This is a genomic window from Mycobacterium mantenii, from assembly GCF_010731775.1.
Classification (GTDB): domain Bacteria; phylum Actinomycetota; class Actinomycetes; order Mycobacteriales; family Mycobacteriaceae; genus Mycobacterium; species Mycobacterium mantenii.
In genome coordinates this window covers 4529790-4586325 of the sequence record NZ_AP022590.1, presented here as the reverse complement: position 1 = coordinate 4586325, position 56536 = coordinate 4529790, and the positions used below count along the sequence as shown (strand labels likewise).

Sequence of the window (56536 nt, the reverse complement as noted above, 5' to 3'; positions counted from 1 at the left end):
GACTGTTCACCGCAATTGAGAGGCGCTCCTGGGCAAGGTTTTCCGTCAGGTAGGCGAACCCTTTGCCCTCCTCCCCCAATAAGTCCTCGGCGGGCACCACTACATCGTCGAAGATCAGCTCTGCCAGGTCCTGCGACTTCAAGCCCAGCTTCTCTAGCTTGCGGCCGCGGATGAGCCGAGGGCTGTCGCCGTCAATCACCAACAGGCTCAGGCCTTCCCGGCCGGCTTCCAGATCTGTCTTGACGGCGGTGACGATGAGATCAGCGTTGGCGCCGTTGGAGATGAACGTCTTGGAGCCGTAGACGATGTAATTGGCACCGTCGCGAACGGCCCGGGTCTGGATCGCTTTCATATCCGAGCCGGCGCCCGGTTCGGACATCGCCAACGCGGCGACGGCATCTCCGCTGACCAGCCTTGGGAGCCAGCGGCTCTGTTGTTCAGCGTTGGCGTAGTGGAGGAAGTAGGGCATCGCGATGTCGGTGTGCATTCGCAAGCCACCGAGTGCGATGCCTGCGTGTTGAGACTCCTCGGTCAGGATTACGTTGAACAGAAAGCTGTCCTGTCCGCCTCCCCCGAACTGCTCGGGAACCTGAGTACCCAACAGCCCGAGCTTGCCCGCGGCCGTCCAGAACTCGCGAGGTGGCGCGCCGGCGCGCTCCCATTCGACGTAATCGGGAACTACCTGTTCGGCATAGAAGGCGCGAACCGTTGCCCTGAATGCCTCGTGATCTTCGTTGAAGAGGGTGCGTTTCACTCAAGAGCCTCTCGAAGTTCCACTCACGCCATCATCGACGGGCGTTAAGTTCGTTCGTGGACAGCGGGATTCGGCATCCGGACGTTCACGCGGTCCACACGGGGTCGGATGCCCAGAATAGATCTTATCGTAGTGATAATACACATTCAATACCATTTGTTAACCGATCCCAGCGACGGTCTTAAGGGCGCCGTGGCGCCAACCCGGCGGACGGTAAGGGTTGACCCAGCATGGCTCGACGGCCTGAAGGACCGAATGACATCCATCACCGATTATTTGGAGTCCGCGATATCCCTGGTCGCGCCGACCACGAGGATTCGATTGGCAGTCGTGCGTGCGGTTCCCGGTTGTCCCAATGACTGCCCGCCTGTGGCGTGACGCGCGGGTCCAGGGGCTGTACGGCGGCACCACCGAGATCATGAAGGACCTCATGGGTAGGGCGATGCGTTACGACGACACGCAACCATTGCTTGAGCGGTGAGATGCCCCGGCGGTAGTGCCCAGCGATTTATCGGGCCGCGCTCACGCTTTGGGCGTCGACCGTCCCCAGCCGGCGTCCCGCGTGATGTGTTTGAGCAGCGGCAGCGCTCGGTACGGCAGTGGCGTCGTAAGCGCCAACGTCGTCGTCGAGTGCACGACGCCCGGGATCACGACGATGGCTTCGATCAGCTGCTGCAGGTCGCCCTGGGTCTCGGTGGCCACTCGCACCAGTAGGTCTTCGCGTCCGGTGGTGGCGTGGATCTCGAGTACCTGCGGCATGGCCGTCAGGGCGTCGACGATCGACGATAGTCGGCCCTGCTGAACCTCCAGCCCGATGAACGCCTCCATCGACACTCCCGCCTGCCCGAGTTTGAGTTCGGGACGGTAGCCAGTGAGCAGACCACCCTCCTCGAGGCGCCGCAGTCGAGCCTGAACAGTGTTGCGCGAGATGCCAAGCCGGGACGCCAGCTCCACCACCCCCGCGCGGGTGTCGCCGGCGAGCATTTCGAGGAGCTCCACGTCTAGGCGGTCGATGCTGAGCATTCTTGTCACCTATCGATGTCGTCAACGATGCCGACTACCCAGATTGGTTAGTTGCCAGCGTAATAGTTGACCCGAACAGCATTCAAAGCAAGCCTTAAGAGTACCTACGAATCACAACTCGTGTGGTGAGATCCCAACCCGCCTGGATGGTGAGACCCAATGACTGATCTGCACAGCGCGGAGAGCCCGGCGCTCGAGTCGTCTCTTGCACAGCGCTACCGCGCCTCGTCGGGTCCGGTGTTGTTGACCGGAGTGCAGGCCATTGCCCGGTTGTTGGTCGAACAGCACACACGTGAAGAACGAGCCCAAAGGGACGTCGCCACATTCGTTTCCGGGTATCAGGGCAGCCCGTTGGCCGGGCTCGATCAACTGCTGGCCAGCCTGCCCGAGCTGAGCACCGTCCACCACGTGCGGCTCGTGCCGGGCGTGAACGAGGAACTCGCGGCGACCTCGGTGTGGGGAAGCCAGCTCGACCTGCCAAATGGCACGCGTCGCCACGACGGTGTGGTCGGGGTCTGGTATGGCAAGGGTCCTGGCCTGGACCGCGCGAGCGACGCACTGCGCCATGCGGCGATGTACGGCGCGAACCCGCACGGCGGCGCGCTGGCCCTGGTCGGCGACGATCCCGGCGCCAAGTCGTCGAGCGTCCCCGCGGCCAGTGAGCGGTCACTGGCCGCGCTGTCCATGCCGATCTTCTTCCCCCGCAACGCCGAAGAGCTCATCGCCTTCGGCCTGTACGGAGTCGCACTGTCCCGAGCATCGGGGTGCTGGCCGGCTCTCAAGATCGTCGCCGACGTCGCCGACGGCCTGTGGACGCTCGATCGGGACTTTGCCGACTTCGACATCGCGGTACCGGCGATCGAATGGGACGGGCGCCCCTGGACGTACCGCCAACGTATCCTCGCCGCGCCCCCCGACAGCGTGCTGGCCGAGGCCGATCTCTACGGGCCGCGCTGGGCGATGGTTGAAGCGTTCAACGCGGCCAACGACATCGACGCAATCGAAGTCGATCCGTCGACCGCGTGGCTGGGCATCGTCGCCGTCGGCACCGCCTACGACTCCGTCCGCGAAGCCCTGGTGGATCTGGGTCTCGACGAGGCCGACCTGTTGCGTTCGGGCGTCCGGATACTGCGGGTCGGCATGCCCTACCCCCTGGGTGCGGACAAGGTCGCGCGCCTGGCTCGCGACGTCGAGCAGGTGCTGGTGATCGAGGACAAGACCGCATTCGTCGAGACTCAGGTCAAGGAGGCCCTGTACGGTCGCACTGGCGCGCCGGACGTACTCGGCAAGCGTGATGCCCAGGGTCGCAGGCTCATTCCGCCGGACGGCGAACTCACCGCGGCACGGCTGACCGCTCCGCTACGCCGGGTGCTGCGGGACCGGGTCGCGCTGTCGGCGCCGCCGCCCCCGTCGCTCGAGTTGACGGTTCTGCCCACCAAGCGCACCGCTTACTTCTGCTCGGGTTGCCCGCACAACCGTTCCACCGCGGTGCCCGAGGGGTCGCTGGCCGGTGGCGGCATCGGATGCCACACGCTGGTCACAATGTCCGCCCGGACCGATTCCCAGGTGACCGGGCTGACGCAGATGGGCGGCGAGGGCGCTCAGTGGATCGGCCAGTCACCCTTCACCGACATCGGACACATGTTCCAGAACATCGGCGACGGAACGTATTTCCACTCCGGCCAGCTGGCCGTGCAGGCGTGTGTGGCCGCCGGCGTCAACATCACCTACAAGATCCTGTTCAACTCCGCGGTCGCGATGACCGGCGCCCAGGACGTCCAGGCCGGACTCACGGTTCCCGAACTGACCCACAAACTCGTCGCGGACGGCGTCACGAAGGTGATCGTCTGTGCCGACGAGCCCCAGCGGCATAAAGGCGCCACGTTCGCCGCCGGCGTCCAGGTCTGGCACCGCGACCGCCTCGACGAAGCCCAGCGCGTGCTTCGCGACACCAAGGGCGTCACCGTGCTGATCTATGACCAGCAGTGTGCCGCCGAGGCGCGACGCAAGCGCAAACGTGGCGCCCTGCCCGTGCGCCGCACGCGCGTCGTCATCAACGAGGCGGTATGCGAGGGCTGCGGCGACTGCGGGGTGAAGAGCAACTGCCTGTCCGTACAGCCTGTCGACACCGAGTTCGGTCGCAAGACCCGGATCGACCAGACCACCTGCAACACCGACTACAGCTGCCTCGACGGCGACTGCCCCTCTTTCATCACCGTTGACGTTCCCGACCGGTCATCCGCCAGCGCGCGACCACAACCTCCCGAGCCGCCCGAGGTCCCTGACCCTGCGGGGCGGCCAATCACCGGAGTTCACAACATCTTCCTGGCCGGCATCGGCGGCACGGGCGTCGTGACGGTCAACCAGGTCCTCGGAATGGCGGCGCTGCGCGCCGGACTGCACGTGGAGGGACTCGACCAAACCGGTCTCAGTCAGAAAGCGGGACCGGTGACATCGCATTTGCGCCTCAGTGCTGCGCCAGCCGATCGATCGAACCGGGTCAGTCCGGGATCCGCCGACTGCGTCCTGGCGTTCGATCTGCTCACCGCCGTCGACGCCAAGAACGTCGGGTACGGCGATCCGAACCGAACCGTCGCCGTCGCGTCGACCAGCAAGACGCCGACCGGGGACATGGTCTACGACGGTGCGGTGGAGTACCCGTCGGAGGACAGTCTGCTGTCGCGGCTCGACGTGCGATCCAAAACGCTCACCGCTTTCGACGCGCTCGCCGCCGCCGACACGCTCTTCGGCACCACCGCGCCGGCGAACTTCCTCCTCGTCGGCGCCGCCTATCAGTCGGGTGGCATTCCCATCCCGGCCGCGGCGATCGAAGAGGCGATTGCCATCAACGGGGTGGCCGTGCGCGCGAACCAGGCGGCGTTCCGCTGGGGGCGGGTCGCGGTGGACAGCCCGGCGACTTTCCAGTCCGCAACAACCGGGCCTTTGGAGGCGCAGCGCTCCGACACGGTGGTGCCCATTCACCTGCTTGGTGGCTGCTCTGTGGTCGGGCCGGCCCGAGAAATGCTCGAGCGGCGGGCCGCCGGGCTGGTCGCCTACCAGGGAGATCACCTCGCGCTCAAGTACATCCAGTTCGTCGAGGACGTGTGGTCGGCAGAACGTCGAATAACCGAACACACGGAGTTGTCGGAGGCCGTCGCCCGCGGCCTGCACAAGCTGATGGCCTACAAGGACGAGTACGAGGTCGCCCGCATGCTCACCGACGCCGCGTTCATCGAGTCGGTGCGCAGGCAGGTCCCGGACGGCGAAAACCTGACCTACAAATTGCATCCGCCAGTGTTGAAGGCGCTGGGCCGCAAAAAGAAGATCAGCATGCGGCCGGGCAGCCACGGGGCGCTGCGACTGCTCGCCAAGGGCCGATTTCTGCGCGGCACCAGGCTGGACCCGTTCGGCCACACGCACATGCGGCGACTCGAACGGCAACTGGTCGCCCACTATGAGGCGATGATGCGCGGCTTCCTGTCGAATCTGACGCCCGAGGGGTACGCCGCCGCAGTCGCGGCGGCGTCGGCGGCCGAGCTTGTTCGCGGCTATGAAGACGTGAAGATGCGCAACGTTCGGCTGTACATCAAGCGGCTCGACGAACTGGGAGTCGACACCTCGGCGCTCCCAGCGTCGGCCTCGTCCCAAGCCGACGAATGAACCCGCGGACACGTCCCAGGCGGTCATTACGGTGGTCGCCCAGGGAGACCGAGTTGCTTGAGGTGACTTTGCAGCGGCCAGCCTGTTACGCGGAGCTAAGAATTGCGCAGTCCAAGACTGGCCCCGCCGGGGGCGGTATGCGCTCGTGGTCGCGGCTGCCATCCATCGGAAGCGGCGATGCCTCCACCATCGTAATCGCGGCGAGTCCGTCGGCCACGCCAATTGCGCCAGCACCTCGGACCTATCTATCCTTTGACTGGCTGCCAAGACCCTGATGCGCTGCGGCCAAGCCCCTAGGCGTGGCGGTGTAAGAGTTGGCGCGATCGGGTGACCCCTCGGGTGGGGGCGCCGATCCCTCTTATGTGGGCGTAGCCGTCGGATATCAGACCAGTGGCTGATTCTCGACCATTGGCGGGTTGCTCTAGCCAGTTGCGTCGCAGTGACGCGTCTGGCCGATAAAGGCCCGGACCTCTATCGCGGAGATGCTGCTGAGATCCCGAGATCCGCTGCTGCTGAAAGCATTCGCGCGTCATATGTGATGACCGCGCGCAACGAGTCGCCAGCTCGCTGTGCCGCTACGAGGTGTATAGCGTCTAAGCTGCGCAAGCGTAGTGGCAGCAAGGTGCCGGCTTCGTCGAGCAGTTGTCGCGTCAGCATGACGGTGTCCAAGCTCTTAAGTAGGTCTCGAGCATCAGCGATGGCTTGGGCTCCGTTTGGTGCCACTGCGCGTATTAGCTCGGTGCGCGCCAAAGCCGCCGAGAATAAATTGTCGTTAGCTCGTGCGCTCAGAAAGGACTGCAGCGACTGCGATTCATCCTCAGCGACAACGAGTTTGACCAAGGCAGAGGTGTCCAGGTAGATCCGCATCGGGTTAGCGCTCGTCGCTCCGAAGTCGCTCAAGGGTTTCAGAGGCGCTGTGCGGGTATGCCGCAGGCTTGAGGTCGTCGATGTTCATCGGACGAGCCGCGCTGACAACTTCACCAGCGCTAATCAGGTCTGCCCACGGATCGCCCGTGATTGGCACCAGGCGCGCGACGGGGTGGCCGCGGTCAGTGATCTCGATCGATTCCCCGGCGACCACTTCTTCAAGGTACTTGCTGGCGTGTTGCCGCAGCTCCCGTACCCCAATCGTCTTCATGTGCTACATAGTAGCACGCATGTCCGTGCCACCCGCGTCCATGGACAGACGATCCGGATCTCAACCGCAGCTTCCTGGTTCGCGACCTCGACGATGTGGTGCGGCGCCTCGACACCAACCTCGACATTGTCGCGAGTGGACCGGTCGAGTTGTTCGAGCGCGCACCGGCCGTGACGGGTGCGTTTGCTCACAGTCGCCAGTCATGGGTCTCCGGAAGTCCACCCAGGTCGGACATAATCGACAAGTAGAACACCACATGAACACAGTGTTCATGTTGTCTGTGAGGTGGTTCCGGATGGCTGTCGACGACCCGCGCGCGGAGAGGGCCGTGCAGAAGATTCTGGCCGGCACGATGAAAGCGTTGAGCAGGCAAGGCGCGAACAAGCTCTCGGTGAGCGATATATGTGAGTCGTCGCAGATCGCGCGCGGCACCTTCTACCGCTACTTCAACAGCAAAGAAGAGGTGCTGGCAGCACTCGGTCAGCATTTCGAGGACGGAGTCGCGGCGGCGTTCGCTGCCGCGATCGAAGCCAACCCGGATCCGCAACTGCGTGTCGAAGTGGTCTTGGACACCATCGTCGCCTACCGTGCCGCGGGCGGAGACTGGAACCAGATGTTGGACGTGGCACCGGAGTTCACGCTGGAATTCATACGCGACACGTTCCCGAAGCTGGTCGACGTGGTCACGGATGCGCTAGACCCCGCGGCCGAGGAGTCTCCGTTGGTAACCAGCGGCGCCCTCACCAAGCGCCAGTTGGGCGATCTGTTCACGCGCAGCGTGATATCAATGTTGTTCCTGCCCGGCAGCCGGTCGGATGAGGTACCGGCGCTGGTGGCATCCCTGTTCAAGGTCAAGGCCGAGTCCGCTGCCAAGCCGCGGCGCCGGCGGCGGGCCGGCGCGACGGCCAGGTGACTCAGCGCGCAGCCATCCGCCGCGCGCTGTCGAGCCTGATCGCTTCGCCGTTGAGCATCTGGTTCTCGATGATGTGCGACGACCGAGAGTCCCGATGGGTGGCGTTCGCCCGCACGGGCACACCGGGCGCCGGGTGGCCCGGCTGCACCGAACCCGACCGGGCGGTCATGATCTTCGACCGGAAATCGCGCGTGGAATCCGACCCGGCAGCGGCCCAACGACTGGCCCGGCAAGAATTCGACGTCGCCGTATGACACGCCAGTCAACGGTGCACAACGTCGGCACTGACCCGATACGTCCTCCGTACGGCACAGCAAGCTTCGACGGCGAGGTCGTGATCGGCTGCCACGCAAGCAGGCGGGAGACGGCTGATCGACGGTCAGTGCGCCTCGCGCCGATCCCGGTAGAACGCCACTGCGCGTCGAATCGAGTCGTGGATCGGCTCGGGATGCCAACCCAGTTCACGCTCGGCCTTGCCGTGGTCCATTGGGGACATGATGTGCATAATCGCACCGACAGCGTGGACAATAGCATGTCGCGTCGCAGCAGGATCGCGGCGATATCTCCGCCAAAGCCCAACGCGTACATGACCTGCAACGGAATCCCCACTCGGGGTGGCCGCGTTCCCCCGGCCTCAGCGGCGGTCCCGTAGAGTTCACGCGCGCTGATGAAGCGCTCCGAGATGATGTACCGCTCGCCGACCCGACCCTTCTCGGCGGCGAGGATCAGCGCACGGGCGGCGTCTTCGACGCCGACCACTTCCATCGACATGCCCTTGAAGTACACCGGCACCTTGCCCTTCGCCGCGGCGGCCAACAGTGAGCCGTGCGGCGTCGGCTGAAGTCACCGGACCCGTGGGTATTCGAGACGCAGAGCGCGACCGCGGGCAACCCCCGTTCGCGCACGTACTGGAACACCAACTGCTCGGCCTCTACGCGGGAGCGGATGTAGCCGCCGCCTTTGTCGGCCCAGTTGAACGGCTCCTCTTCGGTGACCGGGCGGCCGTTCTGGCTGAGCGCGATCGTGCCGATGGTGCTGGTGAAGACGAACCGTCGCAGGTCCGCGTCCGCGGCGGCGTCGAGCACGTGGCGCAGGCCCTCGACGTTGGTGCGGAACAACGGGGCCGGGACGCGCAGCCAGGCCCTGGTGTCGACAACGCAGTAGTGCACGTCGCCGCAGTCCGTCAGCGCGTCATGCAACGCCGCGTCGTCGAAGATGTCGCCGTAGTGGCGGTCGACGTCGAGATCGTCGATCGCCACGGTGGAACTGGTGCGGCGCAGCAGGACTCGGACTCGCTCGCCACGTTCCACCAGTTGGCGCGTCACGTGTGAGCCGAGGAAGCCGCTCGCGCCGATGACCAGTTTCACCGGACCTGCCACGTCAGGATTCCCATCCGTCGCGATCGCGAAGTATGACAGTACGCTGTCATATTCGCGAAGGTTATCCGTTCCGGATCGCTTCGGCGAGTTTCCCGGGCGCATCGATCATGACGAAGGTGGCGCTGTCGGGGATCTCGATCAACGTGGCATGCGGGAACGCATCGCGTAGTCGGCGGGCGTGGTCGATGGGGAACAGCTGATCCTCGGTGCCCCACGTCAAGGTGACGGGTCTGTCGAACGCCTCGATCGCCGGCGCGGCGCGCAACGTGAGAGCCGGATCCAATGAGCCGGTCACCGCAACCGCGTCGTGGCGGGCCGCTCCGCTGGTGGCGAAGGCTCCGAAGATCTCCCGCTGCCGCTCCGGGGTCGGGGGGTGCTTGGACACGGCCTTGAGGAAGAAGGCCTGCCCCGGTCCGGTGGCCAACAGGCGCAAGATTCCTCCACCCACCACCGAGCTGAACCGGCACAGCCTCACGATCTGAGCAAACGACCCGGGCGGAAAGTGTTCGTAGCTATCGCAATTCGTTAGCACCAGACGGGCGATCCGGGACGTGTCCAGGGTCGGATCGCCCAGCGACGCCAGCACCAGGCCGCCGCCGGTGTCGTTGGCCACCACAGTGACGTCGGTCAGATCGAGGGCTTCCATGAAATGGACGATGCGCCGAGCGGCCGCCTCGGCGCCCAGGTCGGCGCCGTCGGTGGGTGCGCTGTGCGCGCCCAGCGGCCAGGTTGGCGCGATGCAACGAAACCCATCGCCGAGTTCGGCCACGACCTCGTTCCAGAGGGCGCCGGTCACGTAGACGCCGTGCACGAACAGGACGGTAGGTCCTTGCCCGGTATCGGCGTATTCGATGTCCAGGCCGTCCACTCGTACCTTCGGGGTTGCCACGTCGGCTCTCCTTTGTTCAGTGACCGCGAAAATCCGGGGTGCGCCGCTCGCGGAAGGCGCGCTCGCCTTCGCTGAAGTCAGCGGTCTCGATCAACGCTAACTGCCCCTCGGCTTCGATCGCTTGCACCGTCTCGAGCTTGGTCAGGGTCGCGGCGGCCAGCGCACGCTTGGTCCAGCCGAACGCCAACGTCGGACCGCCGGAGACGGACCGCAGCACGTCGGCCAGTACAGATTGATAATCATCCTCGCCAGTGAGATAGGAGATCATCCCCCACTCGAATGCGGTTGCCGCGGAGATCTTTTCATCGGTCATCGCCATGCGCGCCGTCCGCGCTCGCCCGATCAGCCCCGGCAGCAGCGCGGACGCACCACCGTCGGGCATCAGTCCGACCCGGCTGAACGCCAGCTGGAAGTACGCCGATGGCGCGGCCACCACCAGATCGCAGGCCAGGGCGAGTGGGCATCCGAAGCCAACGGCGCCGCCGTGCACGCCTGCGACCACTGGCTTGGGCAGCGCGGTGATCGCGCGGACCACCCGGCTGGCGGCGTCAGCGGCTCCCGCGGTGTCACCGCCGGTCAGGTCGCCGCCGGAACAGAACGCCTTCCCGGCGCCGATGAGCAGTACCGCGCGGACAGCCTCGTCACCCGCAGCGCTCTCGAACTGAGCACACAGCTCATCGAGCATCGGTGTGTCGACGGCGTTGAGCTTCTCCGGCCGGTCCAGCCGCAGTCGCAGGACCGCTTCATCGCGCTGGACTGCGATACCGCTCACCAAGAATCACAAGCCCAGGTCGCGGCCGATGATGTCCTTCATGATCTCGGTCGTGCCGCCGAAGATGGTCATGATGCGGTTGTCCATGTAGTCGCGCGCAACCCGGTATTCCGTCATGTAGCCATAGCCGCCGTGCAGCTGTACACATCCGTCGATGACCTTCTTGGCGGTCTCGGTGCACCACCACTTGGCTTTAGACGCCTCGACCGCCGTCAGTTCACCGTCGACGACGGCCTGCAGGCACCGGTCGATGTACTGCTCGCCGATGTCGAGCTCGGTGTCCATCTCTGCCAACAGGAATCGGTTGTGCTGAAAGCTGCCGATCGATTGGCCGAAAGCCCTGCGGTCCTTGGCATATTGCAACGTCTGGCGCCAGGTCTCGCGAGCGCCCGCGATGGCTGAGATGGCGATGGACAACCGCTCTGATGGGAGGTTGTGCATCAGGTGATAGAACCCGCGTCCCTCCTTGCCCAGCAGGTTCGCCGACGGCACTCGCACGTTCTCGAAGGCCAATTCGGCGGTGTCCTGGTAGTGCAACCCCATCTTTTCGAGCTTGCGTCCGCGACTGAAGCCCTCCATACCCGCCTCGACCACCAGCAAGGTGAAGCCTTTGTGACCGGCGTCGGGGTCGGTGCGGCACACCACCACCACGAGGTCGCAGTTGATCCCGGACGAGATGAACGTCTTGGCGCCGTTGATGATCCAGTCGTCGCCATCGCGCACGGCCGAGGTACGGATACCCGCGAGGTCGCTGCCCGCGCCAGGCTCGGTCATCGCGACGGCGACGATCAATTCGCCGCTGATGATGCCGGGTAGCCAGCGTTCCTTCTGTTCGTCGTTAGCCAACGACGAGAAGTACGGGCCCACAACATCGTTCTGCAGGCTCAGCGAGGGCGCCGGCCCGCCATAACGGGCGATCTCCTCGTCGATCACCGCGTTGAAGCGGAAGTCGTCGACCCCGCCACCGCCGTATTGCTCGGGCATGTTGAACCCGATCAGACCGTATTTGCCGGCGGCGACGAACGCCGACCGGTCGACAATTCGGTCGCGCTCCCACTGCTCGGCGTTGGGCACGAGTTCGCGGTCGATGAACTGCCGGACCGTCTCGCGGAACGCCTCGTGCTCCGGCTCCAGAACAAGTCTCTTCATGTGGTGCTCTCACTCTCCATACAGTCGTCGCATCTCTTCACCGACCTTGCCGGATACCCGCGAAACAACCTGGGCACCACGCCTTCTCAGTTCGGCATCTGGGACCGGCAGCACCACCGCGCCGGATGTCTTGGACGGCAACAATACCTTGGCGGTGCCGCGCGTGGTGGTTTCGTCTCGCTGGCTGGTGGCAAAGACGTCCAGTGACACCAGGTCTTCGGCGCCGTCACCCTTCGCGGTGACGGTGCCGGTGCACCGGTGCACGTCTCCGTGATAGTTGAAGCCGCGCAGCTGCAGGTCCATCTCGGCCAGCCAGCCGTCGTCGCCGATCCAGTTCGTCAGCAGGTGGCTCACCCACGCGGCGCGCATCTGGCCGTAGTCGTACGGTGCCGGGATACCCAGTGCCTGAGCGCGTTCGGCGTCCCAGTGCAGTCGTTGCACGACGTCGGGGACGCCGTACTCGTCGGGCTGGTAGAAGGCGGGCATCCGCTTGCGTAACTGGTGAGCGAACTTCAGTGGCCCCACGCCGTAGCCGCCCCAGCCCCATCCCATGTGCATGGAGATGATGTCGACGACGGTCAACGGGCCCTTGATGATTCCCGGAAGTTCGTCGCCGACGGAGACGTCCTCCCACCATTGCGGATCGGCGCCTCGCCGTACTTCTGCCTCGTACTCTTCCTCGACCTGAGCGAACTCCTCGGGAGTCCAGTGCTTGCGCTGAATGTCCTTGAGCTTGCCGGACTTTTTCGAGCCGTGGCGCTCGGCGTTGATGTACGACTCGTCGCGGGTGGCGATCGGGTTGCCGTCGATGTCGACGTAGAGATAGCGGTAGGTTTCCTTGACCGAACGCCCACCGGAGAATTCGCTCTCCTTCACCTGGACGTCGAGCGTGTAGTTCTCCGCCAACACCGGCCGACCCGCGTAGATCGGGCGGTACCACGTCCACTTCACCCCCGAGTAGTACTTGCCGGTACCGCGAAAGAGCCCCCGGAACAGCTTCTTTCGCTCCGGATCGGTGAACTTCGGGGTCTGATCCAGGCCCGTCGCGATCGGGAAGGTCGGCGACGCGATCTGGCCGTGCCAGCGCGTCGACGGCCCGTACGTCGGATCATGGAACAACGGGTTGTCGTCACCACAGCCGAAGGCGAAGTGCGTGATGCCATCCGCCGACGGCAGTTTGTGCCACGCTTCGTCGCGCTGATGGACGGGAATTCCGATCTGTCCCTTGGCGCGTTCGATGTCTTCGTCGGTGATGCGACCCTCTTCGGCGGCCGCGTCGGCACCAGTCTTCTCGGTGGTTGTCATTGATTCCTCCTAAAACTTGAGCATTGCACCGGCGTCGACCTTGAACTGCAGCCCCGTCACGTACCGGGACTCGTCAGAGGCCAGGAAACAGACCGCGTTCGAGATGTCCGAGGTTTCGACGTAGGGGGTGGGCATCGCTTGCATCGCGGGGAACGCCAGCAGAGCGTCGTCGCGGCTCGGTGCCTCGAGGTCCGGTCTGAACTGCCGGTACATCGGCTCACTGTTGAGCATCGATGTGTTTACGTTCGTGGGATGAATGACGTTGGCGCGGATGGATTTCTGCGCCAGTTGCCCGGCGAGCTGCAACGTGTAGGAATCCACCAGCTGCTTGGCGTAGCTGTAGCCCGCCCCGCCGGGGCCCTGCGGGCCAGCAGCCCCGGGGGGTTGTACGGCCGCGATGAGGCCGGCGATCGACCCGGTGGTGATGATCGACGCGCCGGACTTCAGGTACGGCAGCGCGGCGTGGACGGTGTTGACGACGCCGACGAAGTCGACATCGAAAGCATCGGCGAAGGCCTGAACCGGCAGATGAGCGCCCAGCGGACAGATGCCCGCATTGGCGACGACCACGTCGAGTTTGCCGAATTCGGCGACCGCGTTGGCAAGTTCGCGGCTTACCGCCGCCCGGTCTCGCACATCGACCTCGGCGGTGTAGGCCTTGCGGCCGGTCTTCTCGACCTCCAGACCGGCTTCTTCGAGATCACGCGGTGTCGCCAGCGGGTACTCATTGGTCTCGATGTCGTGACAGATGTCGAAGAGGATGATGTCCGCACCCTCCTCGGCCAGCTTGACCGCGTGGCTGCGGCCCTGACCGCGGGCACCGCCGGTCACCAGAACGACTTTTCCTGCTACGCGTCCCGCACTCTCCGCCATTCTCAACGTGCCTTCCATTCAGGTTGACGCTTCTCCGCGAAGGCCCGCGGGCCTTCCTTGGCATCGTCGGATTTCAACAGCTCGGTGAACTCTCGCTTGGTACGGTCCCACTTGGGTTCTTCCGCGGCGACGATGCCCGCGTCGGCACCGTAGGCGACCCGCTTGCTGGCCTGTACCGATAGGGGCGCGTTGCAGGTGATCCGCCCAGCGAGTGCCAGGGCGGCCTCCACGACAGTTCCGTCCGGCACGACTTCGTTGATCAGGCCCCACCGCAGGGCGTCGGCCGCTGTCATCGGCTCACCGGTCAACACCAGCTGCAACGCGATCTTGCGCGGCAGCTGCTCGACGATCCGGAACACGCCGCCCGCCCCGGCGATCAGGCCACGCTTCACCTCAGGAAGTCCGAAACTCGCGCTCTGGCAGGCGATCACCAGATCGCTTGCGAGGGCGAGCTCGGAGCCACCTCCGAGTGCAGTGCCGTTCACTGCGGCAATCGTGGGTTTGTCGATAAAGTGATGCACGTAGCCGGCGAAGCCCCATTCGGGGTGCTCGGCGTGGTAGAGGTTCTCGCCCCGCGAGATGGCCTTGAGATCCGCTCCGGCACAGAAGGACTTATCGCCCGCACCGGTGATGACGACCGCCCACACTTCCGGATCGCGCTGCGCCTCTTCGAGCGCGCTGCCGACGATCGTGCTCACCGCCCCGTTGACGGCGTTGCGCGCGTCGGGCCGGTTGATGGTGATCAAGGAGACGTTGCCGCGCCGCTCAACGCGGGCCGCCAGGCTCGCCACGTCGGTCGCAGTTTCGGTCATAACATTTCCTTCCAGGTCAATGCGGTTGGGTGATGCGCGTTTTCAGCCGGCTCCGGCCGGCTGGACGGTCGGCAAGCCAAGATCCTCGAGCATCGTGAGCAGCCTGCGACGGTCGACCTTGAGCGCCGCTCCGCGGGGCAACTCGTCGACGACCAAGATGCGGGCCGGCACCTCATACGGGGTCAGGATGGCCCGGCAGTGTTCGCGTAGCGCCTCGCCATCGGTGGTCGCTTCAGGACGCAATTCGACTGCGGCAACTGGAATCTGGCCCAACCGCTGATCCGGCATGGGCGCGACGGCGGCATCTGCGACCGCCGGGTGCGCACGCAGCGCGCGGACGACCGTCTCCGGAGACACCTTGAAACCGCCGCGCACGATCACGTCGTCGGCGCGGCCGTCGATGTAGAGGAAGCCGTCGGCGTCGAGGTGCGCCAGGTCGCTCGTCGTGATCCAGTCTCCGGCACCGCCGGCCTGCAGCGTGGCAACCTGCAGCCTGCCGCTCTCGTTGACGCCGAGGACCGCGCCGTCCTCTCCGACGACCTGCAGCTGCACGCCGGGGAAGGCGCGTCCGACGCTGCCCTTCTTGTCGGCCCAACGCGTATGGAAGTCCTTGACGGTCCAACCGGCCACCGCGCCGGAAAACTCGGTCGCGCCGTAGACGACGAGGATAGGGATGCCGTACCGCTCGAAGAATGCATCGACCAATCCGGGGTCGACGGGACTGGTGCCCGCGTTGATGGCGCGGATGCTCGCCAAATCCTCCCGCGGGATGTCGGAGTCGAGCACCGATCGCATGGCCGCCGGGGGCAGTCCTGCCACCGCGGGCCGGTACTGCTTCACCACGGCGTGCCAGCCCGGCACCGTGAATCGATCGAGCATCGCGATCGGACGGGCCGCGACCAGCGACTGCAACAGCGACCACAGCCCACCGATGTGCACGATGGGCAACGTCACCAGGCCCACGGTGCCCGACAACGGGGGTTTGGTCCTGGCGTCGGCGCGGTCGTTGTGCTGCAACGCCGACGCGAGGGAAGCCTCCAGTTGCGCGCGGGTCAAGGGGATGCGCTTCGGAGCGCCCGTCGTGCCCGATGTCAGCATCTCGATGGCTACCGCTGGATCGCCACTGACCGCGTTCTTGGTGCCCCGTACCCGGATGGCGAGTTCGCCGTCGTCGAGCGTCCAGCCGGTCGCGCCGAGATCGGCGACGGCGCGGTTGAACACCTCGTTGGACCACAACGCAGCCGGCCCAAGGACGAAGGACACGCCGGATGCAGCAAGGTCGTCGCTCAGCCTGTCCGGCGGCTGCAGCGGGCTGAGGGTCACCAGCGTGCGCCCGCCCCGCAGGATGGCGATGAGAGCCGCCACGGACTCCATTCGATTGGGCAGCACGACGGCGACTCGGCCACCTGTCTGACACCCGGCGGCGGTGAGTTCGTCGTCGATCCGCTCGATGAGCGACCGAACGGAACCCCAGGACACCCAGCGTCCGTTGCACTCCACCATGCGGTCGTGGTCGTTGGCGTCCCAGAGCCGGCCCAGTGCGTCGTGGATGCTCGTCATCGTCACTTTCCGAATCGGCTTTCGCGGCGAAAGCCTGTCATCTGAACCTAGAGGACATGGTTTACTAGGTCAACTTAGTAGAAGGGCCCACGATGGACTTCGGCTTGACGGACGAACAGGATCAACTCGCCGCGGCGGAGCGCGCCTGGCTCACCAAGAACGACCCCGTCGCCAGGGTCCGCGCGACACTGGACGCGGCGCCTGTCACCGTCGACCCCGCAGCGGTGGCCCATGCCGCGGAATCGGGTCTGCTGGCGCTGCTCACGTCCGAAATGGGCGGCACCCATGTGGATCTCGCCGTCGTGACCGAGGCGCACGGATACGCCGCTGGCTCGCTTCCGGTCGCCGATCTGAACATCGCCGCGTGGCTGCTCGACCAGGTCGACGCGCGCACCGCCGGTGGCGAGCTGACCGGAGTGGCGCTTGGTCCGGACGCCGGCGTCGACGGCGATGCGCTGCGGCTGACCGGTCTCACCCGCCCCGTGCCGATGGCCGCCGACATGGACTCCATCGCGGTGACCGGTCAGGTCGGCGACGGCGAGTACCTGGCGGTTCTGAATGCCCCGACGCTGTCGGCGATGTCGACGCTCGATCTGAGCCGTTCGTGGGCGCGATTGGACCTCGACGCGACGATCGCCGACTGGACCCAGTTGCCCGCCGGCACATTGGCATTTGTGCGCGACGCGTTGGCGGTACACCGGGCCTTCGACGCGCTGGGCGCGGCGGCCCGGCTGCTCGACATGACGGTCTCTTACGCGGGGCAGCGCGAACAGTTCGGCGCGCCGATCGGGTCGTTTCAGGCGGTCAAGCATCATTGCGCCGACATGGTCGTCGCTGTCGAAGCGAGCAGGGCCAGCCTGTGGGCCGCGGCTCTCGCGTTGGACACCGCGCCGCCGGCCGCACGGTCCCGGGCCGCGTCCGCGGCGGCGGCATACACAAAGTCGGCCGCTGCCAAGGTGGCCGGCACGGCTCTGCAGGTACACGGCGGCATCGGCTTCACCTGGGAACACGATCTGCACCTGTTTCTTCGGCGGATCAAGGTCGACGAGGCCTTCAACGGGAGCGTCGCCGAACACCGCGCGGCGCTGCTCAGCGCCTGACATTCAGCGCCGATCCCGCGGCAGCGCCAAGCCCCGCTCCGCGATCAGGTTGCGCATGATTTCCGAACTGCCACCGGCGATCGTGTAGGCCCGGGCGTACAGCCACTCGTCCTGCCAACGACCGCCGTCGAGGACACCCGGGTCGCCCTCCACCAAGACGCCTGCCTCGCCGCCGAGTTCGACGGCGAAGCGCGCCATCTCAAGGTTCAGCTCGCTGAACATCAGCTTGGCCATCGCGCCGTCGTGCATGCGTTCGGTGCCGCGCAGCCAACGCGTGAGGTTGGCGTACGTCAGCGCCGAGAGCGCCTCGACCTCGGCGCTGAACTCGCCGATCCGATCGCGAACCCGATCGCTCTCGATCGCGGGGCGACCGTCGAGGGTGACGTCCGAGGCGAGTGCGACCAGTCCGTCGATGGCCAGCCTCAGCTTGACGACCGCGGCGCCCACGCTGGTGCGTTCGTGTCCCAGCGTGGCGTTCGCGATCGCCCAGCCCTGTCCTGGTTCGCCGATCATCGCCTCGGCCGGCACCTCGACGGAATCGAAGAAGACCTCGTTGAAGTCCGAGGTACCGGTCAGCTCGCGCAGCGGGCGGACCGTGATGCCGGGGCTGGACATGTCGAGGATGAACGCACTGATGCCCTTGTGCTTAGGGGCGTCGGCATCGGTGCGCGCCAACAGATATCCGTAATCGGCCCAGTGCCCGTCGGTGGTCCACACCTTCTGCCCGTTGACGGTGTAAGTGTCGCCGTCGAGAACTGCGCGGGTGCGCAGCGACGCCAGATCACTTCCGGCGCCGGGCTCACTGAACAGTTGGCACCACAGCTGTCGACCCGCCCGGATCTCGGGCAGATGCCTGCGGCGCTGGTCATCGGTGCCGTAGTGAATCAGCGCATGCGACGCCAGGGCGTTGCCGCTCGGCACGCCCGGCACCGCGGCCCGGGCCAGCTCCTCGCCCACCACGATGGCGTGTTCCGCGGAGCGATCCTCGCGGCCGCCGAACTCCGCGGGCCAGTCCGCGCCGACGTAGCCGGCTTCGAACAGGCGCGCCGTCCAGTCCTGAAGCGCCTTGAGCTCGGCTTCGTTCTCGGCGCTTCGTACGCCCGCTCGCGGCGGGATGGGCGGTGCATGCTCAGCGATGAAGGCCCGTACCTCGGCGCGGAAGGCCTCCAACTCGGGACCCATACCGTATTCCACGTTGCGTCTTCCTGTTCGATGTGACGTCTTAGCGGCTCAGCGCCAACAGTTCGCCGGCAGCCCGGTCTCGCAGCGCGTCAGCACGGCCGATCAACGCGGAGTTGGCCTGAGCGCGGCGCAGCAGCAGGTGGATCGGGTGTTCCCAGGTGAAGCCGATGCCGCCGTGGATCTGCAACGCACCCTCGGTGGCTATCACCCCGGCATCGAGCGCGGCCGCCGTGGCCAGATCCGCCAGATATCCTGACTTTTCGAGGTCGGCCTCGGCCGCGGCCAGCACTTGGCTGCGCGCCCCCTCCAGCGCGACCAACATGTCCGCACACCGATGCGAGATCGCCTGAAAGCTACCGATGGCACGGCCGAACTGATGGCGTTCGCCTGCCCACTGAACGGCCATCGCCAACGCACGCGACGCAACCCCGACGGAATCCGCCCCCACCGCCAGCGCCGCCTGGCGGTGGGCGTCGCGTAGCACCGGGGGCACGTCGGTGCCGTCGGCCAGCACCTCCCCCGCTGCCCGGCTGAAGGTCACCGCGCCGATGGTGCCGGTGATGTCGAGCGGCTGATGGGCCGCCACGTCAACACCGTCGGCCGACGCGTCGACGGCCACCAAAACCTCACCGGCGCCGCCCGCGAAGCGAGCAAGTACCACCAGCACTTCGGCGTTCGGTGCTCCCGCCACGATCGGGATCACGCCGGAAACACCCGCACCGTCCCACTCGGGCAAATCAAGGCCGCTGGTCACCCAGCCGCTGTCGTTCACCGGAACGGCGAACGCAGCAGCTGTACCGCTCGCGATCCGCTGCACCAAAGCCTTTGCGCCACACTGCAGTGCGACGTCGAGCGCGGTCACCGTCGGAACCAGTGGCGCAGGAGCCAGTGCCTTGGCAGCCTCCTCGATGGCGGCGTACAGTAGCCGCGGTCGAGCGCCGCCGCCGCCCAGCGATTCATCGACCGCCAGACCCGGTAGGCCGAATTCGACGAGCGCCGACCACACTTCGGGTTCGGTCGCATCGACGGGACGCTTGCGGTCGAGCAATTTTGCCACGTCTACCTTGGCCCGAAGTGCCGCGGCCAGCACCTCCCGCAGCTCGCGTTCGTCTTCCTCGGGCACGGCGAGTGGGGCCCCGGGCGTGACGGCAGCTGCCCGGGTGCCCTCGCCGCGGTGCGACGGCAGTCCGAGCACGCTCTCGGCGATGGTGTTGCGTTGAATCTCTGCGGTTCCCGCGCCGATCGTGGTCGCCCGGCTCATCAGGTAGCCGAACGTCCAACGCCCGCCGTCGACGGCGTCGGGCGCCCGGCTGCCCAGCGCCGCATAGGGACCGGCCGCGCGCAGGGCCAGCGCATGCATGTGCTGCTCGAACTCCGACTTCACCAATCGGTTCACCGATGCCACCCCGCCGGGATCCTCGCCGCGCAGCACCGCGGCCAATGCGCGGGCGCTGTTGGCGGCGATGGTGCGAACCCCCGATTCCAGCCGCGCGACGTCCTGGCGGACCTGCGGGTTTTCGTCGAGCCCTTGGGAGACAACGAGATCGATCACCCGGTCGACCGTGCGGCGGTACTTGAACTCGTCAGCCAGAAAAGCGGTAGCCCGCTCGTGGCCCAACGAGGTTCGCATGATCGACCAGCCCGCGCCCTCGTCCCCGACCACGTTCTCGACCGGCACCGCCACGTCGTCGAGGAAGACCTCGGCGAAGTGCGCCGCGCCGCTGATGTCGCGCAGCGGGCGCACGGTGATTCCCGGGCTGTCCATCGGGATCAGCAGATAAGTGATCCCGTCCGATGGCTTGTCACCGGAGCCCGTCCGAACCAGCGCGAACATCCAATCGGCGCGGTCGGCCATCGAGGTCCACACCTTCTGACCCGTCACCCGGTACACGTCGCCGTCGCGGACGGCGCGGGTGGACAGCGACGACAGGTCGCTGCCCGCCCCAGGTTCGGAAAAACCTTGACACCAGAATTCGTCCGCGCGCAGCAACGGCGTCAGGAATCGATCCTTCTGTTCCTGCGTGCCGTGCGCGATGAGGGTGGGGGCGACGATGAACGACAGCGGACACGGGTGTGGCGGCGCGCCCGCATCCGTCGTCATCCGGTAGTAATCCAGCTGGTCCTGCAGCGTGAGGTCGAGTCCGCCGACCTCGCGCGGCCACCCCGGCGCCGCCAGGTGGTGGTCGACGAGTTCGGCGTGCCACGCGCGCGCCGCCTCGATGCGGTCGGGTTTGACGCCGTTGCGCGCTATGTCGTCCTGGCGACGACAGAAGTCGTCGAGTAGCGACTCGAGCCGGGGACGCCAATCAGCTGTCTGCATGACACTCCACAAAGGCAACCTGGTTAACTATGTCAGCAGTGTGCCGGTTACTGCGCCCACTTGGCAAGCACTCCCGTCAGTCATCCTCGAGAATCAGCGCGAGTTCGGGGCATGCGGCTACCCCGTCCCGGGTGAGTTGCTCGTCTTCTGGCCGCACCTCGTGCTCCTCGAGGATGGAGTAGCCCGAGTCGTCGATCGGGAACAACTTCGGGTCGACGGCGTAGCACTGGGCATGACCCACGCACTTCGACTGCTCGAGACGAACCTTCATACGTCCTCCTCCGCTCGACCGTCTCGCTGACGCACGGTCTCGTCCAAGCTGTCAGCATAAGGCTAAAGCTTTAACTAATTGCAGAGTCTTCTAGACCGCAGACCTTCTGACATCAGTGTTGATATACAAGGTTGGAAAATATGCCGTTTTGGTGCATATTAGTGACGATCGACCCCATTTGGTTCGCTGATTCTGACAGTCATGTCCGGTAAGAGGGAAGCTGCAAATGACACTCGCGCTCAACGACGAAGAGACCATGCTGGTCGATACCGTGCGGACCTTCATCGATCGCGACGTCAAGCCCACGGTCCGCGAACTCGAGCACGCGAACGAGTACCCGGAAGCGTGGATCGAGCAGATGAAGCGCATCGGGATCTTCGGGCTTGCCGTGCCAGAGGAGTACGGCGGTTCGCCGGTATCGATGCCTTGCTATGTGAGGGTGACCGAGGAATTGGCCCGCGGCTGGATGAGCCTGGCCGGCGCGATGGGCGGCCACACCGTGGTCGCGAAGCTGATCTCGTTGTACGGCAACGAAGAACAGCGACAAAAATATCTGCCTCAGATGGCGAGCGGGGAGTTACGTGCCACGATGGCGCTCACCGAACCTGGCGGCGGTTCGGACCTGCAGGCGATGACTACCACCGCGCGCGCCGATGGCAACGAACTGGTGATCAACGGCGCGAAGACCTGGATAAGTAACGCCCGCAGGTCCGGCCTCATCGCACTGCTGTGCAAGACAGATCCACGAGCCGCGCCCCGCCATAGGGGCATTTCAATCGTCCTGGTCGAGCACGGTCGTGGCCTCACGGTTTCACGCGACCTCCCCAAGCTCGGTTACAAGGGCGTGGAAAGCTGCGAGCTGTCGTTCGACGACTGCCGCGTACCGGCCTCGGCGATCCTCGGAGACGAGCCGGGCGAAGGATTCGCGCAGATGATGAAAGGCCTTGAGACGGGCCGTATTCAGGTGGCGTCGCGGGCGCTGGGGGTGGCTAGCGCAGCCCTCGAGGACGCGCTGAAATACGCACAGGAGCGGCAGAGCTTCGGGCAGCCGATTTGGAAGCACCAGTCGGTGGGGAACTATCTGGCGGACATGGCCACCAAACTGACTGCGGCGCGCCAACTCACCCGCTACGCCGCCGAGAAGTACGACAGCGGCGAACGATGCGACATGGAGGCCGGGATGGCCAAGCTGTTCGCGTCGGAGGTGGCCATGGAGATAGCACTCAACGCCGTCCGAATCCACGGCGGCTACGGATACTCCACCGAATACGACGTCGAGCGCTACTTCCGCGACGCACCTCTCATGATCGTCGGCGAAGGCACCAACGAAATCCAGCGCAACGTCATTGCCGCGCAATTGGTATCGCGAGGCAGCCTCTAGACGCCGGCGAGTTGCCGATCGCCGGCTTTGACCCGCGGGAAGTTCAGCATTCGGCGGGCGTTCTCCTCGACGATCAGCTTGCACTCGTCGTCGGGCACATCCGCGAGTACCTCGGCGGCGCGCTTGCGTGAGTTCGGCCAGTTGGAATCGCTATGCGGGAAGTCGATCTCGAGCGTGATCCGGTCGATGCCGATGCTGTGCCGGTTCTTCAGACCGTGCTCGTCGTCGATGAAGCAGCCCCAGAAGTGCTTGCGGAACAGATCCGACGGACGGGTGTCGAAGTCGATGTTCTGGTAGTAGCGGTGCCGCTCCCACACGTAGTCGGTTCGCTCCAGGATGTAAGGCACCCAACCGATGCCGCCCTCAGCCAGCGAAATCTGTAAATCGGGGAACTGTTGGAGCTTGCCCGAGAACAGCAGGTCGACCGTCGACCACATCAGGTTCGTGGAGAACAGTGCCGTCGCGACCGCGAAAGGCGCGTCGGGCACCGCCATCTGACCCGGGACCGGCTTGATCGTGGAGAACGAGAAACCCGGCACGAAGGAACCGGACCCGAAGTGCAGCGACACCGGCATCTTGGCGTCCGAGCAGACCCGCCACAAGCCGTCCCAGTGATCGGAGTGGAACGACGGCAGACCCAGCGGTACCGGGCTATCCGGGAACGAGATCGTGCGTGCACCCTTGGCGGCGACGCGCTCTGCCTCGACCACACATGCGTCGATATCCCAGGTCGGCAGGATCGCCAGCGGGATATAGCGCTCGGGCGCCACCGCGCACCACTCGTCGATGTAGAAGTCGTTCCACGCCTTGGTGCACAGCAGCGCCAGGTCTTTATCCTCGGCACGCTGGAACGTGCCGCCGCCGAAGCCGGGGAACGACGGGAAGCACAACGCCGACTGCACACCGTCGAGGTCCATGTCGGCGACCCGGGCGACAGGGTCGTAGCAGCCCGGAATCATGTCTTCGTAGCGGACCGGGTCCATGCCCCACTCCTCCGGCGGTTTGCCGGCGACCGCGTTCAGGCCGATAGTCGGAAAGACCTGCCCGTCGTAGTGCCACAGATGCATGCCGTTTTCCTCGACGATGCGCGGACCCTGTTCGAGGTACTTCTTCGGCAACCGGTCCTGCCACACCCGCGGGTGCTCGACCAAGTGGTCGTCGACGGACACGATCTGGTGGTCATCCTGAAGCGGCATGATGCTCCTTCGCATCGGACGAGCTGTCGTCTTTTCTGACAAATCGTCTTGTTTTCTGACGGTTCGTCTCACAGACTATATGAGGCACGCCACATTCGTCTAGACGTTGAGAGGCGCGACATGGAACCCACGGACCCACCCGCCGACGACGCGGGCCGCGACAAAGTTGACGAAGATGACCACGACCTGTTGACCTTCGGCGAGGCGGGCGAGCGGCTTCGTCTCGAGGTCGCCGCCGCCGAGAGGGAGGTGCGGCGCCTCGCGCAGTCCGGTCCGGTGGATGCTCTCGAGAAGGCCGAAGCACGCCTGGAGGCGCTGCGGTCAGCTGCAGCCCGCAACAGCGCGCAGCCCATCAACGATGCCAACTTCGAAAAGTTCTTCGGCTATCCCGGCAAGGCCAAGCGCAACCTGCCCGGAGCGCCGTCAGCCCGATGAGCGTGTCGGCTACTTCTGACATGGCCCGCACTCCCGACAAGCTGCGGCGCCCCGGATATGCCCCTGCCGCCAATGCCGGGGTGGGGCGACGCGGGCTGCATACCCGCGACCGCATCCTCAGGTGCGCCGCGGAAGTGTTCCTTGCCAACGGATTCCACGCCACCTCGCTTGATGCCATTGCCAAGGCCGCTAACGCCTCCCGCGCGACCGTTTATCAGTATTTCGCCGGCAAGGAGGAGATCTTCCGCGAACTGAGTGCGCTCGCCGAGCACGATGTGCTTGCGCACGGCGAACACCTCCGCGGGCTCGGCCCGACTGTCGAGGGTGTCGAGTCGCTGCACCGATGGCTGGTCGAATGGGCCGACCTCTACGACGCCCACGCTGCGGTATTCGCCGAGTTCCCGGGGATCGGAACGGCCACCGGATTATCGGTGATCGATGCCAGCGCGGCAGCCGACCAGTTTCACAACACAGTCACCGATCGGCTGCGTAGGACGCACCTGCGGGATCTGGACCCCGACGACGCGGCGGCAGCATTGGGACGTATCCCCCACATGGTTCACCTCTACGCCTACCGAGCCATGTTCCCGTTGCCCGCTCGCAGGACCGTGACGTGGTCGTTGACCGTCGCATTGCAGCTGATGCTGTTTCCTGAGACCCCGACCGACGTTTTGCAGGCGGTTAGACCGCAAGCAACAAACCGGGGCGAGCGAACAACACCCCGCGCCATCAACGGTGCCGCGGCAACACCTGCGCCGATCGACGTGTCGGGCTCGCCGGTTCCGCAAGACGTGCTGTCGGTCAGCTCGGCTTTGTTCGCCGAACGCGGCTACTACGCCGTCAGCATGGAGGACATCGCGGCCGCTGCCGACGTCAGCCGCGCGACGTTGTACCGGTACTTCAGCACCAAGGACACGATCCTGGCCGAACTGACCCGCCGAGCGGTCGCCGAGATCGAGACGCACGCCGCCGCCCTGCCGGCTATGGCCGGCGATGCGCTGACCGAATGGATGCTCGGCTACGTCCGATTCCATCGCGCCTACCGCGGTGTCATCCGGGCATGGTTCGACGGCACTGTGGCAGAACAGCTCTCGGGTGCGGATGTCGACCACGGCATCGGCGCGATCCACCAGGCGGTCGCCGCGCTGCTGTCCACCGTGGACCTCCCCGCCGGCATCGACCCCGACGTGGCGGGTGCGGTGTTCGTGGCGGTCCTGGGCCGGATGACCGAGCCGACGGCGGCAAGCACGCCGGCCAGCGACGAGCAGTCCGCAGTGTTGATGGTCAACCTTCTGCGCCGTTCGTTACTGCGTCCTTGAGATCGGCCCGCAGTCGCTTCTTGTCGACTTTGCCGCTGGCGATGTCACCCAGTGGTACGCCGTCGACCGCGGCCATCGCCCTACCGGCTGCTCAACAGCATCGAGCCGGCGACCGGCCCGCCGCCCACACCGACCGCCACCACCTCGGGAAGGCGGGGTGCCTGGCGATCGCCGCCCTCGCCCCACATCTGCACACATGCCTCGTGCAGGAAGCCCATCCCGTGCAGTCGACCGCCGGAGAGTTGCCCGCCACTGGTGTTGATCGGCAGCGTACCGTCCAGTGCGATAGGCGAACCGTCGCCCAGGAATTCGCCGACCTTACCGTGCTCGCAGAAGCCCATCGCTTCCAGCCACATCACGGTCAAAAAGGTAAAACCGTCATATAGCTGGGCCATGTCGACGTCGGGGGGAGTCAGAGTGGTGTGCTCCCACAGCGTGGCAGCCGAGTCGTGGGCGGCCATCGTGGTGATGTCCGACCGCTGATCCCAGGTCGCCCGTTCGAACATGCCGGGCCCGACGGATTCCACCGTCAGTGGGTGCCGCGGTAAGCCGTTGGCGGCGTCACGACGGGACACGATCACAGCGGTGGCGCCGTCGCAGGGCGCGTCGCAGTCATAGAGGCACAGCGGCTCGGAGATCATCCGCGCGCCGAGGTAGTCGTCCATCGTCATCGGTTCGCGGTAGATCGCATCGGGGTTGAGTCCGGCGTTGGTGCGGGCGTTGATCGCGATACGGCCTAGATGCTCGCGGGTCAGACCGAAGTCGTGCATGTAGCGCTGGGCGGGCATCGCCAGCCAGTTCGCCGCCGACAATGCGCCAAAAGGCGCCGTCCACTCCAGGTGCGGTGGCAATTCCCCGCCACCGAACAGCACCGAGGCGCGGCCGCCGCCGGCCTGCTGCGCGGCGGTGGATTCCCATACCGACCGGTAGACCACAACGTGGTTGGCCAGCCCGAGACTGACCGCCATGCAGGCCTCGATCGCCGGGCCGATCTGCCCGCCGGTCTCCATCGCCGAGATGTACCAGCGGGAGCGCAGTCCGAGTGCGTTGCGGACCTCCTGGACGGTGGCCCCGGAGAATCCGGCGTCGGGCACGCCCGGCCCCGGGTAGCTGGCGATCCCGTCCACGTCGTCGATGCTCAGCCCCGCGTCGGCTATCGCCCGCTGCACCGCCTCGAGCGTGAGATCCAGTCCCGTTCGGCCCAGCCGCCGGCCAACCTGCGACTTGCCGGCTCCGGTGAGGACGGCTCTGCCTTCGAACGGGCCACCAGTCACCAGACGAACCTAGCGATCAGTTCGGCGACCGCGGCGGGTTTGTCGACGCCGTCGATCTCCACGGTGTGACGCACGGTCAGGTTCACGGTGTCGTCGGCGACCTTGGCGGCGTCCGTTAGCTCCGACCGGACCCGGATGCGGCTGCCGGCGGTGACCGCGGAGAGAAACCGCACCTTGTTCAGGCCGTAGTTGATGCCCATCTTGGCGTTCTCGACGCGGTAGTTGTCCTTGCTCACACCAGGTATCAGCGAGAGCGTGAGGAAGCCGTGCGCAATCGTTGCGCCGTACGGGCTTTCGGCCTGGGCCTTCTCGACGTCCACGTGGATCCACTGGTGGTCCATCGTGACGTCGGCGAAAGAATCGATCCGGTCCTGGTCGATGTCCACCCACCGGCTGACGCCGAGTTCCTCCCCGATCGTCGCGAGCGCATCATCCACGGACTTGATCACCTTCACGGGTTGCTCCCCACGTCGACATGGCTTGATATATCGATATCTATTTAACGGTATAGACTGGCCTCGCTCATCGGGCAACCAGCCCATCCACCCTGACGCTCTTGGGAGACACATGGCCACCACCACGTCACGCGCAGCGATCGTGGCCGCTGCCCGCACACCGATCGGAACGGCGCGCAAGGGCACACTCGCCAACATGCCAGCCATCGAGCTGGCCAAGCCCGTCCTACAGGCCGTCGTCGAACGCTCCGGACTGGACGCGGCAGACTTCGACGACCTGGTGCTGGCCGAGAGCATGCAAGGCGGCGGCGACAGCGCCCGCTACATCGCGGTGGCCCTCGGGCTGCTCGATGTTCCCGGACTCGCCGTCAACCGCCAGTGCGCATCGAGCCTCTCGGCCATCGCTGTGGGTGCCGGGCAGATCGCCTCCGGGATGAGCCGCGCCATCCTCGCCGGCGGTATGGAGTCGTTGTCGACCGGCCCCATCATGCAGAAGCGCAAGCTCTTCACCACGGGCAAGTCACCCGAGGACTACGAGCAGTGGTTCCCCGAGTCGCATCCGCCGACCGCGGAAGCGCCCGCCATGGACATGTCAATCACCGTCGCGCACAACTGCAACGTGCAGTACGGGATCACCCGCGAAGATCAGGACGAGTGGGCGTTACGCAGCCATCAGCGGGCAATCAAGGCCATCGACGCGGGTTCATTCATCGACGAGATCATCCCCCTCGAGGTCGCCCAGGCCGACGGCAGCACGATCACGTTCGCTGCAGACGAGCATCCGCGGCGAGGAAGCTCGATGGAGTCGCTGACCGCGCTGAAAGTGCTGCACCCCGAGATCGAAGGCTTCACGGTGACGGCAGGAAACTCCTCCGGCATCAACGATGCCGCGGCGGTGGTGGCACTGGCCAGCCCGGACACCCAGCAGGACGTGCTGGCAAGCGTGCTGTCCTGGACGCAGGTCGGACTTGACCCGACGCGGACCGGCAGCGGGCCGATCAAGGCCATTCCCAAGGCGCTGGAGTTGGCCGGCCGCAAGCTCGAGGACGTAGCGCTGTTCGAGATCAACGAGGCGTTCGCCGCGCAGGCGGTGGCATGCGCCCGCGAACTCGGGCTCGACGAGGAGATCGTGAACGTCTACGGATCGGGGATCAGCCTCGGCCACCCGATCGCCGCGACCGGTGCCCGGATGGTCACCTCGGCGATCTACGAATTGCGCAGGCGCGGTGGAGGTATCGGCGTGCTGTCGATGTGCGCCGGCGGCGGTATGGGCGCCGCGATGGTCATCGAGGTGGCCTGAGATGACCACATTGATCACCGAGGGACTGTTCCGGGTCGACGGCGACCGCGCGGTGCTGTTCGCGTCGCGCAGGCGTTCGTCGGGGGCGGTGAAGTTCCCGGCCGAGCGGCCCGAGCTCTTCGACGGCGACCCCCAAATCCAGGAGGACATCGAGCCCATCGAATTGTCCACCGCCGGAACGCTGTACACCTACACGACACAGGAGTTCCCGCCGCCATTGCCGTACAAGGGCAATCGGGATCCAAAGGTGTTCCAGCCGTACGTGGTGGGCTTCGTCGAGTTGGCCGAGGGTGTGCTGGTGGAGACGCTGATCGTCGACGCGACCCCGGCCGAACTGCGGATCGGGCAGCCCCTGGTGTCGACGACCACCACGCTGGAGACCGCCGACGGACAATCGCTGCTGACCTTCGCGTTCCGACCGGCCGACGAGAGCTAGTGTTCATCCGGTGACGGACCTGCGCCTGCATCCCCTGCACGGCGTGCATGAGCCCACGACCGGCAATCCGCCGCGCCGGCCGCGGTCCGCGCGACGCACCACGTCGATCGACATGACTCGCGACGAGGGCTCCCTGGACCCGGTGTATCTGAATGGGCGGGCGCGCGATCTGTGGACGGCAGCCGACGGAACGGCGACCGAGCTCGGCTCCGCGACACTCTCAGCCACCGTCGAGCTGGTCGCCCGCGTCGTCCGGCACGTCGAGGTGACGCCGCCGGTCGCCGCGACGTCCCGGCTGGTGGGCGCTCCGGCGATGAGCGGTTTCCGCGCCGCAGCCGACAAGGCCGCGCCCGGGCTACGGCACGCGCGCGACCTGCGTTACACGCTGCTCGACGACGTTCCCGTCACCACGCTGATCTCCGGCCATGCGCTGTCGGCGTCAAACCTGCTCGGCGACGTGGGAAAATCGGGTTATTACCTGCCGGTCGCCGACCAGTGTGCGGGCTTCGCTACCGGCGGTCTGCTGCTGACGTCGTTCGAGGCAGGCGATCCCGCTATCGTCACCGGACCGGAGGCTCCCGACCTCGATAACGGGGACGATCCCTGGGCGTGGCACCAGGTGTCGGCGTTACCGCAGCACGGCATGCGCCGCAGACGCCGCATCGATGTTTACGAGGACGGCGTCGACCGAGCCGGAATTGATGCGATGTTCCGCGACACCTACGTGCGCGGTGACGGGGTGGAGACGATCATCCACGAGTACACCTTGGACGCCGTCGTGGACACCGAGACCGGCGTCATCGTCGAATCGCAGGCCACGCCTCGAGTGCTCCCGTGGCAGGAATGCCCCGGGGCCGTCGCCAGCGCTGCGCGAATCGTCGGAATGACGTTGCAGGACTTGCACTTCCGGGTCCGGCAGGAACTGTCCGGTACCAGTACATGTACTCATCTCAATGATCTACTGCGCAGTGTTGCCGATGCCGAGGCGTTGATCGCGCGGGTGAAACAAGCCTGAGCCGCCTCAGCGCGGGCCAGGCGTCGCGTCACCCAACTCGTCGGGTTCGGCAGAACGCCCGAGCGCGGCCTTCTGCTTGGTCGCGTCGTCGGGCTCCTCGATGTCCTCGAGGGCCGCGTCGTCGGTGATCGGTTGGCTGGTATCGAATCCTGACATGCCCTACTGAGTAACCAGAATCTCAGCCTGAGTAACCAGAATGTCAGCGCCCAATCCTCTAGGCGTTGACGAACGAGAACGTCACCGTGCGGCTGACCGTCAGCATGGCCACGTCATCCGACGCGGGTGGCCACATCACTGCTCCCTGCACGATCGCACCGCGAATGTCGCGATAAGCGGCGAAGGTGTCGGCCACGACGCAGGCCTGGGTCTCAGCGCTGTGGGCGGCGTCGACATCGACACCGTCGACGGTGACGGCGATTGTGGCGGAGTCGAAGTCGACCACCCGCGCCGGTAGGGCCAGCAACTGGTCGTTGGCGTCGACGACACAGATCGCGCCGGTCGGCCCCTGTGCCAAGAACTCCGCTAGTTCGTCCTCGGCCATGGGAACCGGGCCGCTACCGCGCGGACTCGGCATGTCGATCGGGGAGATCGGCGGCACGGACCTCGGTGAGCGTCAGTCCGATGAAGCACCGCTTGCCGCTGAGAAGGCGGTCGCGGACCTTCGTTACGACCGAGTCGGGCACGCGTTGATCCGGCGAGCGTTCGCCGATGAGTTCGTCGACCTCAGCCGCGGACGGTTGGTAAACGTGGGCGATGCCAGAAACGGAGACCCAGCCCTCGTCGTCGCCGATCAGGCACGCGACCTCAGGAGCGGAGCGCAGGTGTTGGACCTTGGCGCTCTTGGCATACGTGGCGAAGGAGAGCGAGCGGCTGACGGGGCGATAGGCGACCGAACGCATGGCGTAGCCGATTGGACGTCGGGCGCCATCGCGGCAGAACAGAAACACACGGTGGTTGGCGCGGATGAACTCGACGACGTCCGGCGCGTCGAGCAACGGCGGGGTCACGACGCGAGAGGCGTTGCCATCGCGACGATCATCTCGGCGACCACCGCGATCATCTCGTCGCGGTCGACGGCGATCGTCTGCCGGTGCATCGTGTACCAGGCGCGATCCAGCAACCCCATCACCGCGACGCCGATGACATCGGGGGAATGTCCGCCGCCGCCTGCGATCGCCTGACCCAGCTTCCACGACACCCGGGACACCATGCGATTGCGAGACATTCGGAACGCCTCATCGTCGGGCGCCGAGTGCGCCGAGGCCAGCACGAACGCGCCGTGGTGGTCCATGAAGTCGAAGTAGTGTCCGACCCAGACCCGTACATCGACCGGATCGAACGGTTTTCCAGCGTCGTCCCACTCGCCGATGACAGTGAGGACATCGCGGTAGGCGGTCTCACCGAGGACGTTGAAGATCTCCCGTTTGTCCTTGAAGTAGGTATAGAAGCCGGCGCGGGAGATGCCGCACGCCTCGGTGATCGCGTTGATCGCCGTGCCCGCATAACCGCGTTCCAGAAAGAGGCGACGGCTGGCATCCAGGATCGAAGCGCGGGTGCGTTCACCGCGCGTGGCGGTGGCGTCCAGTCGCCGTTCGGCGGGCGAAGCTGAGGTCACCGTCATCCAGCAACTGTATATGACAGTATCGTCAAGTGCAATCACAGCTGCTCAAGACAAAATAGCCGCAGAAAGCGAACCCGGACTTGACACATCTGTCAGAATAAGCCAAGCTCGTACCAAGCCCTAAGTCGAGTAGCGAGAGGCACAACGATGACGCAGTTCACCGATGCACCGATCTTCGATGCCGATCAGCACATGTACGAGACCCCCGATGCGCTGACGAAATACCTGCCCGAGCAGTTTCGGCCGAAGGTGCAGTTCGTCCAGATCGGCAGGCACACCCGGATTGCGATCCTGAACAAGATCACCGACTACATGCCGAACCCGACATTCGAGCGTGTTGCCGCTCCCGGCGCGCACGAGAAGTTCTACTCGGGCCAGAACCCCGAGGGCCTGTCGATGCGGGAGATGTCCGGCCGTGGCATCGACACCCCGCCGGGCGCGCGCAACCCCGAGGACCGCATCGCCGAACTCGACCGGCAGGGCGTCGACGCGTGCCTGAACTACCCCACCTTGGCCAATCTGGTCGAGCATTCGGCCGCCGAGGATCCCGACCTGACGGTGGCGATCATCCACGCCCTCAATCAGTGGATGCTTGAGCACTGGGGCTTCAGCCACGCCAACCGGGTCTACTCGACACCGGTGCTCAACCTCGGCATCGTCGACGAAGCCCGTCGCGAACTCGCCTACATCCTGGACAACGGCGCCAAAGTCGCGCTGATCAAGCCGGCGCCGGTGAACGGCTACAAAGGCTGGCGCTCCCCCGCCCTGCCCGAGTTCGATCCGTTCTGGCGCGACGTCGAGGACGCCGGGCTGCCAATCGTGTTGCACGCCAGCCAACCTCCGTTGCAGGAGTACATCGACAAGTGGGAACCGCCGTCGACCAGTAGCGCGTTCGAGATGTCGGCATTCAAGTGGACGGCGCTGGGCCACCGGGAGATCGCCGACATGCTGACCAGCCTGATCTGTCACGGCACACTGACCCGCTTCCCCAAACTGCGCATCGCCAGCGTGGAGAACGGCAGCGCATGGATCAAGCCGCTGTTCGATGACCTGCAGTCGACGTACAGCAAGATGCCGCAGAACTTCCCCGAGCATCCGCACGAGGTATTCCGCCGCAACGTCTGGGTCAGCCCGTTCTGGGAGGGCTCCGTGGCCGACGTCGTACAAACCGTCGGATGGGACAAGGTGATGTTCGGCTCGGACTGGCCGCATCCCGAAGGCCTCGCCGAACCCAAGCGGTACTGGCAGTACGCCGAGGGTATGGACGAACGTCGCACCTATGACTTCATGGGAGACAACGCCCGTCGCTTCATGGGGTTGCCGATCGCCAACCCCGACCCGGAGGCCGTCAAGCCGCCCGCTCTGGCCAACGCCTGAGGCGAGCTTAGGGTTCACGCTCACTTAGTAAGCACGGCTAACTTTCGGGGTAGGCTCTCGTTTACCGAGAGCCGCGAAAGGGACTCCGATGGCCAGAACTGACGATGACACATGGGACATCAATGAGAGCGTCGGCGCTACCGCGCTCGGAGTTGCCGGTGGGCGGGCGAAGGAGACCAACAGCGCCGACCCGCTGATCAACGATCCCTACGCAGAACTCTTCCTCGAAGCGGCCGGCGACGGCATCTGGCGGGTGTACCTGAACGATGAATTACCGGCCGAATTGGTCGACGCCGATCCACGATTCGAGGACCGGATGCACGCGATGCTGGGCTACACAGCGTGCCGGACGAAGTTCTTCGACGACTACTTTCTGGCGGCAGCAGCCGACGACATCCAGCAGATCGTGATCCTCGCGGCTGGTCTGGACTCGCGGGCCTGGCGGCTCGCGTGGCCTGCCGGATGTGTGGTCTACGAGATCGACCAGCCCAAGGTACTGGCATTCAAGACCGGCACTCTTGAAACTCATGCGGTCGACCCGATCGCTTCCCATGTCGGTGTCGGCATCGATCTGCGTCTGGACTGGCCGAAAGCCTTGACGGAGGCCGGGTTTGACGCATCGGCTGCTACGGCGTGGTCGGCGGAGGGCCTGTTGCCGTATCTGACAGCCGACGCCCAAGACCTGTTGTTCGACCGGATTCAGTCGCTCAGCGCGCCCGGAAGCCGTCTCGCTGTCGAAGCTTTCACCAACGAGTTTTTCAGCGCAGACAGTTTCGCGCGCCGCGAAGAACAGGCCGAACGCTACCGGCAGGCCGCAATCAAGCTGGGCGGCAAAGACATCACAGAATCCGGCAACCTGCTCTATGAGGAGGAGCGAACCGAGGTCGTCGACTGGCTGCGGGCGCACGGCTGGTCCGTCACCTCGGCCACGAGCGCCGAGGATCTGATGGCCGCCAGCGACCGGGCCGCACCCGCCGGCCTCGCCGCCGCGGTCCCGGAAAGCGTGTTCGTCGAAGCCCGGCTTCCGTGAAACCTACGTGACCTCGGCGGGCATGCCGGCCGCGTGACGAATGAGGGAAAACGCGTCAACCATGGCGTCGGTGACCTCGTGGGGGTCGTCGAAGGTCGCATCGTCGGCGAGCACCGAGATTTTGAGTTGGTCGACGTAACTCCACACGGTGATGTTGACTCCCACCCCGAAGGTGAGCGGCCCGACCGAGTAGATCTCGGCGAGTGGGGCGCCCGCGATCCGGCCGAACTGGCGCGGGCCCGGCACGTTGGAGATCGGAACGTTGATCAGCTTGTTGGGCGAGCTACTGGTTGCGATGTGGCGAAAACCCCACTCCGCCAAGGCGGGTGGTGCGTATTGGGACCACCGGCTCACGAGTTCGGACCCGAGAAGCGCAGCATTCTCCTTGCCGATCGTCGCACCGGTGTGGGCCAGGCGCACCCACTCGAGCGGATCGGCGACCTGCACTGGTAGCGATACCACCATCGTGCCCAGGGCGTTGCCCGAGATTCGCTCCGGTGAGGTGTCGATGCTGATCGGCACGCCACACAGCAAGGGCTCGTCGACGTGACCGTCGTATTTCAGCAGCAGCGCGCGAAGAGCTCCCGTGCTGATGGCCAACACCATGTCGTTGATCGTGGCTCCGAGCTGCTTGCCGGCGCCTTTGACGTCGGCGAGTGGAAGGGTGGCACTGGCGAAGGTGCGTCCGGGCGTCACGACGTGGTTGAGGAAGGTCACCGGCGGACGGAAATTGCGGGCCATCCCTGGGGCAGACCTGGAGTTTTGGCGTACCCGCCGAATTCCCGTGACGGTGTCTCGCAACAGGCTGGGCAGTTGTCGCAGTTGGACCGCGTGATCGCGCATCGCGGCTCGGATCAGTTGCCCATCGGATGGGCGAGGGTCGCACCGGTAGTTGTCCTTGTCCGGCCATGACGCGTCGGGAAAGTCCAGCGCACGCGCCATCAAATTGGCGGAGGCAACGCCGTCGGCCAGCGCGTGGTGGACCTTACCGATGATCGCGAACCGGTTGTCCGCCATGCCCTCGACGAAGTGGAATTCCCACATTGGCTTACTGCGATCCAATGCAGTGCTGGCGATCTCTCCGATCGCGTCATCGAGCTCGCGGCGACCCCCGGGGGGCCGGATCTGAAAGCGCCGGACATGGTAGTCGAGGTCGATGTCGCAGTTCTCCCGCCACATCTCGCGGTGCAGGCGGTGCGGGATGTCGACCAGCTGATAGCGCAGCGGTTCAAGAAGGTGCAGTTTCCGCGCCAAGGCTTGACGGTAGTGGTCGTAGCCGAATTCGTCGCACCCCGTCGCGTCGACGATGCCAATCTTCAGGGTGTGCTGAGGCAGGTTGGAAGTTTCGTTGTACAGCAGGACAGCGTCCCAGCCTCCGAGTCTCTTCACCGCTCCTCCAGACTCTGCACTGAAGTCAGGGTATTCGGGTACCCGAATGTGCGCTGGCTAACATCCAATTTTTTTGGGTATGTGCTAGGTAACATCTAAATATCTAACGATTTACTGCGGGAGGGGTCGAATGAACTCGGAAGTCTCGAAGTGGGACCCGGAACTCACCGAACGGCTGATGGGCCTCATCCGACCGGTGATCAAGGGCTGGCACCGCGGCGAGGTGCGTGGGCTCGAAGGCTTCCCGGCCGGCGGCGCGCTGATGGTATCCAACCACTCGGGCGGACTCTTCCCGATGGATGTGCCGTTATTCGCCACCGACTTCTACGCGACATTCGGTTACGACCGGCCGGTCTACACGCTCAGCCACGACATCCTTTTCGCGGGCCCGACAGGCGACTTCTTCAAGCGGACCGGCTTTATCCCGGCCAGCCACGAGAACGCCGACGAGGCCTTGCGCGCCGGCGGCGTCGTCATGGTCTTCCCGGGCGGCGATTACGACGTGTACCGACCGACGTCGTCCGCGAACAAGGTCGACTTCGGTGGCCGCACCGGCTACGTTCGCGCAGCTCTGAACTCCGGCGTGCCGATCGTGCCCACGGTGTCGATCGGCGGCCAGGAGAACCAGCTGTTCCTGTCGCGCGGCGAATGGTTGGCCAAGGTGGTGCGAATCGACAAGCTCCTGCGGACCAAGTTCCTGCCACTCTCGTTCGGCTTCCCGTTCGGCCTGTCGATGGTGCTGCCGGTGAACCTGCCCCTGCCGACCAAGATCGTCACCCAGGTGCTGGCTCCCATCGACATCGTCGCGGAGTTCGGCGAGGACCCCGACATCGCCGAGGTCGACGCCCACGTTCGCGGCGTCATGCAACAGGGCCTCGACGATCTGGCAGCGCAACGTCGATTTCCGGTGATCGGCTGACCATGCTGGAGCGTCTGAATCAGATCGCAGGCCTCGTCGGCACGATGTCTCGAGCGAGACTGATCGCTCCGCTGCGGCCTGATCGTTACGTGCGCATGGCGGCGGCGGTGCGGCGGGCGGGAATGAACGCCACTTCGGGGTTCGCGATCGCGGCCCAGCGATGCCCTGACCGGCCCGGGCTGATCGACGAGTTGGGTACTCTGACGTGGCGCGAACTGGATGAGGGCGGCGACGCCTTGGCCGCCGCGCTACAGGCGTTGCCCGGCGGCCCGCCCGAGGTCGTCGGCATTATGGCGCGTAACCATCGCGGCTTCGTTGAGTCATTGATCGCTGCCAACCGGATCGGCGCCGACGTGCTGCTGTTGAACACGTCCTTCGCCGGGCCGGCCCTGGCCGAGGTCGTGGCGCGTGAGAAGGTCGACGCCGTCATCTACGACGAGGAGTTCACATCGTCGATCGACCAGGCACTGCAGGAGCGTCCACAGGCTGCCCGGATCGTGGCGTGGACGGACGATCCCGGCGCACACGACGTCACCGTCGCGGGCTTGGTCGAGGCGCATCACGGTCAACGTCCCTTGCGGACCGCGCGGACGTCGAAGATGATTTTGCTGACGTCGGGCACCACTGGATCACCCAAGGGCGCCAAGCATTCTGGCGGCGGCGCGGATGCGTTGAAGTCGATCCTGGACCGGACACCCTGGCGCGCCGAGCAGACCACGGTGGTCGTGGCACCGATGTTCCATGCATGGGGATTCGGACAATTGGGCATCGCTGCGCTGATGGCTTGCACCATCGTCACCCGCCGCAAGTTTGACCCGGAGGCAACGCTCGCGCTCGTCGACAAACATCGCGCCACCGGATTGTCCGTTGTGCCAGTCATGTTCGACCGCATCATCGACCTGCCTGATGACGTCTTGGCAAAGTACAGCGGCCGGTCGTTGCGGTTCGCGGCGGCATCGGGTTCGCGGATGCGTCCCGATGTCGTCACCAAGTTCATGGACCGGTTCGGCGACGTCATCTACAACAACTACAACGCCACCGAAGCCGGCATGATCGCCACGGCCACGCCTGCCGACCTGCGTGCGGCCCCCGACACCGCAGGCCGGCCCGCTGAAGGCACCGAGGTCCGCATCTTCGACGCCGACTTTCGCGAACTGCCGACCGGTGAGGTCGGGACCATCTATGTCCGCAACTCTACCCAGTTCGACGGCTACACGTCCGGTGCCAGCAAGGACTTTCACGATGGCTACATGTCGTCCGGTGACGTCGGATACTTCGACGCCGCGGGCAGGCTGTTCGTGGTGGGTCGCGACGACGAGATGATCGTCTCCGGTGGCGAGAACGTCTACCCGATCGAAGTCGAGAAGACGTTGGCTTCGCACGCGGCAGTGGCTGAAGCCGCAGTGCTCGGCGTCGACGACGACCAGTACGGTCAACGGCTGGTCGCGTTCGTCGTTCTTAACGACGGCGCCGCCACCACGACGGATGACCTCAAGGCGCACATCCGCGAGAACTTGGCGAATTACAAAGTGCCCCGGGCGATCACGGTGCTCGATGAACTCCCTCGTGGCAGCACCGGCAAGATCGTCCGTCGCGAGCTGCACGCACTCGTCGAGCCGGCCTAGGGCGAGGCGCGGCCAAGCCTGCGTATGTCGCCGCGGTGGTGATGGCATTCATGCCATGCGCTGCGCGCGACGAGTCCCACCGTGACCTGCCGATCATCCAGCGTGAGCGTGCGGTTGACCGCACCCCCGTCGAGCTCGGCGAGCAGGTGGCAAAGCCGGTCAACGCGGCGCTCGAACTGACCGACCAGTGCACCGATATCGGCGTCTGCGTAACCGGCTTTCGCGACCGACTTGTCGGGGTCAACCATCGGGATGAACGGATTGTCTTCGGCGAGTGCGCTTTCGATAAGCCCGCGATGGAAGGCCATCGATTCGCGAAGGTGCCCGAGGTACTCCACCGGAGACCAGACGTCAGACGATGGACGGCGTCGGGCCAGCTCTGCGGACAGGGCGCGGATGTCGTCACCGATCACGGGGGCCAACGGTGGTAATGCCAGCGCGACGTCTGTGGGTTGGGCGAGCGACTCGTCGAACGCACATTCACTGCACGTCTCTTCCATGTGCCACTCCTTAGGGCGCAGATCGTTTGTGCGGGCTCATGACTGAAGCCACGACGAAGGCTCGCAGTACCCCTTCGTCCCCGCCGTCTTCGGGCGATCCGGGTTCGGTGGCCAGGCTGAAGCTCACCCGCCAAATCCACCGCAAGATCGCTTCGACCGGTACGTCGTCACGGACGTACCCGTCGGCGACAGCCTGCATCAGGGGCGGCCCCAAAATTTCACGCGCCAAGCTCTGCCACTCCTCCGACATCGCGGCGGCATGAACCGTCAGCCCGGCTGAGTCACTCGACCCCAGGAGGAGAGCCATCGTTGGGGAATTTCGAGTCGCCGCAAGACTTTCCAGGGTTGCCTTGATGAACTGCTCGACAAACGGCTCGTCGGTCAGGAAGTGCGCCTTGGAGGTAGCCAGGATCGCGGCCGCCGAGCGCACGAACGAGGCGGACAGCAGCGCATTCTTGGTAGGAAAATAGGAGTAGACGGTGGTGCGGTGCACACCCGCAGCCTCAGCGATGTGGTCGATACGGGTCCTCGCTACACCTCGTCGGGCATAACACTCATCAGCGGCGTCCAGCAGTCGCTCACGCGCATCGGCATCGCTGGCCGGCGAAGCCGCACCCCAGCGGGTGCTCCGTCGCCCCTCAACTTGCTTCTGCCCGTTCACCATTGACGCGAGACTACAACATCCCTACTCTGTAGCGACACTACAGAAAGAATTAATTGTAGTCATACGAAAGGCTGGTCATCGTGGATCAGAGCCCCCGGTATTTGGATGGCTGTTCGAAGTCATCGGCCCGCTCATCTGGCTAGCGTTGGCGGCGTTCTTCGCCTACACCTGCATCAAACGCAGGGAACTGACTCTGCCGACCCTGGTCTTCATCGGCGGCACCACCATGTGGTGGCAGGAGTGGTACGGCGACTGGGGCGCCTACGTTCTCTACAACCCACACTTAGCACTGATTCCGGGCTATCACTGGCCACTGACCAGCCCGAACAAGCCGTGGGCAGTCATCCCCGCCTACGGCTGGTTCTACGCCCTGGTCTACTTCCCTATGCTGTGGGCGTGCAAGAAGATTCATGCCCGCTTCTTTCCGGCTGCGAAACTGTGGGTCGTCGTGGTCGCCGTCAGTTGGCCGTTCTTCTACATCTGGGACACCCTGATCGAGGGCGGCGCGTCGGTCCTCGGAATCTGGAGCTACGTCGACTTTGTCGGGCCCGCCATGCAGAGCACGCGCGGCAACTTCCCGCTGCTCTACCCCGTGCTCACCTTCTCCGCGATGATGACTATCACGCTGCTCGTCATCGGAGCCAAAACGCCATTGGGCACACCGCTGGTTGAATCCTGGGCCCGGGTAGACCGGATCGCCGGAGTCAGACGCGACGTCCGCCGAATCTTCACCTGGATCGTCACGATGAATCTCTGCTACCTGATCTTCATCGTGCCGACGGTGCTGATCCGGTTGGCGTTCCTACCGCCGAATTCGTTGGTGCCTTGAGCAACTCGGGACCATTCGCCCGTTGAACGGCTGACACGTATGGTGTCTGGCCATCGCCGATCCAGGCGGCCCAGGGTGGCCTTGTGGCGAATCTGGCGGCGGTAGAAGAGACTACAGAGCATCCGGTCGTGTTCACCGTGGTCACTCAGCACGAATTGTTCGAGCGCTGCGTCGCCGTCGCGCCACGTGGCAGGGCGCGCGCCGAGCAGCGGAACGAGGTCGTCGAGGTCGGCATTGGTCAGGTCGCGTCCGATTTCGTCCTCGCGCTGCAGATAGCGCGCCAGCCGGAATGCCACGCGTAGGCGATACGTCGCGTAGTCGTCGTCAACGGCAGTGCCGCGCAGCATCTTGATGAGCTGCTCGTGTGCGACGCTGGCGCGGGTCGGCGCGACAGCAGGGATCTCGGGCGGCTCGAGATCGATGCCGAGCCGCTCCCCGAGTGCCTCGATCGCGTGCAGGTTGGTCTCGCTGCACCAGTGCAGGTTGGTCATGTAATCGGAATCGGCGCTCGGCGTGTTCGACGAATTCCGGAATGCAAGCTCATTGGTGAGCGTGAAGGCGATGTGGTGCAGTTGCACGGCATCGAGGTCGACTGGAAAGCCACCGGTACGCTCATAGGCGTCATACAGGGCGGTGAAGTCGCCGAAGTGCAGAACGGTGTCGCGCATACGCGGGGCGCCCAGGTCCATCATCGGATCGCCGATATGGCCGATCTCGACATCGAAGCGGGATGCCATCACGCTCAGCGTCCACCAGCCAGGCGGCCCGCCACCGCGACTGCCGGGTGATCGAGACAACACGCGCGCCAAGGCGATTGGCGATCCACGCATCGATCGTCTGCTCGGCAGTCACGGGTTGGGCACCCAGGGGTTGTCGGGGAAGAACAGGATGCGCGCGATCACCAGCGGCAGCGTCAGGAACACCGCATAGAGAACATTCATAGCGACGATCCAAACGACGATCTGATACGCCCGTTGCCCGACGGTGGTGATGACGGCGCGCACGCCCAGCACCCGCTCGAACCAGGTGCGCCCGTCGGCACCGCAGCGGTCGAGGCTGGCAACCACGGCAACGGCGAAGACGGCCAACGGGACGCCTTGATAGATCAGCTGCAGGCCGCCCTTGTCGGTGTGGATCGTGGGACCGATCGATTCCAGATACTGGAACCAGTTCGTCACATAGGACACCCCGTCAGCGGTGACGAAGTTCCACAAGATGAACGGAACGAACACGGTGATCACCAGGGCAGCAACGTAATTTACTGAGGCATTGCGGCGGCGGAACCAGCGGAACAGGGCCAGGACCGCGGCGAATCCGCCTGCATAGAACCAGCCGTAGCCGGCCAACACGTACACCGGTTTGTTCGGGGTGGTGTACGGGCTCTTCCCCCAGGGCAGCAGCGACAGATCCGGGTTGTAGTACAGATAGGCACCCCAGTCGGCATAGAACTCCTGCCACCACATGGTGAAGCACCCGATGAACAGCAGCGCGGCGGTGTCGGGCCGGCCATTCTTGCGCCAGCGGTAGAGCAAGACCACGGCCACCAGACCGAAGACGATCCAACCGCCAATCTCCATCAGCCATGCGGCGTTTGACGGAGGCAGGGGCCCAGCGGCGAGCACGCCGTGGCTCGTACGTGTCATCAGTCGCTGGCCGGCAGCGGCTTGGCTTCCTTGAGCACCAACGGCGTCGCGCCGACGCTGAGTGACCCGGCACCGGCCTTGGTGACCAGCACCTCGGCGCCGCCGTCGTCGACGTAGCGCTTACCCATCGTGCTGCCCTCGGCGAAGGCCGGGTCGGGCGCGGCATCGGCGGGCCGCTCCGCGTCGAGCGGCAGCATCGGCCTGCCTCCGCAACGCAGATCGTCCAGGCTTTCAGCGGCTTTGACGACGATCACCTGGGTGTCACACACCTGGCTCTGCAGGCGCGTGCCGTTCTTGATCATGTCGGACTCCTTGCTGTCTCGAGGGAGAAGTTTCAGTTTCAGTGCTCGGCAGCCGCCGGCGTGAGGTCGTCGAGGATTTCCCGGCGCAGCACCTTGCCGGTCGGCGTGGTCGGGAGCTCCTCGCGGAACACGATGCGGTCCGGCGTACGCGACCCGCGCAGCGTGCGGCGGGCGAACTCGCGCAGCTGCTCGGGTGTCGGCGCGGCACCGGCCTCGGGCACGATCACCGCCACGATGATCTGCCCCCACTCGGCGTCATCCAGTCCGACGACGACGACCTCGCGGACATCGGGGTGCTCAACGAGCACGTCCTCGATTTCCGACGGAGCGATGTTCTCACCGCCGCGGATGATGGTGTCGTCGGACCGACCGCCGATGAAGAGGTAGCCGTCCTCATCGAGCATCGCAACGTCCCTGGTCGGAAACCAGCCCTCCGCATCGAGCACCGACCCGATCTCTGCGTACCGGCCCGACACCTGCGGGCCCCGCACGAACAGCTCACCAGCCTCGCCCGGCCCGAGCACGGCGCCGTCCTGCGCGCGGATCTGCACCTCGATGTCGGGGACCGGGCGACCGACCGAACTCAGTCGCCGGGCGACGGCGTCGTCCTGCGCCGAGTGGGCGAGGCGATGGTCCTCGGGCGTGAGCACCGCGATGGTCGAACTGGTCTCGGTCAGCCCGTAGGCGTTGACGAAGCCGACCTGCGGCAGCAGGTCGAGTGCCCGCCGGACCAGGGGACGCGCCACCTTCGATCCGCCGTAGGCGAAGTTGCGCAGCGACGGAAGCTCAGCGGACTGCTCCTCGAGGACCGCGACGATGCGGGACAGCATGGTCGGCACCACGGTCGCGGTGGTGACCCGCTCGTCGCGGACCAGCCGAACCCATTCCTGCGGGTCGAACCGGCGCAGGTACACGATCGAACGCCCGGCGTACAGGTTTGACAGTGCGGCGCCGACCCCCGCGATGTGATACGGCGGGACGCACACCAGCGCCGCGTCGGCGGGATCGGCAGAACCGAACTCGACGGTGCCGGTGACATAGCTGGTCAGGTTGTTGTGGGTCAGCTCAACGGCTTTGGGTCGCGACGTGGTGCCCGAGGTGAACAGCACCACCGCCACGTCGTCGGGGTCGGCGAAGGCCGAGACAGGCTCGGTGGATCGCGCGGCCTCGACGAACTCGTTGGACGTCATCATCGGCCGGCCGAAACCGGCCACGACGTCGCGGTAGTCGACGTCGACGACGATCAGCGGATCGGGCAGCCGGTCGATGAGCTGTCGTAACCCGTCGGCACTCAGTCGATAGTTCAGCGGCGTGAACGCCCGGTTCGCACGCGCCGACGAGAACATCAGCAGCGGGAGCAACACTCCCCCGGTGCCGACATAGACGACGTGGGACGCCCCGGATGCGGCAATCACGCCTGCGCCGCCGTCGGCGAGCTCGCTGAGACCCGCGCTCGTCAACCGAATGTCGCCGTCCACCAAGGCAACCCGGTCGGGCTCACCCGACGCCGCCATCTCCAGAAGCAACGAAATACTCAACGTCCCTCAGCCTTCACCTGTGAAGTCATGTGCTATCGCCGCTCTCCGGGCGGCGATCCGATTCTAGACTCAGGCCAACTAATCAGATATATAGTTATAGGCTTAGTGGCATCTGAGTCAACGCGCACTCCTGTCGCCGCCTGGTTCGACAGAGACCATGCTGGAGGGAATGTAATGAGCAGTACGCCCGAAATCGCCATCATCGGTGTCGGCCTTCATCCCTTCGGGCGGTACGAGGACCGCTCGGCGCTGGAGATGGGCGCGGTGGCGATCAGCAGGGCACTGCGCGACGCCGGGGTGCAATGGTCCGACGTCGGCAGCCTCTACGCGGGCAGCCTCGAGGTGGCCAACCCCGAGGCGGTGACCGGGCTGGCCGGAATGACCGGACTCCCGGCACGGGCCACGCTCAGCGGCTGCGCGACCGGTAACTCGCTGTTGACGCTCGCCGCGCGAGACGTCCAGCTCGGCGAAGCCGACATCGCGGTAGGCGTCGGCCTGGACAAGCATCCCCGCGGCGCGTTCGGCGCCGACCCGTCGGTGTCGGGGCTGCCGCAGTGGTACGGCGATCAGGGCATGTTCCTGACTACGCACTACTTCGGCACCAAGGTCATGCGCTACATGCACGACCATGGCATCACCGAAGAGACGCTGGCCCGCGTGGCGGCCAAGAACTTCGAAAACGGGGCGCTGGCGCCGCACGCGTGGCGCCGCAAGCCGATGAGCGTCGACGCGATCCTGAGCTCTCCGGTTGTGAATGCCCCACTGCGCCAATACATGTACTGCAACCCGAACGAAGGCGCTGCCGCCGTGGTGGTGTGCCGGGCCGATAAAGCCAAGCAGTACACCGACACCCCGATCTACCTTCGCTCGACCGCGCTGCGCAGCCGCCGCGAGGGCGCCTACGAGCTGTTGCGTACCTCGATCGAGCTACCCATCGTGCCCGGCACCACCGCCGAAGCCGCCCGCGCCGCCTACGAGCTGGCCGGCATCGGCCCCGAGGACATCGACGTTGCGCAAGTGCAGGACACCGACTCCGGGTCCGAGATCATCCACATGGCCGAGACGGGGCTGTGCAAAGACGGCGAACAGGAAGCGCTGCTCGCCGACGGCGCCACCAAGATCGGTGGGCGGCTACCCATCAACACCGACGGTGGCCTGCTGGCCAACGGCGAACCGGTCGGGGCGTCCGGCCTTCGCCAGGTCTACGAGCTGGTCCAGCAACTGCGCGGCACTGCGGGTGACCGTCAGGTGCCCAACGATCCGCAGGTCGGGCTGGCCCAGCTGTACGGCGCACCCGGAACCGCGGCCGTCGCCATCTTCTCCAAGTAGCCGCCAAAGCGAAGGGAATAGCGCCGATGACCGACACCCAGGCGGAGTCGCGCCCACGCGCCGAGGTTGACCTCGACCACCACTCGCCCGAGTTCCGCGAGGACCCCTACAGCCGGTTCCGCGAGATGCGCGAATCAGGCTGTCCGGTCGCACATTCCGAGCACTACGACGGATTCTGGGCGTTGGTCGACTACGCGTCTGTCTTCGAAGCGGCCCGCGACGACGACCTGTTCAACTCCTATCCGTCGGTGGGCGTGCCGGCCAGCGGCATACCGTTCCCGATTCTGCCCATCGAATCCGACCCGCCGCACACCCAGGAACTACGCGAGGTGACACTGCGGCAGTTCTCCCCCGGGTCTGCCGAGCGAGCCCGATCGGCGGCCGTCGACATCACCAATGCGGCGATCGACGAATTCATCGAACGCGGCGAATGCGACATCGTCGGCGAGTTGACGACGCCGGTCCCGGCACGGCTCATTCTGCGACTGCTCAAGTGGGATGAGTCGCGGGCGATGGACTGGGTGCACTGGGTGCACACCACCGTCCACGAGCGCGCCCATGACCCCGAAAAGGCCGGCATGGCCGGTATGGAGCTATTCGGCGAGATCAACAAGCAGATGGAGGAACGGCGCGCCGAGGGCCTGGGTGACGACCTGTTCAGCGACATATTGCGCGGCACTTTGGACGGTCAACCGCTCGACGACATCCAGATCACCATGTACGGCTTCCTGATGATGCTGGGTGGGATGGACACCACCAGCGGATTCACCGGCAACGTGCTGCTGCGGCTATGCCAAGACCCCGAGCTGCGCCGCCAACTGATCGCCGACCCGAGCCTGGTGAAAAACGGCACTGACGAACTGCTCCGGGTGTTCACCCCGACGCTTGGGCTGGCTCGCACGGTTTCGCGGGACACCGAATTCCATGGTCAGCCGATGTGCCAGGGCGACCGGGCGATCCTGATGTGGGCGGCGGCCAACCGCGACCCGGCCATGTTCGACGATCCCGACACACTCGACCTCTCCCGCGCGAACGCCAAGAAGCAGATGGCTTTCGGCGTGGGGATACACCGCTGCCTGGGCTCGCACTACGCCAAGATGATGTTCCAGGTCATGATCACCCAGATCTTGGAACGCCTGCCCGACTTTGAACTCGCCGGCGATTACGAACGATTCGAGGACGCCGGCGAGGTTTATGCGGTACGCAAGCTCCCGATCAAATTCACGCCCGGCCCGCGCGTGGGCTGACGGCCGGTAGAACGGGAGAACACGGTGACGGCTGGCACCATCGCCGGGCTGCTGGACGAGTGCGCCGCCGGCCGGCCGGATCGTCCTCTGCTGCGCGACGTCGCCGGCGAGACACTGACGGTGCCCCAGGTTGCCGGGCTGGCAGCGGAGGCCGCGGGATGGTTGGCCGACGCGGGTGTGCGTCCCGGCATGACGGTCGCCTGGCAGCTGCCCTCGCACGTCAACGCCGCGGTGGTGATGCTGGCGCTGGCCCGCATGCCGGTCGTGCAAGCCCCTGTGTTGCACCTCTATCGGCGCCGCGAGGTGTGCGCGGCAGTCGATGTCGCGCGCGCGGACATCCTCCTGGTTGACGAGTCGACGACCGCCAACGCTCCACCCGGGTTACCGACGATCACGGTGCCTGACGACCTCGTCAGCCGGCTCCAGACGTCGCCGGCCACCAGCACCGACGACGCGGCACCCCACTCCCCAGCGGAGCCGCGCTGGGTGTACTTCACGTCGGGAACCACCGGGCGCCCGAAAGCCGTACACCACACTGACGCCACCCTGCTCAGCGCCGCGAGCGGTTACGTCGACCATCTCGGTGTGGGCTCCCATCCTCGGGAAGTCGGCACGATCGCGTTCCCCATCGCACACATCGGGGGCATGGTCTATCTCGCCACGGCTCTGTTCGGCGACTTCCCGGTATTGCTCATTCCCAAGGTTTCCGCCGATGACCTGCCTCGGCTGCTCGCCGAGCACCAGGTGACGGTGACCGGGGCAAGCACCGCGTTCTACCAGATGCTTCTCGCCGCCCAATTGGCCGCGCCGACAAGCGAATCGCTGGTGCCGTCGCTGCGGATGCTGATCGGCGGGGGTGCCCCGTGTCCGCCCGAGGTGCACAAGCAGGTGCGAGAACACCTGGGCGTACCCGTCGTGCACGCCTACGGGATGACCGAGGCACCGATGATCTGCGTCAGCGAGGCCACCGACACCGACGAGCAACTGTTCAGCAGCTCAGGCCGACCCATCCCGGGATCGCAGGTGCGGATCGCGGCGAGCGGCGAGATCGAGCTGCGCGGCGCCAACCTGACACCGGGATACCTGCAGGGCGAGCAATGGGCGAACGCGCTAACCGCGGACGGATGGTTCCGCAGCGGCGACATGGGCTACCTCCGTCCGGACGGGCGCATCGTGGTCACCGGCCGCACCAAGGATCTGATCATCCGCAAGGGCGAGAACGTAGCCCCTGACGAGATCGAGAACGAACTGCTGGCCCACCCGCTGGTCGACGAGATCGCGGTGCTCGGCCAGCCCGACGAACTACGCGGTGAGCTGGTATGCGCGGTGGTGCGTCGTTCGCCACGCCATCGTGACGTCACCCTCGAGGAGCTCTGCACGTTCCTTGACGAACGCGGGCTGATGAAGCAGAAGTGGCCCGAGCGGCTGGTCCTGGTCGACGAGTTCCCGCTGACGGGGCTCGGCAAGGTCGCCAAGTCTGAGCTGGCCCGGCAGATCGCAGGAGGAGCCCGATGACGGCGTTGTCCGCTGACGAACGTCAGGAACTCTCGCAGTCCGTACGCTCTGCCTGCGAGCGACTGGCACCCGAGGAGCGAGTGCGCACGGTCGCCTACGGCAATGGGGGCCACGGCGGCGAAGACGGGCACTCCAGCTTTGACACGACGCTGTGGGACGTGCTGTGCCACCAGGTGGGCGTGGCCGCCATCGCGCTGCCCGAGCACCTCGGCGGCGCAGGGTACGGCGCGTCCGCGCTGGGGGTGGTCGCCCACGAACTCGGCCGCGCGCTGGCCCCGGTGCCGTTCCTGAGTTCGACGGTGCTGGCCACCGGCCTGCTGCTCGACCTGACCGAGCACGATCCCGACGCGGACAAGCGACTCACCGGGCTCATCGAAGGTCGCCGCACCGCCGCCGCTGCTCTCACCGGCGACGGCGGGTTATGGCGTCGGTCCGCAGTGACGCTTAGCGCCGGCCACACCGGGGGCGACTGGTGCATCGACGGCACGGTGCGCCACGTGCTGGGCGGCAGCGCCGCGGACGACCTCGTCGTGGTTGCCATCGCCGAGGATGGCGAGCCGGCGGTGTTCCTGCTCGACCCGGCCGTCGACGGCGTCGTCGCCGAGCCCGAACGTGTACTCGACGGCACCAGACCGATGGCCACCATCACGCTGAGCTCAGCGCCGGCGTTGCGGCTGTCCGGCGACGCCCCAATCGGTGACGTCGTCGACCGCAACGTCGACCTGGCGCTGGCGGTGCTGTCGGCCGAGCAGGTCGGCGCGTGCGAACGGGTGCTCGAGATCGCCACCGACTACGCGCGCACGCGCGAGCAGTTCGGCCGGCGGATCGGCAGCTTCCAGGCCATCAAGCACAAGTGCGCCGACATGCTGGTCGATCTCGAGTGGGCCCGGTCGGCCTCGCAGGCGGCTCTGGAGGCGCTCGACGATGCGGATGGCGCGGCCGCCGGCGAAGCGGACTGGCGCGCCAGCATGGCCAAGGCGGTGTGCTCGGAGGCGCTGAACAACGCAGCGAAGGCGAACGTACAGATTCACGGCGGCATCGGCTTCACCTGGGAGGATTCCGCGCACCTGTACTTCCGGCGCGCCCGGACGGACGAGGTGATCTTCGGCGGTCCGGGCCAGCACTGGGACCGGCTCTCGGCGCTGGCCAAGCTGCTGTAGGCGGGAGCGACAGGGCCGGCCGGAGTTTCCTTGCTCGTCTTCCACGCGGGCGACTAGACTCACCTGGAAATAACTAAATGTTTTTATGTTTCGACCCCATTGCGCACACATCCTTGAGGAGCCACCCGTGCCGCTGCAGCCCTGGATGGAATTGATCTCCGTTGACGATCACCTGATCGAACATCCGAAGGTCTGGAGTGATCGGTTGCCCACCAAGTACCTGGAGGCGGGTCCGAAGATCATCGAGTGGGAGCGCCCCGATACCAAGGCGATGTGTCAGGTCTGGGAATACGAGGGCCGGATCTACCCCTACATCGGGCTCAACGCGGTCGCGGGCAAGAGGCCCGAGGAGTACGGCATCGAACCGGTGCGCTACGACGACATGATCCCCGGTTGCTACGACCCCAAGGCGCGGGTGGCCGACATGGACATCGACGGCGTGCAGGCGATGACGTGCTTCCCGTCGTTCCCCCGTTTTGCCGGCGCGGTGTTCGCCGAGGGCGAGGACAAGGAACTCGCCAAGTTGTGCTCGGCGGCCTGGAACGACTTTCACCTCGACGAGTGGGCCGCCACCGCGCCCGACCGATTCGTCCCCGTCGCGATGCTGCCGTTCTGGGACGTCGAGGCCAGCGTCAAGGAGATCCACCGTGTCGCCGCTAAGGGCGCGAAATGCGTGACCTTCCCCGACCTGCCCGACCGGCTCGGCCTGCCCTCGGTCCATTCCGATCACTGGGACCCGCTGCTGTCGGCGATGGAGGACACCGGCCTGGTGCTGGCTCAGCACTTCGGTTCTGGTGGCTTCCCGCCGCCGATTGCTCCGGATGCCCCTTTCGCGGTGTTCGTCACGCTGATGGGGACCATGTCGATGACCTCGATGACGGACTGGCTGTTCTCCAACACTCTCTACCGGCACCCGAAGTTGAAGATCGGCCTGTCCGAGGGCGGCATCGGTTGGATCCCCTACATCTTGGAGCGCGCCGACAGCGTGTGGCGTAAGCACCGCTTCTACAACAACATCAACCAGGATCACCCGCCGAGCTACCTGTTCAAGAAGCACATTCACGGCTGCTTCATCGAGGATGACTTCGGCGTGGAGATGCGACACATGATCGGCGTCGACAAGATCACCTGGGAGTGCGACTACCCGCACTCGGATTCGTTCTGGCCACAGAGTCGCGAGCGCGCGGCACAGGCGCTGGAGAAGGTACCCGACGACGAGGTGCACCGCATCGTGGAACTGAATGCCCGTGAGTTCTACAACTTTCCGCGGGCGGCGTGACCGGCGACGAAGCGAAGGATCGAACAGGCGTGGAGCGCATCGAGCAGCTTCCCCGGTCAGACTGGACCGACCAAGACCTCCTCACCAAAGACGAGGCCCGCGAACGCCTCGTCGAGGAGATCGGCCGCACCCAGGCCCGACTGGCGGAGGTGCAGGCCCGCGGGGGGGACCCCGCACACATCGAGGCGGAAGTCACGCTGCTGGCCCGTCGACTCAATGCGATGGAGTCTGTCCGCGATGAATACAACGACTATCTCGACGGGAAGTGATTCCGACCCGTCCTACACCTAGGAGCGCCAGTGTCGGCTTCACCTGACCTCGCCGAGGATATCGACGCACTGCGTGCGGAGATCCGCGCGTTCCTCGGCAGTGCCCCCAAACCGGTCGGCCTGCGGAACTACGGGCCGACGCCCACGACGGATGACGTCGAACCGGGGCGGACGTGGCACCGCTACCTCGCTGACCACGGCTACACCTGCCTGCACTGGCCGCGCGAGTTCGGCGGCGCCGCAGCGTCAGTGGCGTACCAGGCCATCTTCGCCGAGGAGTGCGCGCGGGCAGGCGTGCCCCGTCAGCTGAACATCACCGGCGCCGACCTGGTCGGTCCGGTGCTGATCAAGTTCGGCACGCCGGATCAGAAGGATCGTCACCTGGAAGCGATCCGACTCGGCGAGGCCGTCTGGACTCAGTTGTTCTCCGAACCGGGCGCGGGGTCGGATCTGGCCGGCGTGCGCACTCGGGCCGAGCGCACCGCGACGGGCTGGCGAATCGACGGCCAAAAGGTGTGGAGTTCGGCTGCCGCATCGGCCGACTACGGGCTGCTGCTGGCCCGCACCGGCCCGGACAAGCACCGAGGCTTGTCGATGTTCGTGGTCGCGATGGACACCCCAGGTGTCACGGTGCGCCCGCTGATGCAGATGGACGGTGAGAGCAAGTTCAACGAAGTCTTCTTCGACGGCGCCGAACTCGACGACGACGCGCTGATCGGTGAGGTTGGTCAGGGCTGGACAGTGGCGATGGTGACGCTCGGCCGTGAGCGTCTGACGTTGGGTTCGCAGGCGGTATCGATGTTCCGCCTGCACGAACGCATGGTGGATGCTGCTCGTGACCACGACCTGCTCGACCCGGTGCTGTCGCGGTCGATGACCCGGTTGTGGGCCAGGATGTGGCTGCTGCGCTACACCTGGCAGCGCGCCATCGACTCGGGCGACCTGACGTCTCCGGCCTTCTCGGTGCTCAAGCTGATGACCTCGGAGACCGATCAGGACCTGGGCGATATGGCGACCGATGTGCTGGGTACCGACGCGTGCACCGACCCGGGGGACGACGACCTGGTGCACCACATGCTGGTCGGGCGGGCGCAGACGATTCTCGGCGGCACCAGCGAAATCCAGCGCAACATCCTCGGCGAGCGGGTGCTCGGGCTTCCCAAAGAACCGAAATGACAGCAAGTTTGACCGCGGCCGACTTCACCGCCGCGCTGCGCGACGTGCTGCGCCCAGGGATGACGGTCGCCCTCGGCGACGGAGTGGGCGCACTGCGCTGCCTCGACGACGGCGCGTCGATCGGCGCGACACTGAGCGCCGCGTCCGCCGAGGTCGGCTCGATGCGGCTGGTGCTGGGCTGGCTGCCCGCCCCGATCGACGGCCTCGATGCCGACGCATTCTCCGAAGTGGTTGCGCTGATGCCCGGGTGGGGCGTGCGGGAGATACTGCGCAGCCCGAAGGCGCGGTTCCTGCCGACGCGGCTGGCGGCGATTCCCGCGCTGCTCGCTGATGTAATGCGGCCCGACGTGCTGCTCACCCGGCTGGTACGTCGCGATGACGTGCTGCAGTTCGGCACCGAGGTGTCCTGGCAGCGTGGCGTAATCGACAGCGGCACAAAGACTCTCGCGGTCGTCGACACGTTGGCACCTGCGGCGGACGCCGAGCCTGCACTCGACACGTCGGGCGTCGAAGTGCTCGGCACAGTCGACAGCGGGCCGGCGCGAGTACCGGAGCGCGAACCCGAGCCGATTCACGACGCGCTCGCCGACGCGGTCCTGCAGTTGATTCCGGATGGCGCCCGGATCCAAACTGGCCCAGGTCAACTCGGCACCGCACTGCTGCGACGGGCGCAGGTGCCGTTGCACGTCGACACCGGGCTGCTTACCGATGCCGTCGTCGACCTCGACCGGCGCGGCCTGCTGGCGGGGACACCGTCGGCGACGTATCTACTGGGTAGTCAGTCGCTCTACGACTGGGCCGACGGGCGCCCGATCCTGCGCGGGCTCGACTACACCCATGACCTGACCCGGCTGTCACGCGGGCTGCCGCTGGTGGCGGTGAACACAGCCATCGAGATCGATCAGTACGGGCAGGTCAACGTCGAAGGTGTGCGCGACAAAGTGGTCGGTGGGATCGGCGGGCACCCTGACTATTGCGCCGCGGCCCGGATGAGCAGCGGTGGACTGTCGATCATCGCCGTTCCGACCCGGGTGAAGGGGCGCTCACCGCTCGTCGAGCAGCTCAGCCGGCCAGCCTCCACCCCCGCCCACGACGTCGACCTGATCGTCACCGAGTCCGGACACGTCGACCTGCGCGCAGCGGACTGGTCACAGCGCCGCACGCTCATCGCCGAATTGTTCACACAATGAAGGAGATAACGCGCGATGCCTGAAGGTCCCCTGACCGGCAAGGTCGTCCTGGTCACGGGCGGCGGACGAGGTATCGGCCGTGGCCACTGCCTCGAGTTGGCCAAGCAGGGCGCGGCCGTCGTGGTGAACGATCCAGGCGTCGGCCGGGATGGCTCCAGCGGCGACGGGGACGGCCCGGCGGCCGACGTCGTCGCCGAAATCGAGGCGGCTGGCGGCAAGGCTGTCGCACACACCGGTTCGGTGTCGGCATGGGACGACGTCGCCGACATGATCGCGACCGCCGTCGACACGTTCGGCTCACTGACCGGTGTGGTGAACAACGCAGGCATCCTGCGTGATTCGATGGTGGCCGCCGCGAGCGAGGCCGATTGGGACGCCGTCATCGCCGTGCACCTCAAGGGCACCTTCGCCGTCACCCGGAATGCCTGCGAATATTGGCGCGCTCAGTTCAAGGCAGGCAACCCGATTGACGCGCATATCGTCAACACGGTGTCCGGCGCGGGCCTGTGGGGCAACGTCGGGCAGAGCGCCTACGGTGCGGCCAAGGCCGCGATCGCGAACCTGACCGTCGTCACAGCGATGGAGGCGAAGCGTTACGGTGTTGCGGTCAATGCGATCTCACCGCTCGCGATGTCGCGAATGACCGCCGACGTGTTCAGCGGCCGGGCCGACGATCCCGCGTTGGATCCCGCCCGCAGTTCCGCCGTGGTGGCCTGCCTGCAGTCTGCGGAGTCTTCCTGGCTCACCGGGCAGATCCTCCGTATCAACGGCGACAAGCTCACCCGCATCGAGGGCTTTACCGAAGCGCCGGGCGCCTACCACGCTAAAGACGGTGCCGCCCTGACGTTTTCGGAGATCGGGCAGGCTGTCAGCTGGCTCTACGGCACCTCACCCCGCGGGCTGGCCGGACCGCTGCCGACGTCCTGACTAGGGCGCCCCGCCATCGGCATAGATGGTCTGCCCGGTGACGAACGCACAGATGTCGGACAGTAGGAAAGCGATCAGTGCGCCGATCTCATCCGGCTGGCCGGGGCGACCGAGCGCGGCGTCGAACCCGAAGTCCTCCACCAGCGCCCGCTCGAGTGCCTCGTCGTAGGGATAGCCCTTGCATTCGGCGACATACCCGCGGATGGCATGCAGTGCATCGGTTTCCACCGCGCCGGGAGCAACGCTGTTGGCACGGATGCCCGATTTGCCGTGGGTGCGCGCGATGCCGCGAGTGAACGTGGCAACCGCCGCCTTGAGGCTCGCATACGGCAGGCGCGGCTCGTGCGGCGAGCGGGCCGAGTACGCGGCGGTAGTCACAATCGCACCCCCGTTGACCGCGAGGTGCGGCAACGCCGCTTGCACGCTGCGGGTGGTCGCCAGCAAGACGTCGTGAAATGCGGTGTCCCAGGCGTCGTCGTCGGATTCGATCGGCATCATCCCGGCGGTGCCCATGGTGATGGCGATGCCGTCGAGTCGGCCGAGTATCCCGACCGCTTCGTCGACGGCGGCCAATGCTGCTCCGGGCTGACTCACGTCGGAGGCCAGGCCGTGCGCTGCGGCCGCGCCAGCGGCGACGAGTTCTTCCGCGGCGTTCTTGCCCCGCTCGGCGTCACGCCCGACCATCACGACCGACGCACCCTCGCGGGCCAGCGCCCGCGCTGCCGCCAGCCCCATGCCCGCAGTTCCACCGACGACGACATAACCCTTGCCGCGTACTCCCAGATCCAACGCTCAACCCTTTGCCGGAGTGAAGTACTTCAGCGGCCGCTCGACGAATTCGAAGACCACCCCGTCGGGCGAACGCAGGAAAGAGATGTACAGCCCGTCAATCTTCGTTCCCGGCAGCGGGCACCACACCGGATCACCCATCACCTCAACCGAATCCGGGACCAACGACATCGCCGCCTCGGTGTTCTCCACCCGCAGCGCGCACCGGTACAGCCCTTGATGATTCCCGCCCCACGGCACCGGATCCGCCTTGCGGGTGTCGGGATGCTCCACAACGGTAAGGCTGAACTGATGCGCGTCCTCAGCAAGGGCGTACCGCGACACCGTGCATTTGACGGGATTGGGCGATCCACCGGGCGTGAGCTGGTCGCCGACGACCTCAACCTGCGCCGCGACCTCCACCTCGTCGAAACCGATGGCAGTGAGGAACTCGCCCGTCGCGGCTGCGTCGATCGAAGCGATACGGATTCCGGCGAACACCGCCCCCGGCTTGTCGCTCGGGGCTTCGGCGAGCTCGATGACCGCGCCGTCCGAGTCGAGCGCGAGAACCGATTTGGAGCCGGAGATCAGCCCGTCGACCGGCCCACTCAAGGTGATGCCAACGTCGCGCAGCGCCGTGACGGTAGCGTCGAGATCGGCCACCGTCAGCAGCGTCGACCGGATGCCGGGACGAGTCGGGTCGCTGTTCCGGTCGGCTTTTAGCGCCGGCTTGTGAAACTCGATGGCCTCCAAGGCACATCCCGCGCGGCCGCCTCGGGAGTCGTAGAGAAACGATGTCTCACAGAATGTTTCGTCGCCGTCGATGCCCAGGATGCTGCCGTTGGTCGGAACTTTGGGATCGGTGCGCATGCGCGCCGAGAGTCCGAGCTGCCCGACGTAGAGCCTCTCGGTGGTGTCCAGCGATTCACAGTTGAGGTTGACGTGCAGGAATCGCCGCGCAAGTTCGTCGGAACCCACTACAGCACAACCGAATTGATTTTGAAGTCGATGATCTCCTCCTCGCTGAAGCCGAGTTCGGCAAGCAGCGCGTCGGTGTGCTCGCCGTGGCCGGGCGCACATGTCAGGTCTAAGGGAGTCTCGTCGAACTGCACGGGACTGGCCGCCAGTGCGAACTTGTTGTCGTTCGCATCGGAAACCTTGGGCAGATACCCGTTGGCGATCGCCTGTGGATCACTGTGCACCTCGTGAGCGGTATGCATCACGTCCCACACGCCGTCGAAACCGGCGAATGCCTTCTCCCAGTGTGAGAGATCCTGAGACTCAAAGGCGTTGCGCAACTCGCCGATGCATTCTTTGCGGTTGCCGAACCGCGCCACCGCGCTGGCGAACCGCTCGTCCTCGATCAGGTCGGCGCGGCCCAGCCGGGTGCAGAAGTCCGCCCAGAATCGGTCGGCCTGCAGTAGCACGAACGCGATGAATCGGTTGTCGCGCGTCTTGTAGATGCTGGCCACCGGGTTGGGCATCTCGTCCAGTTTGAACTTAGGGATGTCCTGACCGGTGACGCCGGCACCGACGATATCCGGACCCAACTGCCAGATCGCGGCGTTGAGCAGCGAGACGTCCACCACCGACGGTTCGCCGGTGCGCTCGCGTTTCACCAGGGCCGCCGCGATACCTCCCGCGATCGCCAACCCGCCGTAGGAGTCACCGAATGCCGGGCGCTGAATCGGCGGGTACGACCCGTCACCCGCCGAATAGGCATCGCCGATACCGCCGCGCGCCCAATAGGCAGCCAGATCGAAGCCGCCCTGCGAGGCGAGGTCGCCACGGGTGCCGTAGCCGTGGCCGCGGGCATAGATGATCTTGGGGTTGCGCGCACGCACCTGCTCGACGTCGATCCCCATCCGTTGACGCGAGTCCGGCAGCAGGTTCGTGACGAAGACGTCGGCGGTTTCGATCAGCTTCATCAGCAGCTCCAAACCCGCCGGAGTGGAGGTGTCTAGGCCGATGCTGCGCTTGCCGCGGTTGGGCTGCTCGACGAAGTGGTTGACTCCCCCTGCGCCGGTGACGATCCCGGAGCTGATCAGGCCACGCTGCGGATCACCGGTTTCCGGGTGTTCGACCTTGATGACGTCCGCGCCCCAGTCGGCCAGCACCGCGCCGGCGGCGGGAACGAACGTCCAGGCGGCCAACTCAACGACACGGATTCCGCTGAGGATATCGCTCATAGGGGGTAGCCGATCGTCTTGGTCTGCAGGTGCTGCTCGAAGCCCTCGATGCCGTTCTGCCTGCCGATGCCGCTCATCTTGTATCCACCGAACGGGGCGTCGGCGCCGTAGTACATGCCGGTGTTGATCATCAGCGAGC

56 protein-coding genes and 2 pseudogenes (2 of these 58 only partly in view) are annotated in these 56536 nt (G+C 65.7%); 25 read left to right on the top strand and 33 right to left on the bottom strand.

The features are described from left to right. Positions 1–754, bottom strand: partial view of an acyl-CoA dehydrogenase family protein gene (locus G6N50_RS20740; protein ID WP_083094512.1) — the 5' portion only. 389 nt of this gene lie to the left of the window's left edge; only the first 754 of its 1143 coding nucleotides appear in the window; the start codon lies at positions 752–754; the stop codon falls past the left edge of the window. A 361-nt stretch (positions 755–1115) separates the two neighbouring features. Between G6N50_RS20740 and G6N50_RS20735 the strand changes: the two are divergent. Next, positions 1116–1235, top strand: a pseudogene (locus G6N50_RS20735) (acyl-CoA dehydrogenase family protein); the annotation flags it as partial. 41 nt (positions 1236–1276) lie between these two features. On the opposite strand, the gene G6N50_RS20730 reads toward G6N50_RS20735, so the two are convergent. Beyond that, positions 1277–1777: an Lrp/AsnC family transcriptional regulator gene (locus G6N50_RS20730; protein WP_083094513.1), complete on the bottom strand. Its 501-nt coding sequence runs from the start codon at positions 1775–1777 to the stop codon at positions 1277–1279. A 159-nt stretch (positions 1778–1936) separates the two neighbouring features. Between G6N50_RS20730 and G6N50_RS20725 the strand changes: the two genes are divergently transcribed. After that, positions 1937–5437: an indolepyruvate ferredoxin oxidoreductase family protein gene (locus tag G6N50_RS20725; RefSeq protein ID WP_083094514.1), complete on the top strand. Its 3501-nt coding sequence runs from the start codon at positions 1937–1939 to the stop codon at positions 5435–5437. 471 nt (positions 5438–5908) lie between these two features. On the opposite strand, the gene G6N50_RS20720 is transcribed toward G6N50_RS20725, so the two are convergent. Both G6N50_RS20720 and G6N50_RS20715 read right to left on the bottom strand, forming a co-directional pair. Further along, on the bottom strand, positions 5909–6304 hold the full coding sequence (locus tag G6N50_RS20720) for a type II toxin-antitoxin system VapC family toxin (protein WP_083094515.1): 396 nt from the start codon (positions 6302–6304) through the stop codon (positions 5909–5911). A 4-nt stretch (positions 6305–6308) separates the two neighbouring features. Continuing rightward, positions 6309–6575, bottom strand: a complete 267-nt coding sequence (locus G6N50_RS20715; protein WP_083094516.1) for a type II toxin-antitoxin system Phd/YefM family antitoxin — start codon at positions 6573–6575, stop codon at positions 6309–6311. A 295-nt stretch (positions 6576–6870) separates the two neighbouring features. Between G6N50_RS20715 and G6N50_RS20710 the strand changes: the two genes are divergently transcribed. Next, positions 6871–7488: a TetR/AcrR family transcriptional regulator gene (locus G6N50_RS20710; RefSeq protein ID WP_083094585.1), complete on the top strand. Its 618-nt coding sequence runs from the start codon at positions 6871–6873 to the stop codon at positions 7486–7488. Then, a complete protein-coding gene (locus G6N50_RS20705; RefSeq protein WP_083094517.1) occupies positions 7485–7742 on the top strand; it encodes a hypothetical protein in 258 nt (85 codons plus the stop codon). Before G6N50_RS20710 ends, G6N50_RS20705 begins: the two co-directional genes overlap by 4 nt. Before the next feature lie 125 nt (positions 7743–7867). Here G6N50_RS20705 and G6N50_RS20700 read toward each other — a convergent pair. The 8 genes and pseudogenes from G6N50_RS20700 to G6N50_RS20665 all read right to left on the bottom strand — a co-directional run bounded on the left by G6N50_RS20700 (position 7868) and on the right by G6N50_RS20665 (position 16227). Beyond that, positions 7868–8867 (bottom strand): annotated as a pseudogene (locus G6N50_RS20700) (NAD-dependent epimerase/dehydratase family protein). 61 nt (positions 8868–8928) lie between these two features. Then, entirely contained in the window at positions 8929–9726 is a 798-nt protein-coding gene (locus tag G6N50_RS20695) for an alpha/beta fold hydrolase (protein ID WP_083094586.1), read from the bottom strand. 46 nt (positions 9727–9772) lie between these two features. After that, positions 9773–10528 carry an enoyl-CoA hydratase-related protein gene (locus G6N50_RS20690; protein ID WP_083094518.1) on the bottom strand — a complete coding sequence of 252 codons (756 nt, stop codon included), beginning with the start codon at positions 10526–10528 and terminating at the stop codon, positions 9773–9775. A gap of 6 nt (positions 10529–10534) precedes the next feature. Then, positions 10535–11677 carry an acyl-CoA dehydrogenase family protein gene (locus G6N50_RS20685; RefSeq protein WP_083094519.1) on the bottom strand — a complete coding sequence of 381 codons (1143 nt, stop codon included), beginning with the start codon at positions 11675–11677 and terminating at the stop codon, positions 10535–10537. A 9-nt stretch (positions 11678–11686) separates the two neighbouring features. Further along, entirely contained in the window at positions 11687–12982 is a 1296-nt protein-coding gene (locus tag G6N50_RS20680) for an FAS1-like dehydratase domain-containing protein (protein WP_083094520.1), read from the bottom strand. 9 nt (positions 12983–12991) lie between these two features. Continuing rightward, entirely contained in the window at positions 12992–13855 is an 864-nt protein-coding gene (locus G6N50_RS20675; protein WP_083094521.1) for a mycofactocin-coupled SDR family oxidoreductase, read from the bottom strand. Positions 13856–13857: 2 nt separating this feature from the next. After that, positions 13858–14667 (bottom strand): enoyl-CoA hydratase-related protein, encoded by an 810-nt coding sequence (locus G6N50_RS20670; protein WP_083094522.1) that lies wholly within the window; start codon positions 14665–14667, stop codon positions 13858–13860. 42 nt (positions 14668–14709) lie between these two features. After that, complete coding sequence (locus tag G6N50_RS20665) at positions 14710–16227, bottom strand: class I adenylate-forming enzyme family protein (protein WP_083094523.1); 1518 nt, start codon at positions 16225–16227, stop codon at positions 14710–14712. A 92-nt stretch (positions 16228–16319) separates the two neighbouring features. On the opposite strand from G6N50_RS20665, the gene G6N50_RS20660 reads away from it, so the two are divergent. After that, a complete protein-coding gene (locus tag G6N50_RS20660; protein ID WP_083094524.1) occupies positions 16320–17327 on the top strand; it encodes an acyl-CoA dehydrogenase family protein in 1008 nt (335 codons plus the stop codon). Positions 17328–17330: 3 nt separating this feature from the next. Here G6N50_RS20660 and G6N50_RS20655 read toward each other — a convergent pair whose 3' ends face one another. The 3 genes from G6N50_RS20655 to G6N50_RS20645 all read right to left on the bottom strand — a co-directional run bounded on the left by G6N50_RS20655 (position 17331) and on the right by G6N50_RS20645 (position 21100). Continuing rightward, positions 17331–18521 (bottom strand): acyl-CoA dehydrogenase family protein, encoded by a 1191-nt coding sequence (locus G6N50_RS20655; protein WP_083094525.1) that lies wholly within the window; start codon positions 18519–18521, stop codon positions 17331–17333. 28 nt (positions 18522–18549) lie between these two features. Beyond that, positions 18550–20829: an acyl-CoA dehydrogenase family protein gene (locus G6N50_RS20650; protein WP_083094526.1), complete on the bottom strand. Its 2280-nt coding sequence runs from the start codon at positions 20827–20829 to the stop codon at positions 18550–18552. Positions 20830–20905: 76 nt separating this feature from the next. After that, on the bottom strand, positions 20906–21100 hold the full coding sequence (locus G6N50_RS20645; RefSeq protein WP_083094527.1) for a ferredoxin: 195 nt from the start codon (positions 21098–21100) through the stop codon (positions 20906–20908). A 226-nt stretch (positions 21101–21326) separates the two neighbouring features. Here G6N50_RS20645 and G6N50_RS20640 point away from each other — a divergent pair, with 226 nt between their 5' ends. Further along, positions 21327–22481, top strand: a complete 1155-nt coding sequence (locus tag G6N50_RS20640; RefSeq protein ID WP_083094528.1) for an acyl-CoA dehydrogenase family protein — start codon at positions 21327–21329, stop codon at positions 22479–22481. On the opposite strand, the gene G6N50_RS20635 is transcribed toward G6N50_RS20640, so the two are convergent. Further along, positions 22478–23677 (bottom strand): amidohydrolase family protein, encoded by a 1200-nt coding sequence (locus tag G6N50_RS20635; protein WP_083094529.1) that lies wholly within the window; start codon positions 23675–23677, stop codon positions 22478–22480. The two genes, G6N50_RS20640 and G6N50_RS20635, sit on opposite strands and share 4 nt — an antisense overlap. A 120-nt stretch (positions 23678–23797) precedes the next feature. Between G6N50_RS20635 and G6N50_RS20630 the strand changes: the two genes are divergently transcribed. Together G6N50_RS20630 and G6N50_RS20625 are read left to right on the top strand one after the other, a co-directional pair. Next, positions 23798–24112: an acyl-CoA synthetase gene (locus G6N50_RS20630; RefSeq protein WP_083094530.1), complete on the top strand. Its 315-nt coding sequence runs from the start codon at positions 23798–23800 to the stop codon at positions 24110–24112. Further along, positions 24109–25431 carry a TetR/AcrR family transcriptional regulator gene (locus tag G6N50_RS20625; protein ID WP_232068798.1) on the top strand — a complete coding sequence of 441 codons (1323 nt, stop codon included), beginning with the start codon at positions 24109–24111 and terminating at the stop codon, positions 25429–25431. Before G6N50_RS20630 ends, G6N50_RS20625 begins: the two co-directional genes overlap by 4 nt. Before the next feature lie 80 nt (positions 25432–25511). On the opposite strand, the gene G6N50_RS20620 is transcribed toward G6N50_RS20625, so the two are convergent. Beyond that, positions 25512–26705 (bottom strand): thiolase family protein, encoded by a 1194-nt coding sequence (locus tag G6N50_RS20620; protein ID WP_083094532.1) that lies wholly within the window; start codon positions 26703–26705, stop codon positions 25512–25514. Then, on the bottom strand, positions 26702–27160 hold the full coding sequence (locus tag G6N50_RS20615) for a MaoC family dehydratase (RefSeq protein ID WP_083094533.1): 459 nt from the start codon (positions 27158–27160) through the stop codon (positions 26702–26704). Before G6N50_RS20615 ends, G6N50_RS20620 begins: the two co-directional genes overlap by 4 nt. A 112-nt stretch (positions 27161–27272) precedes the next feature. Here G6N50_RS20615 and G6N50_RS20610 point away from each other — a divergent pair, with 112 nt between their 5' ends. The 3 genes from G6N50_RS20610 (at position 27273) to G6N50_RS20600 (ending at position 29911) form a co-directional block, all read left to right on the top strand. Then, positions 27273–28460: a thiolase family protein gene (locus tag G6N50_RS20610; protein WP_083094534.1), complete on the top strand. Its 1188-nt coding sequence runs from the start codon at positions 27273–27275 to the stop codon at positions 28458–28460. Position 28461: 1 nt separating this feature from the next. Beyond that, the gene (locus tag G6N50_RS20605; RefSeq protein ID WP_083094535.1) at positions 28462–28896 is read left to right on the top strand and encodes a Zn-ribbon domain-containing OB-fold protein; all 435 of its coding nucleotides are present in this window, start codon (positions 28462–28464) and stop codon (positions 28894–28896) included. A 112-nt stretch (positions 28897–29008) separates the two neighbouring features. Next, positions 29009–29911: a DUF2889 domain-containing protein gene (locus tag G6N50_RS20600; protein WP_142275500.1), complete on the top strand. Its 903-nt coding sequence runs from the start codon at positions 29009–29011 to the stop codon at positions 29909–29911. 6 nt (positions 29912–29917) lie between these two features. On the opposite strand, the gene G6N50_RS28885 is transcribed toward G6N50_RS20600, so the two are convergent. The 4 genes from G6N50_RS28885 to G6N50_RS20585 are packed head-to-tail and all read right to left on the bottom strand — an operon-like array spanning position 29918 to position 31532. Continuing rightward, positions 29918–30067 carry a hypothetical protein gene (locus G6N50_RS28885; protein ID WP_169926949.1) on the bottom strand — a complete coding sequence of 50 codons (150 nt, stop codon included), beginning with the start codon at positions 30065–30067 and terminating at the stop codon, positions 29918–29920. 58 nt (positions 30068–30125) lie between these two features. Further along, positions 30126–30452 (bottom strand): hypothetical protein, encoded by a 327-nt coding sequence (locus G6N50_RS20595; protein WP_083094537.1) that lies wholly within the window; start codon positions 30450–30452, stop codon positions 30126–30128. Positions 30453–30465: 13 nt separating this feature from the next. Next, entirely contained in the window at positions 30466–30918 is a 453-nt protein-coding gene (locus G6N50_RS20590) for a pyridoxamine 5'-phosphate oxidase family protein (protein WP_083094538.1), read from the bottom strand. Continuing rightward, positions 30915–31532: a TetR/AcrR family transcriptional regulator gene (locus G6N50_RS20585; protein WP_083094539.1), complete on the bottom strand. Its 618-nt coding sequence runs from the start codon at positions 31530–31532 to the stop codon at positions 30915–30917. The genes G6N50_RS20590 and G6N50_RS20585 overlap by 4 nt, the downstream gene beginning before the upstream one ends. Positions 31533–31679: 147 nt before the next feature. Here G6N50_RS20585 and G6N50_RS20580 point away from each other — a divergent pair, with 147 nt between their 5' ends. After that, positions 31680–32909 carry an amidohydrolase family protein gene (locus tag G6N50_RS20580; RefSeq protein WP_083094540.1) on the top strand — a complete coding sequence of 410 codons (1230 nt, stop codon included), beginning with the start codon at positions 31680–31682 and terminating at the stop codon, positions 32907–32909. 88 nt (positions 32910–32997) lie between these two features. Further along, positions 32998–33939 carry a class I SAM-dependent methyltransferase gene (locus tag G6N50_RS20575; RefSeq protein ID WP_083094541.1) on the top strand — a complete coding sequence of 314 codons (942 nt, stop codon included), beginning with the start codon at positions 32998–33000 and terminating at the stop codon, positions 33937–33939. 3 nt (positions 33940–33942) lie between these two features. Here the strand turns inward: G6N50_RS20575 and G6N50_RS20570 are convergent, their stop codons facing one another. Continuing rightward, positions 33943–35328: a WS/DGAT/MGAT family O-acyltransferase gene (locus G6N50_RS20570; protein ID WP_083094542.1), complete on the bottom strand. Its 1386-nt coding sequence runs from the start codon at positions 35326–35328 to the stop codon at positions 33943–33945. A gap of 130 nt (positions 35329–35458) precedes the next feature. Between G6N50_RS20570 and G6N50_RS20565 the strand changes: the two genes are divergently transcribed. Together G6N50_RS20565 and fadD12 are read left to right on the top strand one after the other, a co-directional pair. After that, the gene (locus G6N50_RS20565) at positions 35459–36247 is read left to right on the top strand and encodes a lysophospholipid acyltransferase family protein (protein WP_083094543.1); all 789 of its coding nucleotides are present in this window, start codon (positions 35459–35461) and stop codon (positions 36245–36247) included. Positions 36248–36249: 2 nt separating this feature from the next. Next, positions 36250–37872 (top strand): acyl-CoA ligase FadD12, encoded by a 1623-nt coding sequence (fadD12, locus tag G6N50_RS20560; protein ID WP_083094544.1) that lies wholly within the window; start codon positions 36250–36252, stop codon positions 37870–37872. Here the strand turns inward: fadD12 and G6N50_RS20555 are convergent. Both G6N50_RS20555 and G6N50_RS20550 read right to left on the bottom strand, forming a co-directional pair. Next, positions 37869–38285 carry a DinB family protein gene (locus G6N50_RS20555; RefSeq protein ID WP_232068797.1) on the bottom strand — a complete coding sequence of 139 codons (417 nt, stop codon included), beginning with the start codon at positions 38283–38285 and terminating at the stop codon, positions 37869–37871. The two genes, fadD12 and G6N50_RS20555, sit on opposite strands and share 4 nt — an antisense overlap. A 97-nt stretch (positions 38286–38382) precedes the next feature. Further along, the gene (locus G6N50_RS20550; protein WP_083094546.1) at positions 38383–39036 is read right to left on the bottom strand and encodes a TetR/AcrR family transcriptional regulator; all 654 of its coding nucleotides are present in this window, start codon (positions 39034–39036) and stop codon (positions 38383–38385) included. Positions 39037–39181: 145 nt separating this feature from the next. On the opposite strand from G6N50_RS20550, the gene G6N50_RS20545 reads away from it, so the two are divergent. Continuing rightward, on the top strand, positions 39182–39865 hold the full coding sequence (locus G6N50_RS20545; protein WP_083094547.1) for a spirocyclase AveC family protein: 684 nt from the start codon (positions 39182–39184) through the stop codon (positions 39863–39865). Here the strand turns inward: G6N50_RS20545 and G6N50_RS20540 are convergent. From G6N50_RS20540 to G6N50_RS20525, 4 genes are all read right to left on the bottom strand, one after another. Beyond that, positions 39793–40602 carry a hypothetical protein gene (locus G6N50_RS20540; protein WP_232068796.1) on the bottom strand — a complete coding sequence of 270 codons (810 nt, stop codon included), beginning with the start codon at positions 40600–40602 and terminating at the stop codon, positions 39793–39795. The genes G6N50_RS20545 and G6N50_RS20540 overlap by 73 nt on opposite strands. Positions 40603–40713: 111 nt before the next feature. Then, positions 40714–41508, bottom strand: a complete 795-nt coding sequence (locus G6N50_RS20535) for a hypothetical protein (protein WP_232068795.1) — start codon at positions 41506–41508, stop codon at positions 40714–40716. After that, positions 41508–41810 carry a hypothetical protein gene (locus tag G6N50_RS20530; protein WP_083094548.1) on the bottom strand — a complete coding sequence of 101 codons (303 nt, stop codon included), beginning with the start codon at positions 41808–41810 and terminating at the stop codon, positions 41508–41510. Before G6N50_RS20530 ends, G6N50_RS20535 begins: the two co-directional genes overlap by 1 nt. Positions 41811–41848: 38 nt before the next feature. Continuing rightward, on the bottom strand, positions 41849–43348 hold the full coding sequence (locus G6N50_RS20525) for a class I adenylate-forming enzyme family protein (RefSeq protein ID WP_083094549.1): 1500 nt from the start codon (positions 43346–43348) through the stop codon (positions 41849–41851). Positions 43349–43522: 174 nt separating this feature from the next. Between G6N50_RS20525 and G6N50_RS20520 the strand changes: the two genes are divergently transcribed. The 9 genes from G6N50_RS20520 to G6N50_RS20480 all read left to right on the top strand — a co-directional run bounded on the left by G6N50_RS20520 (position 43523) and on the right by G6N50_RS20480 (position 53440). Then, positions 43523–44677 carry a thiolase family protein gene (locus G6N50_RS20520; RefSeq protein ID WP_083094550.1) on the top strand — a complete coding sequence of 385 codons (1155 nt, stop codon included), beginning with the start codon at positions 43523–43525 and terminating at the stop codon, positions 44675–44677. 26 nt (positions 44678–44703) lie between these two features. Further along, positions 44704–45924, top strand: a complete 1221-nt coding sequence (locus G6N50_RS20515) for a cytochrome P450 (protein ID WP_083094551.1) — start codon at positions 44704–44706, stop codon at positions 45922–45924. Between the two features lie 24 nt (positions 45925–45948). After that, complete coding sequence (locus tag G6N50_RS20510; protein ID WP_083094552.1) at positions 45949–47439, top strand: class I adenylate-forming enzyme family protein; 1491 nt, start codon at positions 45949–45951, stop codon at positions 47437–47439. After that, on the top strand, positions 47436–48599 hold the full coding sequence (locus G6N50_RS20505) for an acyl-CoA dehydrogenase family protein (protein ID WP_083094553.1): 1164 nt from the start codon (positions 47436–47438) through the stop codon (positions 48597–48599). Before G6N50_RS20510 ends, G6N50_RS20505 begins: the two co-directional genes overlap by 4 nt. A 127-nt stretch (positions 48600–48726) precedes the next feature. After that, complete coding sequence (locus G6N50_RS20500; RefSeq protein WP_232068794.1) at positions 48727–49878, top strand: amidohydrolase family protein; 1152 nt, start codon at positions 48727–48729, stop codon at positions 49876–49878. Continuing rightward, positions 49875–50147, top strand: coding sequence for a hypothetical protein (locus G6N50_RS20495; RefSeq protein WP_083098488.1), 273 nt, complete (start codon positions 49875–49877; stop codon positions 50145–50147). Before G6N50_RS20500 ends, G6N50_RS20495 begins: the two co-directional genes overlap by 4 nt. Positions 50148–50177: 30 nt before the next feature. Further along, positions 50178–51323: an acyl-CoA dehydrogenase family protein gene (locus G6N50_RS20490; protein ID WP_083098490.1), complete on the top strand. Its 1146-nt coding sequence runs from the start codon at positions 50178–50180 to the stop codon at positions 51321–51323. Further along, positions 51320–52513, top strand: a complete 1194-nt coding sequence (locus G6N50_RS20485; RefSeq protein WP_083098492.1) for an acetyl-CoA hydrolase/transferase C-terminal domain-containing protein — start codon at positions 51320–51322, stop codon at positions 52511–52513. The genes G6N50_RS20490 and G6N50_RS20485 overlap by 4 nt, the downstream gene beginning before the upstream one ends. A 15-nt stretch (positions 52514–52528) precedes the next feature. Then, the gene (locus G6N50_RS20480) at positions 52529–53440 is read left to right on the top strand and encodes an SDR family NAD(P)-dependent oxidoreductase (protein WP_083098494.1); all 912 of its coding nucleotides are present in this window, start codon (positions 52529–52531) and stop codon (positions 53438–53440) included. Here the strand turns inward: G6N50_RS20480 and G6N50_RS20475 are convergent, their stop codons facing one another. The 4 genes in view from G6N50_RS20475 to G6N50_RS20460 are tightly spaced (at most 3 nt apart) and all read right to left on the bottom strand, a layout consistent with a single transcriptional unit that may run on beyond the window. Continuing rightward, positions 53441–54229, bottom strand: coding sequence for an SDR family NAD(P)-dependent oxidoreductase (locus G6N50_RS20475; protein ID WP_083098496.1), 789 nt, complete (start codon positions 54227–54229; stop codon positions 53441–53443). It abuts the gene before it with no gap. 3 nt (positions 54230–54232) lie between these two features. Next, positions 54233–55186: a VOC family protein gene (locus G6N50_RS20470; RefSeq protein WP_083098498.1), complete on the bottom strand. Its 954-nt coding sequence runs from the start codon at positions 55184–55186 to the stop codon at positions 54233–54235. After that, positions 55186–56397 carry a CaiB/BaiF CoA transferase family protein gene (locus G6N50_RS20465; RefSeq protein ID WP_083098500.1) on the bottom strand — a complete coding sequence of 404 codons (1212 nt, stop codon included), beginning with the start codon at positions 56395–56397 and terminating at the stop codon, positions 55186–55188. The genes G6N50_RS20470 and G6N50_RS20465 overlap by 1 nt, the downstream gene beginning before the upstream one ends. After that, a protein-coding gene (locus G6N50_RS20460) for an aldehyde dehydrogenase family protein (RefSeq protein WP_083098502.1) crosses the window boundary here: on the bottom strand, positions 56394–56536 show its 3' end. 1351 nt of this gene lie beyond the right edge of the window; only the last 143 of its 1494 coding nucleotides appear in the window; the start codon falls outside the window, past its right edge; it ends in the stop codon at positions 56394–56396. Before G6N50_RS20460 ends, G6N50_RS20465 begins: the two co-directional genes overlap by 4 nt.

What these genes read in the sequence shown, in the direction of transcription:
- G6N50_RS20730 (WP_083094513.1), bottom strand. Translation starts at nt 1,777, where the DNA reads ATGCTCAGCATCGACCGCCTAGACGTGGAGCTCCTCGAAATGCTCGCC.
- G6N50_RS20725 (WP_083094514.1), top strand. Translation starts at nt 1,937, where the DNA reads ATGACTGATCTGCACAGCGCGGAGAGCCCGGCGCTCGAGTCGTCTCTT.
- G6N50_RS20720 (WP_083094515.1), bottom strand. Translation starts at nt 6,304, where the DNA reads ATGCGGATCTACCTGGACACCTCTGCCTTGGTCAAACTCGTTGTCGCT.
- G6N50_RS20715 (WP_083094516.1), bottom strand. Translation starts at nt 6,575, where the DNA reads ATGAAGACGATTGGGGTACGGGAGCTGCGGCAACACGCCAGCAAGTAC.
- G6N50_RS20710 (WP_083094585.1), top strand. Translation starts at nt 6,871, where the DNA reads ATGGCTGTCGACGACCCGCGCGCGGAGAGGGCCGTGCAGAAGATTCTG.
- G6N50_RS20685 (WP_083094519.1), bottom strand. Translation starts at nt 11,677, where the DNA reads ATGAAGAGACTTGTTCTGGAGCCGGAGCACGAGGCGTTCCGCGAGACG.
- G6N50_RS20680 (WP_083094520.1), bottom strand. Translation starts at nt 12,982, where the DNA reads ATGACAACCACCGAGAAGACTGGTGCCGACGCGGCCGCCGAAGAGGGT.
- G6N50_RS20675 (WP_083094521.1), bottom strand. Translation starts at nt 13,855, where the DNA reads ATGGCGGAGAGTGCGGGACGCGTAGCAGGAAAAGTCGTTCTGGTGACC.
- G6N50_RS20670 (WP_083094522.1), bottom strand. Translation starts at nt 14,667, where the DNA reads ATGACCGAAACTGCGACCGACGTGGCGAGCCTGGCGGCCCGCGTTGAG.
- G6N50_RS20665 (WP_083094523.1), bottom strand. Translation starts at nt 16,227, where the DNA reads ATGACGAGCATCCACGACGCACTGGGCCGGCTCTGGGACGCCAACGAC.
- G6N50_RS20660 (WP_083094524.1), top strand. Translation starts at nt 16,320, where the DNA reads ATGGACTTCGGCTTGACGGACGAACAGGATCAACTCGCCGCGGCGGAG.
- G6N50_RS20650 (WP_083094526.1), bottom strand. Translation starts at nt 20,829, where the DNA reads ATGCAGACAGCTGATTGGCGTCCCCGGCTCGAGTCGCTACTCGACGAC.
- G6N50_RS20645 (WP_083094527.1), bottom strand. Translation starts at nt 21,100, where the DNA reads ATGAAGGTTCGTCTCGAGCAGTCGAAGTGCGTGGGTCATGCCCAGTGC.
- G6N50_RS20640 (WP_083094528.1), top strand. Translation starts at nt 21,327, where the DNA reads ATGACACTCGCGCTCAACGACGAAGAGACCATGCTGGTCGATACCGTG.
- G6N50_RS20635 (WP_083094529.1), bottom strand. Translation starts at nt 23,677, where the DNA reads ATGCCGCTTCAGGATGACCACCAGATCGTGTCCGTCGACGACCACTTG.
- G6N50_RS20630 (WP_083094530.1), top strand. Translation starts at nt 23,798, where the DNA reads ATGGAACCCACGGACCCACCCGCCGACGACGCGGGCCGCGACAAAGTT.
- G6N50_RS20625 (WP_232068798.1), top strand. Translation starts at nt 24,109, where the DNA reads ATGAGCGTGTCGGCTACTTCTGACATGGCCCGCACTCCCGACAAGCTG.
- G6N50_RS20610 (WP_083094534.1), top strand. Translation starts at nt 27,273, where the DNA reads ATGGCCACCACCACGTCACGCGCAGCGATCGTGGCCGCTGCCCGCACA.
- G6N50_RS20605 (WP_083094535.1), top strand. Translation starts at nt 28,462, where the DNA reads ATGACCACATTGATCACCGAGGGACTGTTCCGGGTCGACGGCGACCGC.
- G6N50_RS20600 (WP_142275500.1), top strand. Translation starts at nt 29,009, where the DNA reads ATGACTCGCGACGAGGGCTCCCTGGACCCGGTGTATCTGAATGGGCGG.
- G6N50_RS28885 (WP_169926949.1), bottom strand. Translation starts at nt 30,067, where the DNA reads ATGTCAGGATTCGATACCAGCCAACCGATCACCGACGACGCGGCCCTC.
- G6N50_RS20595 (WP_083094537.1), bottom strand. Translation starts at nt 30,452, where the DNA reads ATGGCCGAGGACGAACTAGCGGAGTTCTTGGCACAGGGGCCGACCGGC.
- G6N50_RS20585 (WP_083094539.1), bottom strand. Translation starts at nt 31,532, where the DNA reads ATGACGGTGACCTCAGCTTCGCCCGCCGAACGGCGACTGGACGCCACC.
- G6N50_RS20580 (WP_083094540.1), top strand. Translation starts at nt 31,680, where the DNA reads ATGACGCAGTTCACCGATGCACCGATCTTCGATGCCGATCAGCACATG.
- G6N50_RS20575 (WP_083094541.1), top strand. Translation starts at nt 32,998, where the DNA reads ATGGCCAGAACTGACGATGACACATGGGACATCAATGAGAGCGTCGGC.
- G6N50_RS20565 (WP_083094543.1), top strand. Translation starts at nt 35,459, where the DNA reads ATGAACTCGGAAGTCTCGAAGTGGGACCCGGAACTCACCGAACGGCTG.
- fadD12 (WP_083094544.1), top strand. Translation starts at nt 36,250, where the DNA reads ATGCTGGAGCGTCTGAATCAGATCGCAGGCCTCGTCGGCACGATGTCT.
- G6N50_RS20550 (WP_083094546.1), bottom strand. Translation starts at nt 39,036, where the DNA reads ATGGTGAACGGGCAGAAGCAAGTTGAGGGGCGACGGAGCACCCGCTGG.
- G6N50_RS20540 (WP_232068796.1), bottom strand. Translation starts at nt 40,602, where the DNA reads ATGGCATCCCGCTTCGATGTCGAGATCGGCCATATCGGCGATCCGATG.
- G6N50_RS20535 (WP_232068795.1), bottom strand. Translation starts at nt 41,508, where the DNA reads ATGACACGTACGAGCCACGGCGTGCTCGCCGCTGGGCCCCTGCCTCCG.
- G6N50_RS20530 (WP_083094548.1), bottom strand. Translation starts at nt 41,810, where the DNA reads ATGATCAAGAACGGCACGCGCCTGCAGAGCCAGGTGTGTGACACCCAG.
- G6N50_RS20520 (WP_083094550.1), top strand. Translation starts at nt 43,523, where the DNA reads ATGAGCAGTACGCCCGAAATCGCCATCATCGGTGTCGGCCTTCATCCC.
- G6N50_RS20515 (WP_083094551.1), top strand. Translation starts at nt 44,704, where the DNA reads ATGACCGACACCCAGGCGGAGTCGCGCCCACGCGCCGAGGTTGACCTC.
- G6N50_RS20505 (WP_083094553.1), top strand. Translation starts at nt 47,436, where the DNA reads ATGACGGCGTTGTCCGCTGACGAACGTCAGGAACTCTCGCAGTCCGTA.
- G6N50_RS20485 (WP_083098492.1), top strand. Translation starts at nt 51,320, where the DNA reads ATGACAGCAAGTTTGACCGCGGCCGACTTCACCGCCGCGCTGCGCGAC.
- G6N50_RS20480 (WP_083098494.1), top strand. Translation starts at nt 52,529, where the DNA reads ATGCCTGAAGGTCCCCTGACCGGCAAGGTCGTCCTGGTCACGGGCGGC.
- G6N50_RS20465 (WP_083098500.1), bottom strand. Translation starts at nt 56,397, where the DNA reads ATGAGCGATATCCTCAGCGGAATCCGTGTCGTTGAGTTGGCCGCCTGG.